The sequence below is a fragment of the Cryobacterium sp. TmT2-59 genome (assembly GCF_004403545.1).
GTDB classification, from domain to species: Bacteria; Actinomycetota; Actinomycetes; order Actinomycetales; family Microbacteriaceae; genus Cryobacterium; species Cryobacterium shii.
On record NZ_SOGM01000023.1, the window covers coordinates 1 to 57,671 of the forward strand.

At 69.5% G+C, this 57,671-nt stretch carries 46 protein-coding genes, 1 tRNA gene and 1 pseudogene (1 of these 48 running past the window's edge); 14 read left to right on the top strand and 34 right to left on the bottom strand.

The window, feature by feature from the left end:
- The 5 genes from E3T24_RS04045 to E3T24_RS04065 form a co-directional block, all read right to left on the bottom strand.
- Positions 1-2,199: DUF3488 and transglutaminase-like domain-containing protein (locus tag E3T24_RS04045; protein ID WP_134434313.1), on the bottom strand; the 2,199-nt coding region annotated here is incomplete at its 3' end.
- Positions 2,186-3,664, bottom strand: a complete 1,479-nt coding sequence (locus tag E3T24_RS04050; protein ID WP_134434314.1) for a DUF58 domain-containing protein — start codon at positions 3,662-3,664, stop codon at positions 2,186-2,188. The genes E3T24_RS04050 and E3T24_RS04045, both read right to left, overlap by 14 nt.
- 5 nt (positions 3,665-3,669) lie before the next feature.
- Entirely contained in the window at positions 3,670-4,641 is a 972-nt protein-coding gene (locus tag E3T24_RS04055; protein ID WP_134410819.1) for a MoxR family ATPase, read from the bottom strand.
- 86 nt (positions 4,642-4,727) lie between these two features.
- Entirely contained in the window at positions 4,728-5,216 is a 489-nt protein-coding gene (coaD, locus tag E3T24_RS04060) for a pantetheine-phosphate adenylyltransferase (RefSeq protein WP_134368228.1), read from the bottom strand.
- A 150-nt stretch (positions 5,217-5,366) separates the two neighbouring features.
- Positions 5,367-7,589, bottom strand: a complete 2,223-nt coding sequence (locus tag E3T24_RS04065) for an ATP-dependent DNA helicase RecG (RefSeq protein WP_134368227.1) — start codon at positions 7,587-7,589, stop codon at positions 5,367-5,369.
- Positions 7,590-7,673: 84 nt separating this feature from the next.
- Here E3T24_RS04065 and rsmD point away from each other — a divergent pair, with 84 nt between their 5' ends.
- Positions 7,674-8,255, top strand: a complete 582-nt coding sequence (gene rsmD, locus E3T24_RS04070) for a 16S rRNA (guanine(966)-N(2))-methyltransferase RsmD (protein ID WP_134368226.1) — start codon at positions 7,674-7,676, stop codon at positions 8,253-8,255.
- 129 nt (positions 8,256-8,384) lie between these two features.
- On the opposite strand, the gene thiL is transcribed toward rsmD, so the two are convergent.
- Positions 8,385-9,407 carry a thiamine-phosphate kinase gene (gene thiL, locus E3T24_RS04075; protein WP_241978614.1) on the bottom strand — a complete coding sequence of 341 codons (1,023 nt, stop codon included), beginning with the start codon at positions 9,405-9,407 and terminating at the stop codon, positions 8,385-8,387.
- 24 nt (positions 9,408-9,431) lie between these two features.
- On the opposite strand from thiL, the gene E3T24_RS04080 reads away from it, so the two are divergent.
- The 3 genes from E3T24_RS04080 to E3T24_RS04090 all read left to right on the top strand — a co-directional run bounded on the left by E3T24_RS04080 (position 9,432) and on the right by E3T24_RS04090 (position 11,612).
- Positions 9,432-9,947, top strand: coding sequence for a DUF3515 domain-containing protein (locus E3T24_RS04080; RefSeq protein ID WP_134402447.1), 516 nt, complete (start codon positions 9,432-9,434; stop codon positions 9,945-9,947).
- A gap of 325 nt (positions 9,948-10,272) precedes the next feature.
- A complete protein-coding gene (locus E3T24_RS04085; RefSeq protein WP_134368224.1) occupies positions 10,273-11,331 on the top strand; it encodes a YeeE/YedE family protein in 1,059 nt (352 codons plus the stop codon).
- Between the two features lie 53 nt (positions 11,332-11,384).
- Entirely contained in the window at positions 11,385-11,612 is a 228-nt protein-coding gene (locus E3T24_RS04090) for a sulfurtransferase TusA family protein (RefSeq protein ID WP_134368223.1), read from the top strand.
- Between the two features lie 197 nt (positions 11,613-11,809).
- Here the strand turns inward: E3T24_RS04090 and E3T24_RS04100 are convergent, their stop codons facing one another.
- The 17 genes from E3T24_RS04100 to E3T24_RS04180 all read right to left on the bottom strand — a co-directional run bounded on the left by E3T24_RS04100 (position 11,810) and on the right by E3T24_RS04180 (position 35,408).
- Positions 11,810-12,928, bottom strand: a complete 1,119-nt coding sequence (locus E3T24_RS04100) for a D-alanine--D-alanine ligase family protein (RefSeq protein WP_134368222.1) — start codon at positions 12,926-12,928, stop codon at positions 11,810-11,812.
- Positions 12,831-13,955, bottom strand: a complete 1,125-nt coding sequence (locus E3T24_RS04105; protein WP_241975801.1) for an NAD(P)H-dependent glycerol-3-phosphate dehydrogenase — start codon at positions 13,953-13,955, stop codon at positions 12,831-12,833. Before E3T24_RS04105 ends, E3T24_RS04100 begins: the two co-directional genes overlap by 98 nt.
- The gene (locus E3T24_RS04110) at positions 13,945-14,700 is read right to left on the bottom strand and encodes a lysophospholipid acyltransferase family protein (RefSeq protein ID WP_134368233.1); all 756 of its coding nucleotides are present in this window, start codon (positions 14,698-14,700) and stop codon (positions 13,945-13,947) included. Before E3T24_RS04110 ends, E3T24_RS04105 begins: the two co-directional genes overlap by 11 nt.
- A 91-nt stretch (positions 14,701-14,791) precedes the next feature.
- Complete coding sequence (gene murA, locus E3T24_RS04115) at positions 14,792-16,114, bottom strand: UDP-N-acetylglucosamine 1-carboxyvinyltransferase (RefSeq protein WP_241975804.1); 1,323 nt, start codon at positions 16,112-16,114, stop codon at positions 14,792-14,794.
- Positions 16,115-16,212: 98 nt separating this feature from the next.
- Positions 16,213-16,821: a 3-isopropylmalate dehydratase small subunit gene (gene leuD, locus E3T24_RS04120; RefSeq protein ID WP_134368221.1), complete on the bottom strand. Its 609-nt coding sequence runs from the start codon at positions 16,819-16,821 to the stop codon at positions 16,213-16,215.
- Positions 16,821-18,314 (bottom strand): 3-isopropylmalate dehydratase large subunit, encoded by a 1,494-nt coding sequence (gene leuC, locus E3T24_RS04125; RefSeq protein WP_134434315.1) that lies wholly within the window; start codon positions 18,312-18,314, stop codon positions 16,821-16,823. Before leuC ends, leuD begins: the two co-directional genes overlap by 1 nt.
- 159 nt (positions 18,315-18,473) lie before the next feature.
- Positions 18,474-18,959, bottom strand: coding sequence for an FHA domain-containing protein (locus tag E3T24_RS04130; protein ID WP_134434316.1), 486 nt, complete (start codon positions 18,957-18,959; stop codon positions 18,474-18,476).
- Positions 18,960-18,999: 40 nt separating this feature from the next.
- Positions 19,000-21,342 (bottom strand): transglutaminase domain-containing protein, encoded by a 2,343-nt coding sequence (locus E3T24_RS04135; RefSeq protein WP_134434317.1) that lies wholly within the window; start codon positions 21,340-21,342, stop codon positions 19,000-19,002.
- The gene (locus tag E3T24_RS04140; RefSeq protein ID WP_134410815.1) at positions 21,339-22,640 is read right to left on the bottom strand and encodes a DUF58 domain-containing protein; all 1,302 of its coding nucleotides are present in this window, start codon (positions 22,638-22,640) and stop codon (positions 21,339-21,341) included. The genes E3T24_RS04135 and E3T24_RS04140 overlap by 4 nt, the downstream gene beginning before the upstream one ends.
- The gene (locus tag E3T24_RS04145) at positions 22,637-23,605 is read right to left on the bottom strand and encodes a MoxR family ATPase (RefSeq protein WP_134410813.1); all 969 of its coding nucleotides are present in this window, start codon (positions 23,603-23,605) and stop codon (positions 22,637-22,639) included. The genes E3T24_RS04140 and E3T24_RS04145 overlap by 4 nt, the downstream gene beginning before the upstream one ends.
- Positions 23,606-23,651: 46 nt before the next feature.
- The gene (locus E3T24_RS04150; RefSeq protein WP_134434318.1) at positions 23,652-28,979 is read right to left on the bottom strand and encodes an Ig-like domain-containing protein; all 5,328 of its coding nucleotides are present in this window, start codon (positions 28,977-28,979) and stop codon (positions 23,652-23,654) included.
- Between the two features lie 105 nt (positions 28,980-29,084).
- Positions 29,085-30,821, bottom strand: coding sequence for a serine/threonine-protein kinase (locus tag E3T24_RS04155; protein WP_134434325.1), 1,737 nt, complete (start codon positions 30,819-30,821; stop codon positions 29,085-29,087).
- Positions 30,821-32,071, bottom strand: a complete 1,251-nt coding sequence (locus tag E3T24_RS17505) for an FHA domain-containing protein (protein WP_134434319.1) — start codon at positions 32,069-32,071, stop codon at positions 30,821-30,823. The genes E3T24_RS04155 and E3T24_RS17505 overlap by 1 nt, the downstream gene beginning before the upstream one ends.
- 7 nt (positions 32,072-32,078) lie before the next feature.
- On the bottom strand, positions 32,079-32,957 hold the full coding sequence (locus E3T24_RS04165) for a protein phosphatase 2C domain-containing protein (protein ID WP_134368231.1): 879 nt from the start codon (positions 32,955-32,957) through the stop codon (positions 32,079-32,081).
- Between the two features lie 49 nt (positions 32,958-33,006).
- Positions 33,007-34,032 carry a TerC/Alx family metal homeostasis membrane protein gene (locus E3T24_RS04170; RefSeq protein WP_134368211.1) on the bottom strand — a complete coding sequence of 342 codons (1,026 nt, stop codon included), beginning with the start codon at positions 34,030-34,032 and terminating at the stop codon, positions 33,007-33,009.
- A gap of 318 nt (positions 34,033-34,350) precedes the next feature.
- A tRNA-Glu gene (locus E3T24_RS04175) sits at positions 34,351-34,423 on the bottom strand.
- A 55-nt stretch (positions 34,424-34,478) separates the two neighbouring features.
- The gene (locus E3T24_RS04180) at positions 34,479-35,408 is read right to left on the bottom strand and encodes a diacylglycerol kinase family protein (protein ID WP_134368210.1); all 930 of its coding nucleotides are present in this window, start codon (positions 35,406-35,408) and stop codon (positions 34,479-34,481) included.
- A gap of 60 nt (positions 35,409-35,468) precedes the next feature.
- Here E3T24_RS04180 and E3T24_RS04185 point away from each other — a divergent pair, with 60 nt between their 5' ends.
- The 5 genes from E3T24_RS04185 (at position 35,469) to E3T24_RS04205 (ending at position 40,875) form a co-directional block, all read left to right on the top strand.
- Positions 35,469-36,107, top strand: a complete 639-nt coding sequence (locus E3T24_RS04185; RefSeq protein WP_134368209.1) for an MBL fold metallo-hydrolase — start codon at positions 35,469-35,471, stop codon at positions 36,105-36,107.
- Between the two features lie 268 nt (positions 36,108-36,375).
- Complete coding sequence (locus E3T24_RS04190) at positions 36,376-38,061, top strand: hypothetical protein (protein ID WP_134434320.1); 1,686 nt, start codon at positions 36,376-36,378, stop codon at positions 38,059-38,061.
- A gap of 144 nt (positions 38,062-38,205) precedes the next feature.
- On the top strand, positions 38,206-38,925 hold the full coding sequence (locus E3T24_RS04195; RefSeq protein WP_134410805.1) for an ABC transporter ATP-binding protein: 720 nt from the start codon (positions 38,206-38,208) through the stop codon (positions 38,923-38,925).
- Complete coding sequence (locus tag E3T24_RS04200) at positions 38,922-40,220, top strand: ABC transporter permease (protein WP_134368206.1); 1,299 nt, start codon at positions 38,922-38,924, stop codon at positions 40,218-40,220. The genes E3T24_RS04195 and E3T24_RS04200 overlap by 4 nt, the downstream gene beginning before the upstream one ends.
- The gene (locus tag E3T24_RS04205) at positions 40,213-40,875 is read left to right on the top strand and encodes a TetR/AcrR family transcriptional regulator (RefSeq protein WP_134368205.1); all 663 of its coding nucleotides are present in this window, start codon (positions 40,213-40,215) and stop codon (positions 40,873-40,875) included. The genes E3T24_RS04200 and E3T24_RS04205 overlap by 8 nt, the downstream gene beginning before the upstream one ends.
- 142 nt (positions 40,876-41,017) lie before the next feature.
- Here the strand turns inward: E3T24_RS04205 and ald are convergent, their stop codons facing one another.
- Positions 41,018-42,136, bottom strand: a complete 1,119-nt coding sequence (gene ald, locus E3T24_RS04210; RefSeq protein WP_134368204.1) for an alanine dehydrogenase — start codon at positions 42,134-42,136, stop codon at positions 41,018-41,020.
- A gap of 348 nt (positions 42,137-42,484) precedes the next feature.
- Here ald and E3T24_RS04215 point away from each other — a divergent pair, with 348 nt between their 5' ends.
- Positions 42,485-43,714 (top strand): PucR family transcriptional regulator, encoded by a 1,230-nt coding sequence (locus tag E3T24_RS04215; RefSeq protein ID WP_134368203.1) that lies wholly within the window; start codon positions 42,485-42,487, stop codon positions 43,712-43,714.
- Here the strand turns inward: E3T24_RS04215 and E3T24_RS04220 are convergent.
- The 7 genes from E3T24_RS04220 to E3T24_RS04250 form a co-directional block, all read right to left on the bottom strand.
- Positions 43,711-45,195: an amino acid permease gene (locus E3T24_RS04220; protein ID WP_134368202.1), complete on the bottom strand. Its 1,485-nt coding sequence runs from the start codon at positions 45,193-45,195 to the stop codon at positions 43,711-43,713. The genes E3T24_RS04215 and E3T24_RS04220 overlap by 4 nt on opposite strands.
- A 61-nt stretch (positions 45,196-45,256) precedes the next feature.
- Positions 45,257-46,099, bottom strand: a complete 843-nt coding sequence (locus E3T24_RS04225; RefSeq protein WP_134434321.1) for an ABC transporter permease subunit — start codon at positions 46,097-46,099, stop codon at positions 45,257-45,259.
- Complete coding sequence (locus tag E3T24_RS04230; RefSeq protein ID WP_134368200.1) at positions 46,086-47,069, bottom strand: ATP-binding cassette domain-containing protein; 984 nt, start codon at positions 47,067-47,069, stop codon at positions 46,086-46,088. Before E3T24_RS04230 ends, E3T24_RS04225 begins: the two co-directional genes overlap by 14 nt.
- 24 nt (positions 47,070-47,093) lie before the next feature.
- Complete coding sequence (locus E3T24_RS04235) at positions 47,094-48,296, bottom strand: DUF2092 domain-containing protein (RefSeq protein WP_134368199.1); 1,203 nt, start codon at positions 48,294-48,296, stop codon at positions 47,094-47,096.
- A gap of 121 nt (positions 48,297-48,417) precedes the next feature.
- Positions 48,418-48,861 (bottom strand): SRPBCC family protein, encoded by a 444-nt coding sequence (locus tag E3T24_RS04240; protein ID WP_134368198.1) that lies wholly within the window; start codon positions 48,859-48,861, stop codon positions 48,418-48,420.
- Between the two features lie 4 nt (positions 48,862-48,865).
- A complete protein-coding gene (locus tag E3T24_RS04245; protein ID WP_134434326.1) occupies positions 48,866-50,329 on the bottom strand; it encodes an NAD(P)/FAD-dependent oxidoreductase in 1,464 nt (487 codons plus the stop codon).
- Between the two features lie 173 nt (positions 50,330-50,502).
- Positions 50,503-51,693 (bottom strand): acetyl-CoA C-acyltransferase, encoded by a 1,191-nt coding sequence (locus E3T24_RS04250; RefSeq protein WP_134368197.1) that lies wholly within the window; start codon positions 51,691-51,693, stop codon positions 50,503-50,505.
- 400 nt (positions 51,694-52,093) lie between these two features.
- On the opposite strand from E3T24_RS04250, the gene E3T24_RS04255 reads away from it, so the two are divergent.
- The 4 genes from E3T24_RS04255 to E3T24_RS04270 all read left to right on the top strand — a co-directional run bounded on the left by E3T24_RS04255 (position 52,094) and on the right by E3T24_RS04270 (position 55,165).
- On the top strand, positions 52,094-53,668 hold the full coding sequence (locus E3T24_RS04255; RefSeq protein WP_134402442.1) for a long-chain fatty acid--CoA ligase: 1,575 nt from the start codon (positions 52,094-52,096) through the stop codon (positions 53,666-53,668).
- Positions 53,669-53,696: 28 nt separating this feature from the next.
- Positions 53,697-54,008 (top strand): TetR/AcrR family transcriptional regulator, encoded by a 312-nt coding sequence (locus E3T24_RS04260; RefSeq protein WP_166789160.1) that lies wholly within the window; start codon positions 53,697-53,699, stop codon positions 54,006-54,008.
- 30 nt (positions 54,009-54,038) lie between these two features.
- Complete coding sequence (locus E3T24_RS04265; RefSeq protein WP_134434323.1) at positions 54,039-54,383, top strand: hypothetical protein; 345 nt, start codon at positions 54,039-54,041, stop codon at positions 54,381-54,383.
- A 443-nt stretch (positions 54,384-54,826) separates the two neighbouring features.
- A complete protein-coding gene (locus tag E3T24_RS04270) occupies positions 54,827-55,165 on the top strand; it encodes a hypothetical protein (protein ID WP_134402441.1) in 339 nt (112 codons plus the stop codon).
- Here E3T24_RS04270 and E3T24_RS17210 read toward each other — a convergent pair.
- The 3 genes and pseudogenes from E3T24_RS17210 to E3T24_RS04280 all read right to left on the bottom strand — a co-directional run.
- Positions 55,147-55,311 (bottom strand): hypothetical protein, encoded by a 165-nt coding sequence (locus E3T24_RS17210; protein WP_166787157.1) that lies wholly within the window; start codon positions 55,309-55,311, stop codon positions 55,147-55,149. The genes E3T24_RS04270 and E3T24_RS17210 overlap by 19 nt on opposite strands.
- 601 nt (positions 55,312-55,912) lie before the next feature.
- Positions 55,913-56,687 (bottom strand): annotated as a pseudogene (gene istB / locus E3T24_RS04275) (IS21-like element helper ATPase IstB); the annotation flags it as partial.
- On the bottom strand, positions 56,684-57,671 hold the 3' portion of the coding sequence (locus E3T24_RS04280; protein WP_198418088.1) for a DDE-type integrase/transposase/recombinase. The gene runs 71 nt beyond the window's last position; only the last 988 of its 1,059 coding nucleotides appear in the window; its start codon lies off the right edge, out of view — the gene reads right to left on this strand; its stop codon occupies positions 56,684-56,686. The pseudogene istB and the gene E3T24_RS04280, both read right to left, overlap by 4 nt.

Consider the following 57,671-nt stretch of genomic DNA (forward strand, 5'->3'; position numbering starts at 1 on the left):
CGGCGCGCGCTGCGGCTCCCCCGACGGCTCCCCCGGTCGCTCCCCCGGCGGCGCGAGCCCCGGCAGCGACCGCAGGCGCGCCGCGAACTCCCGCGGCGTCTCGGTCGCGCGCACGGGGATGCCGTGGTCGACGGCGAGGTCGGTGAGCTCCTGCCAGGCCTCCGCGGCCCCCGCGCGGCCGGCCAGGATCCGACGCCGTCGCTGTCGCCGCCGCTCGACCCGGCCGATCGCCGGCAGCAGCAGCAACGCGATCACCCCGACGAGGACCAGGATGAGGCGCAGCACGGTGACGGGTTCCTGGCGGGTGTCCGCGGAGCCGCCGCGGGCGCCGGGATCGGTCGCCGCGGGATCGTCGGTGATGCCAGGCCGTGCGGACCCGGCGGTCCCGCCCTGGCCGCCCGGAGTCTGGGCGGCATCCATTGTGCGGGTGTATTCGGGCAGCGCCCCGCGCCCCGGCGTCGGTTCGAACGGCACCCAGCCGACCCCGGCGAAGTACAGTTCCGGCCAGGCGTGCAGGTCATGGGAGTCCACGCTGTACCGTCCCGTCCCGGCGATCGAGCTGGAGGCGGAGAGCGTGCCGGGCTGGTAGCCGACCGCGATCCGGGCGGGAATGCCGATGGAGCGGGCCATCACGGCCATGGCCGAGGAGAAGTGCACGCAGTACCCGGTCTTCACCTCGAGGAAGGTGCTGACGACATCCACGCCGCCGCCGTCGAAGCCGGCCTTGGCCGGAGCCTCGGTGTCGTAGCTGAATTCCTCGCCGCGGAGGTACGTCTGCAGCGCCAGGGCCGCGTCATAGGCCGTGTCGGTGCCGGCCGTGACCTGCCGCGCGGTCTCCGCGATCCGGGGCGGGCTGTCCGCGGGCAGCCGGAGACTCCGCTGTACGCTTGACGGGTAGTCGCTGCCCGAGCCCCTCAGCTGGTCCCTGGTCGGCGCCAGGTTCAGCGCGATGACGGTGTACTCCTGGCCGCGGGTCGTGTCGTTCGGGCTGGTGATCGACCCGTTCGACCCGTTCCAGTACCAGGCCCCGGCCAGCCCCGTGATCGAGCGGGCCGGCGCCGGGATCGGCAGCCAGCGCGCCGACAGGCCGTCCACGACGATGTTCGTGCGGGTCTCGGTGACGGCCACTGAGTTCAACAGGCCCGGCGGCAGGGCGATCTTGTCCACGGTGTTCGCGGAATTGGACGGAAAGAGGCGGGAACTCCAGTCGCGGCCGGAGAACTCGTCCAGGGTGAGCAGCCGGAGGTAGGGCGCCCTCGTCGCCGTCGTGCGATAGTGCAGGACCGGCCGCGCCGTCGGGCGGCGCAGGTCCTCGCCCAGGTTGATCATCGGGCTGACGCCGTTGCCGAACAGCAGGGCACTGCTCGGGCGCCCGGCGACGCCACTGCCCGGGAACGCCGGGATGGCCACGCTCAGCACCATCGCGGCGGCGAGGGCCACACCGCCCACACCCAGCGCACCCCAGAGCGGGCCGGGGCCGCGGCGCCGCACGGGCGCGAAAACCCGGGGCGCGCCCGGCCCGGCCGACGGCCGGGCCGCATGCCGGGTGCCGCTCATCCGCACGTCGACCCGGAGCAGCACCAGGTAGGCGGCGCCCGCGAGCGCCAGGGCGGCCGGCTCGGCTCCGCCCGAACGGATGAGACCGGGAACGAGGAGGGGAACAAGCGCCGGCAGCCCGGCGAGCGCCGGCACCCGCGCGATGACGGCCAGCGCGTATGCCAGGATCGCGAGCGCTCCCGCCCCCACGCAGAGCAGGAACAGGATGCCCGGCACCGCGTCAGCCGGCGTGCCCTGCCGCTCGACGGAGATCGCCCCATCGACCGTCAGCTCCCGGAACCGGTCCAGCGTGTCCAGGCTGGGGATCAGCCAGAGCAGCCCCGTTCCGGCCCCGAACACCAGGGTCAGGGCGGCCAGCAGCATCCCGAAGCCGGCGAGGGGCATCAGCGCGGCGCTCAGCCCGAGGCGGCGCAGCCCGGCCGACCCCAAGAGCACGACGCTCGACACGATCGCCATCAGCCACCACCAGCCGGTGCCGAGCAGCAGGGGGCCGAGAGCCCCCTGGGCGATCAACAGCAGCACCAGCACCGCGATCACGAGCGGCCAGTCGGCGGAGGCGCGGCGCCGGGACGGGCGCGCCGGCAGGGGGGCAGGAGCGGGGCCAGGCGCGCGGGCCGGCAGCCGGGCCTCAGGCGCCGTCATCAGCGGCCTGCCTTTCCCCGACGGCGGCCACCCAGGCGCCCGGGATGTCCCGCGCCGTTTGCAGGCGCACGCAGCGCCAGCCGGCGTCCCGCAGCCGCGCCACGGACTCCGGGTTCATGGGGTCCAGCACGAAGGCGACGGAGGACCGGCTCCGGGAGGCCAGGTGAGCGAGTTCGTCCGTGTCCTGCGCGTCGATGTCGACCAGCACCGCGAAGGTCGGCAGCATACGGCCGAGCGGGGACAGGGGCATCCGTGGCCTCCCCGTCGCCCCGGCCGCATCCGCCGGGCGCGTCGCCCCGGCCGCACTCGCCGGTCCGGGGGTGGCCGCCGGCTCGTGGGTGTCCGCCGGCTCATCCGGGTCCGGCGGCTCATCCGGGTCCGCCGGCTCATCCGGGTCCGGCGGTTCGATGCCGGCCAGCAGGACGAGCAGGGACCGAACCTCCCCCGGTTCGCGGAACACCAGTTCCCGCACGTCGCCGGGGTCGCCGCGCAGGCCGCCACCCGCGCGGGCGCTGGCCGGGGCAAGCCGGCCGGGGCCCAGCTCGATCAGGTCCAGCTGGTAGCCGGCCTCGAGCAGGTGGGCGCCGACGGATGCGACGAGCTCGACGGCCACATCGAAGGCCGGGTCGTGGCGGAGGCCCTGGTGCCCGCCCGGGCCGGGCATCCGTTTCCGTCGTCCGTGCAGGGCCGTATCGAACACGAGACGGGCCCGCGGCTTGCTCTGTTCCTCCTCCTGCCGCACCATGATCTCGCCGTGGCGCGCGGTGGCCGGCCAGTTCACCCGGCGCAGCTGGTCGCCCGGCCGGTACTCGCGGGCGATCAGCTGATCCGAGTTGTGGTGCACGTGGCGCAGCCGCTCCGGCACCTCGCCGTCGCCACGGACGCTCTCCAGGCCCCGACCGGCCAGGTCGGTGACGCGGGGCGTGACGACCAGGTCCTGCGGCTCCCCCACCGTCCACTCGCCGACGGTCAGGCCGAAGGGATCGGGCTGCCCGATCAGGGCCGGCCCACAGGGGTAGACGCCCCGGCGCCGGGGCGTCACGCGGTAATCGAGGTGCACTGTGTCGGCCCCGTCGGCCGCGCCGCCCTCGAATCGGTCGAGCCCCGGCAGCGTCGCTCCGGGCGGCACGGCCAGGGCTTCCGGGGCAGCATCCCGCCACCGCAGGCCGGTCACGGCCCGGGACGAGAGATTGCGGAGGGTGAGCGTCACGGTGGTTTCCCCCCCGGCGGCCACGACGGGCGGGTGGAACGTGCGGGTGACCTGGAGCCGCACGGGTCGCACGGAAACGTAAGCGACGGCGACGACCGGGACCACCAGAAGCAGACAGGCGACGAACAGGAGATCGCGTTGATTGCTGACCAGCGAGTAGAGGAGCAGCGGGGCCCCGGTGACGAGGAACATCCCCCCGCGGACGGTGAGCCGGGGGAACCAGACCGGTCGGCCGCGCCGCTGCTGGGCTGGCATCGGAATCAGTGGAGTCCGGCGGGACCGAGCGGCACGGGGGTCTCGGCGATGATCCGCCGCACGATCTCCTCGATCAGAGGCCCACTGTCCTGGTGGTGACCGAGCACGCGACCGCTGGCCATCAGCCGGTGGCTGAGCACGGCCAGAGCCAGCGAGTCGATGTCGTCCGGAAGCACGTACTCACGTCCCTGCAGGGCCGCCTGGGCCTTGGCCACGCGAATGAGTTGCAGGGTGGCCCGGGGGCTCGCCCCCAGACGCAGGTCGCGGTCGTCGCGGGTGGCCCGAACCAGGCTGACCGCGTATTCCTTGACCGCGGCGGACGCGAACACGGCGCGGGCCGCCGTCATCATGCCCCGCAGCTGCGCGCCGGACACGACGGCCTCGATGCCGTCCAGCGGGCTCGTGGCGTCCCGGGAATCGAGCATCATCAGCTCCGACTCCGTGTCGGGATACCCCATCGAGATGCGGGCCATGAACCGGTCCCGCTGGGCCTCCGGCAGGGCGTAGGTGCCTTCCATCTCGATCGGGTTCTGCGTCGCGACGACCGTGAACGGCACCGGCAGCAGATAGGTGAAGCCGTCCACGGTGACCTGGCGTTCCTCCATGCACTCCAGCAGCGCCGACTGGGTCTTCGGACTCGCCCGGTTGATCTCGTCACCGATCACGATGTTCGCGAAGATGGCGCCGGGCTTGAACTCGAACCGGCGGTCCACCTGGTTGAACACCGACACGCCGGTCACGTCGGACGGCAGCAGGTCGGGGGTGAACTGGATCCGGCTCACGGTGCAGTCCAGCGATTTGGCGAGGGCCTTGGCCAGCATGGTCTTCCCCACGCCGGGGACATCCTCGATCAGGAGATGGCCCTGGGCCAGGAGAACCGTCAGCGCCGTGGTCACGGCCTCGTGCTTGCCGTCGATGACCGTCTCGACATTACGGATGATGGCGCGAGCCGCGACCTCGACCATCGGAAGGTCCATCGGGGTCTCCTCGTCCGGAACGGCGGCGGCGCCGACCGCGATCCCCGCGACCGCCGGGACCGTCCCTATCCGAACGGGATGTAAGTTCACACGGGTGCCTTTTGCAGGAACTCCGCAACCGCTTCGGGGACGTACGGGGCGATGTCGCCACCGAGGGCGGCGACCTGGCGCACCAGTGAACTGGACACGTGGGCGTGGGCCGGGTCCGGCAGCAGGAAAACGGTTTCGACAGCGGCCAGGTTGCGGTTGACGATCGCCATCGGGGTCTCGTACGCCACGTCCACCTGGGAACGGATGCCCTTGATCAGCACGCTCGCTCCCACCTCGAGGCAGTAGTCGACCAGGAGTCCCATGCTCCAGGAGGCGACCACGATGTTGCCGGCGATCCCGGCGTCGCGGATCGACTTCTGCAGGAGCTCGACCCGGCGGCTGATCGGCAATAACGCCGTCTTGCCCGGGTTGTGCACGACGAGGACATGCAACTCGTCGAAGAGACCGGCCGCCCGCTCGATCACGTCGAGGTGACCCAGTGTGACGGGGTCGAATGATCCGGGGACGACGGCGATCCTGCGCATGGATTCACCCTAGCCCGAGACCGGGAACCTCGCCCCGCCACGCACCAAGTCGGCGGCAGGCCCCCGCAGATACTCAGCCCGTGCACAGGGAGCGCCGGCCGACACGGCTCGTCAGGCACGGCTCGGTGCACACGGCTCGGTGCACACAGGTCAGCTCTTGGTGAGTGATGCCCGTTCGGAATCGTCGAGGCGCCGACGCACCGCCTCCCGCAGCGCCGGGACGCTCTCAAGGAGCGGGTCCTGGTCGCTCAGTCGCTGGGCGTAGCCGCGGGCCTCGCCGATCAGGACCCCGTCGGTGGCCACCCGGAGCAGGCGCAGTGAGGAGCGGCCGCCGGACTGGTTCAGGCCGAGCACGTCGCCTTCCCGGCGCAGCTCGAGGTCGACCTGCGCCAGTTCGAAGCCGTCCAGGGTGGCCGCGACCGCCTCGACCCGCTCCCGGGCCAGCGACTCGGCCTCCGCGGACGTGACGAGCAGGCAGAGCCCGGGCACGCCCCCGCGGCCCACCCGGCCGCGCAACTGGTGCAGCTGGGACACGCCGAACCGGTCGGCATCCATCACCACCATCGCGGAGGCGTTGGGCACGTCGACGCCGACCTCGATCACCGTCGTGGCGACGAGCACGTCGATCTCCCCGGCGGCGAAGGACCGCATGGTCTGGTCTTTCTGTTCGCTGGTCATGCGGCCATGCAGGGGCTCGATGCGGGCGGACGCGAGCACCGGGTTGCGGCGGAGTTCGGCGAGCACGGTCTCGACGTCGGCCGGTGCCGACACTGACGCCGATGCCGATGCCGACGCCTCGGGGTCGGCGATCTCGCCCTCCTCGAGCTGCTTCGGGGAGATCGCCGCGCAGACCACGAACGCCTGGCGTTTCTGGGCGAGCTCTTCCGCCAGCCGGCTCCACACCCGGGTGACCCAGGCGGGTTTCTCGAAGAGCGGCACCACGAACGTCTCGATGCCCTGCCGGCCCTCGGGCAGCTCCGCGATCGTGCTCACGTCGAGGTCGCCGAACACGGTCATGGCCACGGTGCGCGGAATGGGCGTGGCCGTGAGCACCAGCACATGGGGCGGGAGGGCGCCCTTCTGCCGAAGCGCCTCACGCTGATCGACGCCGAATCGGTGTTGCTCATCGACGACGACCAGGCCGAGGTCGAAGAAGGTGACCTTCTCGCCCAGTAGCGCGTGAGTGCCGATCACGATCTGAGCTTGCCCGGACACCGTGCGCAGCAACGCCTTGCGGCGCTCCGCGACGGGCAGCTGCCCCGTGATCAGGGTGGGCATCAGCTCGACCGACAGTTCGGGGCCGAGCGCGCGCGCGATCGAGCGCAGGTGCTGGGCCGCCAGGACCTCGGTGGGGGCGAGCAACGCGGCCTGACCGCCGGAGTCCGCCACTGCGAGCATGGCCCGCAAGGCCACGACCGTCTTGCCGGAACCGACCTCCCCCTGCACGAGCCGGTTCATCGGGGACGTCTGGGCGATATCGTCGGCGATCTCCGCCGCTACGTTCTGCTGGTCGTCGGTGAGGGTGAACGGCAGCGCGGCGTCGAACCGGTCGAGGAACCCGCCGGGCGCGGGAACGCGCGCGACGGTCTTCTGCGCCCGCGCCTCGTTTCGCTGCTGCACCAGGGCGCTCTGCAGCACGAAGGCCTCCGTGAACCGCAGGGTGTCCCGGGCGCGGCGCCAGTCCGAGTCGGTCTCCGGCTGGTGGATGAGCTCGAGCGCCCGGCCGTGCGGGAGCAGCCCACGCTCGGAGCGCACCTCGGTCGGGATCGGGTCCGGAACGGGGCCGAGGCTGTCGAGCACAAGCTCGATCGTCTGGGCGATCTGCCAGCTGGCCACCGTGTTCGTGGCCGGGTAGATGGCGATGGGCTGCTCGATCCAGAGTTTGGCGGCCGCGGCATCCGTGGGCATCTCGGGCTCGTCTTCGGCACCTGGGCCGAACAGCCGGTAGGTCGGGTGGGTGAGCTGCAGGTGCCCCCGGTAGTCGGTGACCTTGCCGGCGAACATGCCGCGCATGCCGGGCCGGAGCTGTTTAGCCCGCCAGGACTGGTTGAACCAGGTGAGGCTGAGGATTCCGCGACCGTCGGAGATCTTCACCTCGACGATCGACCCCTTGCGGGCCTTCATCGGGCGTTCCTCGACCGTGCGGATCTCGGCGACGATCGTCACGTTCTCATCGAGTGGCAACAGGCTGATCGAGGACAGCTCGCCGCGGCGGGCGTAGCGGCGCGGGTAGTGGCTGAGCAGGTCGCCGACGGTTTCGACGCCGAAGGCCTTGACCAGGGCGACGGCCGTCTTGCCGCCGACCACGTTCTGCAGCTTCGTGTCGAGGGTCACCGGGGGCAGGGCGTTCTCCGCGGCCTCCGAATCGGTCATGCTTCGATCGTAGACAACACTGCCGACACCGGTCACCGGTCACCGGGCCGGCCGGGGGACGGGGACGATAAACTCGATCCCGTTATGACGCGAATCGTTGCCGGTTTTGCCGGTTCCCTGCCCCTGGCGGTCCCCCGGACCGGCACCCGACCCACCAGCGACCGCGTGCGCGAGGCGATCTTCTCCGCGCTCGACGCGCGCGACATCATCCGTGGCACCCGGGTTCTCGACCTCTACGCGGGGTCGGGCGCGCTGGGCCTGGAGGCGGCCAGCCGGGGAGCGCGGATCGTGACGCTGGTCGAGAACGGCTTCGGCGCCGCCGCGCTGTGCCGCAAGAACGCGGAGGCCGTGCTGCGGGCCGCCCCGAAGAAGGACGCCCCGAAGATCAAGGTGACGGCGCAGGCCGTGCAGTCGTTTCTGGCCAGCACCGGCGACGGCTTCGACCTCGTCTTCCTCGACCCGCCGTACGACCTCCCCGAGGCCGAACTCGGCCACAACCTCGCTGCGCTGACGCCCCTGCTGGACCCGGATGCCCTCGTGGTCGTGGAGCGGAGCTCGCGCTCGCCCGAGCCGGAGTGGGGCCCCGGCCTCGAGGCCGACCGGCGCAAGGACTACGGCGACACCACCGTCTGGTACGCGTCACTGGCGCGGCCCGCGACCGACTGAGCGGGTCGCCGGCGTCCGTCACGGGCCTCGCGGCGCAGGTTGTGGCCGGCGGCGCAGGTTCCAGCGTGCGCCCGCGGGCACAGGGTGCGCCGCGACGCGCTCGGGGTCGCGGATGCCCGGGTCGCCGGCTCAGCGGACGGAGCCGTCCCAGCCTCGGTAGGGGTCCCAGCCGCCCTGGCCGTGCGGGCGACCATCGAGCAGGATCGTGCCGGCGGCATCCGTGACCGTGCCCAGCGCCCGGAAACCGTCCGGAAGGTCGGTGCCGGCCGGGAATGTCGCGAGGAGGCCGTGGTCCTCGCCTCCGCCGAGGGCACGCTCGACGTTCTCGCCGAGGGCGGCGCGGTCGAAGTCGATGCCCACGCCGCTGGCCCGGGCAAGGCGGCCGGCGTCGATCGCGAGACCGTCCGACACGTCCAGCATGGCCGTCGCGCCGGCGAGGGCGGCAGCCGGGCCCCGGTCGATGGGCGGCACCGGGGCGAGCTGGGCGGCGACTTCCTCGGGATGCTGCGCCCGCAGCGCCGCCGCGAGCTCGGCATCCGGGACCCCGTCGGCGTTCACGGCGAGCCGGAACAGCAGCTCGAGGCCCTGTGCAGCCTCACCGAGACGCCCCGCCAGCGCAACGACGTCGCCTGGCCGCGCCCCGGAGCGGAGGACGGGCCCGCGCCCCTCCAGGTCGCCGAAGGCCGTCACGGCGAGCGTCAGGGCGTCCGAGGCGGACAGGTCGCCGCCGACGACCCCGCAGCCGGGCGCCAACGCCTCGCAGCAGTCCCGCAGGCCGTCCGCGATGCCCTCGATCACGCCGATCGGCGTCGACGGGGGTGCGGCGATCGCCACCACCAGCGCGGTGGGGCGTGCGCCCATCGCAGCGACATCGGACAGGTTCGTGGCCGCGGCCTTCCAGCCGAGGTCGTGCGGGCTCGACCAGGCGAGACGGAAGTCCGGCCCCTGGATCATCATGTCCGTGGTGACGACGTAGCGGCCGTCCGGGGCCGACAGCACGGCGGCGTCGTCCCCCGGGCCCAGGAGCTGGGCGGCCGCGCCCGGCAGCCGGGGGAAGATGCGGGCGAGCACCTCCCCTTCGCTCAGATCGGCCAGGGTTTCTCTCGCCGGCGTCTCACTCGTGGGGAGCATCGCGCCCGCAGCATTCGTCATGCATCAAACGGTAGCCTGAATGCAATGACCTCCCGCATCCGCCTCCTCCGTGCCGGCCTCACGATCACCCTCGTGACGGGCAGCGTGCTGCTCACCGGCTGCACCGCCATCGTGCCGATGGAACCGGCGACGGATGCCGTCAACCCCACCTGCGCCGACCTGATCGTGCGCCTGCCGACCACGGTCGCATCCCTGCCGGAGCGGGAGACCAACGCCCAGTCAACCGGCGCCTGGGGCACCCCGTCGGCCGTGCTACTGCACTGCGGCGTGGACGTGCCCGCCCCGACCACCCTGCCCTGCCTCACCGTCAACGGCATCGACTGGATCGAAGACGACACCGACGCCCCCCTGTATCGGTACACCACCTACGGCCGCGACCCGGCCACGGAGCTGGTGATCGACTCGGACAAGGTCAGCGGTTCGACGGTGCTGGTGGACCTGGCCAACGCGGTGGAGAACATCCCCGCGACCGGCAAGTGCCTCGGCGCCGAAGACCTGCTGCTGCCGACCGACGGCGAGACCGCGGCCCCGGCCCAGTAACCGCACGCCCGGCCCGCAGAGCCCCGGCAGCCACGCCGGCTCGCCGGCTCGCCAAGCCCGCCGAACCGTGAGTTCGGCCCCACTTTCGTGCCGTCGGAGGGGCGGAACTCACGGCTCGACGAGGTTTCGCGACGAGGTTTCGCGGAGCGGCAACGGCACCTTGGCCGCCGCGCCTGCCTCCTGCCTCGGCAACGGGGGCATTGTCAAGTGTTACGTCTCATGCCGTCACGCCGCGACGTCCGGGAGCGCGGCCACCGGTGGGCACGTAACGTCTCCGGGGAGTCGCCGCCGGTTGGCTGCGGCCACTGATGGACGGGGACACGACATGCTTCTGACCGGACTCGGCCTGGGCGTCGCCCTGGGCTTCACCATGCAGCGGGGCAGGTTCTGCGTGACCGGAGCATTCCGGGACCTCTGGATCACGGGCAGCACCCGCTGGCTGACCGCCTTCCTGATCGTCATCGCCGTGCAGAGTGTGGGCGTATTCGCCCTCGACGCGGCAGGTGTCATCACCCTCGACCCCCAGCCGTTCGCCTGGCTGGCCACGATCCTCGGCGCGTTCATCTTCGGTTTCGCCATCGTGCTGGCCGGCGGATGCGCCACGGGCACCTACTACCGCGCCGGCGAGGGTCTGGTGGGCAGCTGGTTCGCCCTGATCTTCTACGCCCTCTTCGCCGCCATCTCGAAAACCGGCGCGCTGTCCGCCCCGGTCGCGGCGCTCCGCGGCATCACCGTGGAGGGTTCCACCATCCACGGTGTCCTCGGCATCTCACCGTGGGTGCTGGTCGCGCTGCTCGTCACCGGCGTCGGACTGCTGGCCCGGTATCACCTGCGTCGGCGGTCGCCCCTGACGCTCGCGTCCCTCCCGGCCCGCACCAGCGGCATCCGTCACCTCCTTTTCGAGAAGAAGTGGGGCGCGTTCACCACGGCACTGATCATCGCACCGCTCGCCATCCTCGCCTGGCCGCTCAGCTGGGCAACCGGCCGCGAGTCCGGGCTCGGCGTCACCGGGCCGTCCTCGAACATCGTCAACTACCTCGTGCGCGGCGATCCCCAGGCGATCGACTGGGGCGTCTACCTGGTGATCGGCATCCTGCTCGGCTCCTTCATCGCCGCCAGAGGCAGCGGCGAGTTCCGCGTGCGGCTGCCCGATGCCACCACGACCATCCGCAGCATCATCGGCGGGGCGCTGATGGGCGTCGGAGCTAGCCTGGCCGGCGGCTGCACCATCGGCAACGGCATGGTCGACACCGCCACCTTCGGCCTCCAGGGCTGGGTATCGCTGGTCTTCATGATCATCGGCACCGGCGCCGCGACGCGCCTCTTCATCACCGGGTCCGCGCGGGTCGGGGTCTCCCCCGTCCGCATCCCGGTCCCCCGGTAGCTACCCGCATCAACCAGCATCACCCCGCATCACCCAAGAAAAGGAAGCCCGACATGGCACAGTACGTACTCGAAACCGACGGTCAGGTCTGCCCATTCCCGCTCGTGGAGGCCGGTGACGCCATCCTGAAGCTCGACCTCGGCGACGAACTCACCATCAACTTCGACTGCACCCAGGCGACGGATGCCCTACCGCGCTGGGCCGCCGAGAACGGCTACCCGGTCACCCATTTCGATCGCGTCGGGGACGCCCACTGGACCATCACGGTGCAGAAGGCGTAGCCCCGGCAAGAGCCCCAAGACCCCGCCGAGCCGTGAGAAGCGCCCCTGAAAAATCAAAAAACGGGGGCGAAACTCACGGCTCGGCGGGACCGAGCCCGGGCCTTTTGGGGGTGGGGGTGGCGGGACGGGTGGGGACAGCGGGACGGGCGGGGACAGCGGGACGGGCGGGGACAGCGGGACGGGCGGGGTGCGGCTGGTTAGACCGACAGGCGCAGTGCGGCGGGAAGGGCGCGGCGGGCCAGCGCCACCGCGATCAGCTCGTCGATCAGCTGCGGGTAGGTGTACCCGGTGGCGAGCCAGCAGGTCGGGAACATCGAGATCGGGGTGAACCCGGGCATGGTGTTGATCTCGTTGATGACCCAACCGTCCCCGGTCAGGAAGAAGTCCACCCGGGCCAGGCCGGCGCCGTCGATCGCGTCGAACGCGCGGATGGCGAGGTCCTGCATCTCGGCCACTTCCCCGGCGCCGAGAGCCGCGGGGCAGACGAGTTCGATCCCGTCCGCGCCGAGGTACTTGGCGGCGAAGTCGTAGAAGTCACGTCCGGTGACGCGCACCTCTCCCGGCACGGATGCCCGGGTCGGCTCCCCCGGACGGCCCTGCAGCACGCCGATCTCGAGTTCGCGTCCCGACAGGCCGGCCTCGATCAGTACCTTGCTGTCTTCGGCGAGGCCCACCCGCATCGCCTCGGCCAGCTGGTCCAGGTGCGCCACGCGGCTGACGCCGACGCTCGACCCGGCCCGGGCGGGCTTCACGAACACGGGCAGCCCGAGCTGCTCGGCGGCGGCGAACGCCATGCCGGGCGCCTCGGCCCACTCGGCCGCCGTGATGGTGCGCCACGGGGCCACCGGCAGGGCGGCCTGCTGGAAGACGGTTTTGGTGAAGTGCTTGTCCATGCCCAGCGCCGACGCCAGCACGCCCGAGCCGACGTACGGCAGGCCGACCAGTTCGAGCAGCCCCTGCACGGTCCCGTCCTCGCCGAACGGACCGTGCAGGATCGGGAAGACCACGTCCACGTTGCCGAGCGAACGGTACCCGGCGCCGTCGCTGACGGTCAGCTGGCGGCTGAGGCTGCTCTCCGGCCACCGCACCCGGGTGCCGTTGTCGAACACCTCCGGCAGTTCCGCGGCGTCCAGGGCGAACCGGACCGGGTCATCCGCTTCGAGCACGAAGGCTCCGTCGCGGGTGATCCCGATCGGGATGACGTTGTAGCGGTCGCGGTCAATCGCCGCGAGGACGCCCCCCGCTGTGGCGCAGCTGATCGAATGTTCGCTTGAACGACCCCCAAAGAGCAGCGCTACCGTGAGCTTGTCCATCATTCGTCCTTTCGCCCTGCGGCTCAGCCGAGTCCGTGGTGAGGTGCGGGGCGAGGTCCCGCGGTTTTAGAGTACCGGCCAGCACCTGGCGGACCTGCTCGACGATGGGCATGTCCACCCCCTTGGCACGGGCGAGATCGAGAATAGGGCCGACGGATGCGAGGCCTTCGGTGGTCTGCTGCATCTGCTTGACGACGTCGGCGATGCCGTAACCCTGGCCGAGGAGGCGTCCGGCGGTGTTGTTCCGCGAGAGCGGCGACTGGCAGGTGGCGATCAGGTCGCCCAGGCCGGCGAGGCCGGCCAGCGTCTCCGGATGCGCGCCGTACGCCACCGCGAAGTCGGTCATCTCGACCAGGCCCCGGGTGATGATCGACGCCTTGGTGTTCTCGCCGTAGCCGACGCCGTCGACGATGCCGATGGCCACGGCGATGAGGTTCTTGAGCACGCCGCCGAATTCAGTGCCGATGACATCCGTGTTCACATACGACCGGAAGTAGCGGTTGCGGGCCAGCATGGCGACGGCCTGGGCGGTCTCGAGGCTGTTGGAGGAGACGACGGCGGCCGTCGGCTGCTCCTTCGCGATCTCGAGGGCCAGGTTGGGGCCGGAGATGGCCGCGATCAGGTCAGGGTCGATCGGGAGGAGCTCGGCGATGATCTGGCTCATCCGAAGCCCGGAGCCGCGCTCGACGCCCTTCATCAGCGACACCACGATCGCGCCGGGGGCCAGGAACGGTTCGGCCAGGATCAGGTTCTCGCGCAGCGACTGGCTCGGCACGGACACGAACACCTGCTCGGCGCCGGCCAGGGCCAGGTCGAGCCTGGACGTGGCGCGGAGGCCGACCGGCAGGTTGATGCCGGGGAGGTAGTCACTGTTGCGCCGGGCCTCGGTGATCTCCCGGGCGAGTTCGGGGCGCCGGGCCCAGAGCACGACATCCGCCCCGCCGTCGGTGAGGATCTTCGCGAACGTCGTTCCCCAGCTTCCGGCTCCGAGAACGGCGACGCGTTTGCCTGGCAGGATCTTAGGCTTCAAAACGGCCGGTCTCTTTCTGGTCGTGCTCGGCCGGGTTCCAGCGCTTGGTCGGCGCCGTTTCACCCCGAAGGTCTTCGAGCAGCTGGGTGATGGCGTCCATGACGACCTTGGTCGCCTCGTTCAGGGTGGCCGAATCGAGGTTGCGGCCGCGGAACTCGGCGAGGTCGAGCGGATCGCCGATCTTGACGAGCACGGTCCTGCGCGGGAACAGGCTCAGCTTCTTCGAGTAGCGCGGCATGATCTGCTGGGCACCCCAGTGGGCGACGGGGACGACCGGGATGCCCCGTTCCAGGGCTATCCGCACGGCGCCGGACTTGCCGCGCATCGGCCACAGGTCAGGGTCGCGGGTCAGCGACCCCTCCGGGTAGACCACGACCATCTGCCCGCGTTCGACGAGACGCTCGGCGGCCTTGACCGGCTCACTGCCGCGCACGCTGCCGCCGCGCTGCACCGGGATCTGCCCGGATTTGCGCAGCAGCCAGCCGAGCCCCGGGAGCGTGAAGACGGATGCCTTCGCCAGGAACCGCGGCGCCCGCCCCAGCTTCCAGCTGAGCACGCCCATCAGGACCGGGTCGATCTCACTGAAGTGGTTGGGCGCCATCACGAATGCTCCGGTGCGCGGGAACTTGCCGACATCGGTGACCTTGAACCGCACGGCCAGGTTGATCACCGGGAGGATGATCAGCGCCAGCGCCCAGAACACGGATGGGCGCCGGGTCTCCGAACGCTCCCGGCCCGGGTTCACGGCTGGGGTGGAGCTGTTGTTCCGGGGCGCTGGATCTGACACGCGCCCTGGACCTGACACTGGCGCTGGATCTGATGCTGGCACGGCCCCATTATCCTTCGAGATCGAAGTCAGCTCCCAACAGTTGAAGCTTGGTGATGAAGTTCTCGTAGCCGCGGCTGATGATGCCGACGTTGCTCACGGTGGACGTGCCGGACGCGGTGAGGGCCGCGATCAGGTGGCTGAAGCCGCCGCGCAGGTCAGGAACCTCGATGTCGGCGCCGTGCAGCTTCGTCGGCCCGGTGATGACGGCCGAGTGGTTGAAGTTGCGCTGGCCGAAGCGGCAGGGGTGCCCGCCCAGGCATTCGCGGTGGATCTGGATGGTCGCGCCCATCTCGACCAGCGCGTCGACGAAGCCGAACCGCTGCTCGTAGACGGTCTCGTGCACGATCGAAACGCCGTGCGCGTGGGTGAGGGCGATCACGAGCGGCTGCTGCCAGTCCGTCATGAAGCCCGGGTGGACATCCGTCTCGATGATGACGGGCTTGAGGTCGCCGCCCGGGTGGTAGAAACGGATGCCGTCGTCTTCGATGTCGAACGCCCCGCCGACCTTGCGGAACACGTTCAGGAAGGTGAGCATCTCGGGCTGGCGGGCGCCGCCGACGAAGATGTCGCCGTCGGTGGCCAGGGCCGCGGCCGCCCAGCTGGCGGCCTCGTTGCGGTCGAACAGGGCGCGGTGGTTATAGCCTTCGAGCCGTTCGACGCCCTCGATCCGAATCACCCGATCGGTGTCGACCGTGATGACAGCGCCCATCTTCTGCAGGATGTTGATCAGGTCCATGATCTCGGGCTCGATCGCCGCGCCCTTGAGCTCGGTGATGCCCTCCGCGCGCACGGCGGTGAGGAGCACCTGTTCCGTGGCGCCGACGCTCGGGTAGGGCAGGGACACCTTGGTGCCCTTGAGCCCGTTGGGCGCGGACATCCGGATGCCGTTGGGCTGCTTCTCGACGACGGCGCCGAACTTGCGCAGCACGTCCAGGTGGTAGTCGATCGGGCGGTCGCCGATGCGGCAGCCGCCGAGGTCGGGGATGAATGCCTCGCCGAGGCGGTGCAGCAGCGGGCCGCAGAACAGGATCGGGATGCGCGAGGAGCCGGCGTGAGCGTCGATCGCGGCGAAGTGCGCGCTCTCGACGTCCACCGGGTCGAGCTGCAGCTCGCCCGGTTCGGCGCCGTCGGTGACCTTGACGCCGTGCACCTCGAGGAGCTGGCGCACGATGCGCACGTCGCTGATGTTGGGCACGTTCTTGAGCACGCTGGGCGTCTCGCCGAGGAGCGCCGCGACCATGGCCTTGGTGACCAGGTTCTTGGCACCCTTCAGCTCGATCCGGCCGACCAGCGGGATGCCGCCGCGGATGGTGATCCGGTCGCCCTGCAGGCCGACGGCGGCGCCCCAGTTCTGGGCGTTCTCCCGGTTCTGGGCGTCGTCCCTGCTCTGGTCGTCGTCGCGGTTCTTGGCGATTTCGCTGATGGTGTTCACTGTGTTACCTGCTTTGCGGGGAGAGTGCGGGGCCGCCAGGGCTCCCGATAGGATTCGAATTCTTCGATCCGCGCCTCGTCGCGCAGGGTCAGGCCGATGTCGTCGAGGCCTTCGAGCAGGCGCCAACGGGTGTAGTCGTCGATCTCGAACGCAACGCTGAGGTCGCCGACGCGGGCCGTGCGGGAGACCAGGTCGACCGTCAGCTCGATGCCCGGGGCTGCCTCGATGATGTCCCACAGACGCTGCGCGTCGGCCTCGGAGATCTGGCCGGCCAGGAGACCCTGTTTGCCGGCGTTGCCGCGGAAGATGTCACCGAACCGGGGGCTGAGCACCACGTCGAAGCCGTAGTCGCGCAGCGCCCACACGGCGTGCTCGCGCGAGGAACCGGTGCCGAAGTCCGCGCCGGCCACGAGCACGCGGGCGCCCTGGTATTCCGGCCGGTTCAGCACGAAGTCCGGATCGGTGCGCCAGCCGGCGAACAGGGCGTCCTCGAAGCCGGTCCGTGTCACGCGCTTGAGGTACACGGCGGGGATGATCTGGTCGGTGTCGACGTTGGAGCGGCGCAGCGGCAGCGCGATGCCGGTGACTTTGGTGAATTTTTCCATTACTGGTTGTCTCCGTCCTGGACCAGGTCCCACGGGCTGGACAGCGTGCCGCGAATTGCGGTCGCCGCGGCGACGAGCGGCGAAACGAGGTGCGTGCGACCGCCCTTGCCCTGCCTGCCCTCGAAGTTTCGGTTGCTGGTCGAGGCGCACCGCTCGCCCGGGGCCAGCTGGTCGGGGTTCATGCCCAGGCACATCGAGCAGCCCGCGAAGCGCCACTCGGCGCCGAAATCGGTGAAGATCTTGTCGAGGCCCTCGGCCTCGGCCTCGATCCTGACGCGGGCGGAGCCGGGCACGACGAGCATGCGCACCCCGGCGGCCAGGGTGCGGCCCTTGACGATCTCTGCCGCGGCGCGCAGGTCCTCGACCCGGCTGTTGGTGCAGGAGCCGAGGAAGACGGTGTCCACCCGGATCTCCTTCATCGGGGTGCCGGCTGCCAGATCCATGTACTCGAGGGCCCGTTCGGCCGCGGACCGTTCGTTGGCGTCGGGGATGACGGACGGGTCCGGCACGGTCTCGCTCAGCGAGACGCCCTGGCCGGGGTTGGTGCCCCAGGTGACGAAGGGCTCCAGTGCGTAGGCGTCCAGGATCACCTCGGCGTCGAAGGTGGCTCCCTCGTCGGTGGCGAGGGTCTCCCAGTAGGCGACCGCGTCGTCCCAGTCCGCACCGGCCGGCGCGTGGGCGCGGCCGTGCAGGTAGTCGTAGGTGGTCGCATCCGGGGCCACCATGCCGGCGCGGGCACCGGCCTCGATCGACATGTTGCAGATCGTCATGCGCCCCTCCATTGAGAGGGCACGGATGGCGCTGCCGCGGTATTCGAGTACGTAGCCCTGGCCGCCGCCGGTGCCGATCTTCGCGATCACGGCGAGGATGATGTCCTTGGCCGTGACGCCGGGGCGCAGGGTGCCGTCCACGGTGATGGCCATGGTCTTGAACGGCTTCAGCGGCAGGGTCTGGGTGGCCATGACGTGCTCCACCTCGCTGGTGCCGATGCCCAGCGCCATGGCCCCGAAGGCGCCGTGGGTGGAGGTGTGCGAGTCGCCGCAGACGACGGTGATGCCCGGCTGGGTCAGGCCCAGCTGCGGTCCGACGACGTGCACGATGCCCTGTTCGATGTCGCCGAGGGAGTGCAGCCGCACGCCGAATTCCTCGCAGTTGCGGCGGAGGGTCTCGATCTGGGTGCGGCTGGTGAGGTCGGCGATGGGCTTGTCGATCGCGAGCGTCGGAGTGTTGTGGTCTTCCGTGGCGATGGTGAGGTCGGGTCGGCGCAGTCGGCGCCCGGCCAGGCGCAGCCCGTCGAAGGCCTGCGGGCTGGTGACCTCGTGCACGAGGTGCAGGTCGATGTAGATCAGGTCGGGGGTGCCGTCTTCGCCTTTGGCGACGCGGTGCTTGTCCCAGACCTTCTCGGCCAGGGTGCGCGGTCGAACGGCGCCCGGGCCGGCCGTGAATGGTGCGACGGTGTTCGATGCGGCCGCGGGCAGTGTTGCTTCAGTCATGGGTGTGCGTCTTCCTCAACAGTGGGTAATCAGCCGACAACAAACCCCACGACGAGAGAGGCCTCAGAACTGGCACTCGTCGCGGCAGAGAAGGAGGATTCGACCGGGCAGCACCCGAACAGGCTAACACTTCGCGTCTGCACGGTTGCAGTGCGGCGCTCATTTGAGGGCGACCTGGACCGTGAATTGGCCCAGCATCAGCACAGAACCCGGCAGAAGATTCTGCGTCGCCCCCGGCTCGAGATCGGTCCAGGCGCCGTCGGGAACCGTCGCCGACACGCCGTTGGTCGAGTCCAGGTCGGTCACCGAGAGGCCGTGGTCCGCGATGAAGACGACGGCGTGGGTCTTCGACACCGACCGGGCCGGGTCCTGCACGGAGACGAGCCGGGCATCCGGGTGCCCGGGGACCGGGGCCGGGCTGCGCCCCAGCACGACGGCCCCGGCCACGTCGACCGCCTGGCCGTCTTCGAAGGTCAGCAGCCAGCGACGTGGCCGCCTCGGTTCCGCCTGGATCGGCCGGAACGCCGGAAAGGAGGCGCGCATCGTGGTGCTGTCGGTCGCGACCTCGTCGTCCGGGTCCGACTCGTCGGCGGCCGGTGCCGGGCTCAGCCACGGCGGCGGGAGGATGAATCCGGGTTTGTCCACCTCGCCACTCTATCTGCGGTGCGCTGCTTCCTGCGGTGGGCTACTTCGACAGGTCGACCCGGCTCCAGTCCCGTCGGGAGCGGATCCGGAACCGGCTGAACAGGCGGCGCAGCCGGCCGACGGACGTTTCCGCGCGGTGCAGCGAGTCCAGCGCCTCGTTCCAGCTGCGCTCCACCAGCTCGTCGTCGATCTGCTCCCCGTTGAAGACGGCGTGGTCGCAGAGCTCAGCGAGCGGCATCAGACGGATGTCCCCCGTGGCCGGTCCGGCCTGGCCGACCAGCTGGGACTCGACCTCGGTGGCGATCAGCCGCCGGGTGGTGCCCCGCGGCACTTGGAAGCCCAGTTCGGCGTAGCCGTCGGTGACCTCGTCCCAGGCCCCGGCGACCCGGGTGTCCCCGCTGCCGCGGGTGCGGCGCCGGCGACGCCGACGGCCCTTGAGTGCGCCGATGACGAGCACCGGACCCAGGATCAGCAGCATCGGGATCCCGACGATCCCGCCGAGCGCCCAGGCCCAGCCGGGCAGGGTGAAGGCCTTGTCCTTGTCGTCCTTCTTCGTGTCGTCGATCTCGACGGCGGTCAGCAGGTCGTCCGACTGGTTGTCGGACCGCGGGGGCTGGCGCACCTGGGGCTGCGGCACGGACTTCGGTTTCGGAGTCTGGTCCTGCGGCACATCCGTCTGGTCGGGGGTCGGGAAGAACGGGACCCAGCCCACGCCCTCGAACGCGACCTCCACCCAGGCCGTGACGTCGGAACCGGTCACCTCGACGCTCGTGGCCCCGTCGGGCACGGCCGGGGCGAACCCCATCACCACGCGCGCCGGGTAGTTCAGGCTGCGGGCCATCAGCGCCATGGCGGCGGCGTACTGCTCCTGGTCGCCGACCATCTGGCTGCGGGTGAACAGCTCGTCGATGCGGTCCGCGCCGTGCCCGGCCCGGGACGGGATGCCGTCGGAGGCGAGGCCGTGGCTGAGGAATCCCTGCGTTTTCAGGGCCTTCTGGATGGCGCGCAGCTTGTCGATCGGGGTGTCGGCACCGCCGGTGTACTCGGTGGCCTTGGCCACCACGACGTCCGGGATGTTCTCCGCCGCCGGCAGGGACACGGTGGCGACCGGGACCTTCTCCAGGTCTTCGTCCTTGTAGGACTGCTGCACGGCGGCGCGGGTGGTGTACGTGTAGCCGTTCTTCACGCCGCTGGTGAGCACGGAGGTGCCGGTTCCCGCGTTGTAGCGCAGGTTCTCGGCCTCTGCGCTGCTCTTCGAGTCGTCGAAGTCGACCGTGGTGGGATAGCCGACGCCGGGGAGCCAGACATCCGCGTAGCCGGAACCGGTGACGGTGACCGTGCTGAACGCGACGCTGGTGACCAGCGGCGGGTCGGGGATGGTGCGGCCGACCAGGCGGAAGCCGGCCTGCCCGCCCTCGGAGCCGGCGACGCCGGCCACGTTCCACAGTTTGCCGTCGTAGGAGTCCATGCTGGCCAGGCGCAGGAGCTGCCCGGTCTGCAGGCCCTCGACCGTGAACAGCGGGGTGTCGGCGAGGGTCTTCGTGTACTGGCGGAACCCGGCCAGCGGGCTCGGGAACTGCAGCGGGTCGAACGGGGGCTGGATCTCCTCGCGCAGCACGAAGCGCTGCGCCTGCACGGGGGCGAGCGCAGCGCCGGCGAGGGCGCCGATCAGCACGGTGCCGAGGATGAGCGTGCCGGTGCCGACCAGCTTGCGCCGGAGCAGCCGGGAGGAGCCCACCCGGTCGGCGGTCGCCAGCTGCGACCGACGCCAGCCGAGCCAGATCAGGGCGATCACGGCGAAGGCGACCCCCCGGATGCCGGCGTAGTAGGCCTCATCCGTTCCCATCAGGATGCCGGCCAGGTAGAGGAGCACCGGCCCGGCCAGGAGCGCGCTCGAGCGCCAGACCGTGCGGGGGCGCAGCGGCAGCCAGCGGGAGGCGAGCATGGTGCCGACGAGGGCGATCAGCCAGGCCGCGCAATAGGGCAGCACCGGCATGTAGTACGGCGCTTCGACCGGGGTGCCGAGGGTGACGATGTCGGCCCAGCCGAACACCGCGCCGAGGGCGAGGCCGGCCGAGGAGGCCAGGCTCGGGAACAGGAGGAGCAGCCCCTGCTGCGGCATGGTGAAGGGCGTGCCGAGCAGGAAGTAGGCGAGGACCGCGGCGAGGACGCTGACCAGGGTGCCGAGGCGGAGCAGGTAGGCCAGGACGGCGATCCCGGTTCCGACGAGGAGTCCGCCCAGGCCGGCGAGGAGGAAGTTGTAGTCCCCGAACGAGGTTTCGAAGCCGAGCACACCGAGCAGGGACAGGGCGCTGAGCACAGCGATGTCAGACCAGGCGCGGGCGGGCAGTCTCTGGGCGGGCACCGAGCGGAGGCGGCTCATCCGTTCACCCGCCGGAGCAGTGCGGGCAGGTCGGTGAGCTGGCCGAGGGTGATCACGGTGAGCCCGGACACGCTGGTGAGCCGGGGGGTCGAGCCGAGTTCCATCCGGAAGGCGAGCGTCTTGGTTTCGGGCCCGAAGAGCGTCTGCACCGCGCGGAACTCGCGCAGTTCGAGCAGCGACCCGGCCACGATCATCACGACGCTGGGGGCCGGCAGCCGGCGGGTGGCGTCGCGGGCGAAGTCGCGCAGCGTCGGGTACAGGTCCGTCACCGGGGCGATCCGGCAGGAATCGTCGAGGAGGGCCACCGCGGTCTTGGTGGTGAGCAGCCGGTCCTCGGTCACCACGCTGACCCGGGTGCCGTCACGGATCACCTGCAGCGCCAGCGAGGCCGTCGCCGACACACCGAGCTCGAATTCCTCGTCCGAGGCGTAGTGGGCGGTTTCTGAGGTGTGCACGATGGTCAGCTGGGACCGGCGGGTCTCCTCGAACTGCCGCACCATCAGCTGGCCGGTGCGCGCCGAGGTGCGCCAGTGCACGTTCCGGAGCGCGTCGCCGGGCACGTAGGCGCGCAGCGCGTGGAAGGAGATGTCGTTGTTGGTGATCTTGCGGGTGATCTCCCCCTCAAGGTCGCGCACCAGGCCCGCCGCGGAGGACTGCAGCCGGGTGGTGACCGGGTGCACGAACAGTTCCACCGGGTCGGTCCACCGCACCGTGCGGCGCAGCAGCCCCAGCTGGTCGCCGCGTACCGACACGGCGGGGCCGGCCACGATGACGGCGCGATGGTGGGTCGGCACGGCGAACAGTTCCTCGTGCCGGACCGCGGGTGCCAGCCCGGGGATCACGAATTCGGCGACCCCGGTGCCGACCGACAGCTCCATCCGCACCGGGAGCAGACTCTTCTCCCCCGAGTTGGCCACGGTCATCTGGCCGAGGGCACGCTCCCCCGCGACGACCCGGTGCGGGTTCAGCGCCACGTCGACGGCGTAGGTCGCGCGTCCGAAGATGAAGACGACCGCGACCAGGAGGGCCGCCAGCAGGGTGGTGGCGAGGTAGGTGAACTCGGCCCACCCGGACAGGCCGCTGATCAGGAAGGCGGCCACGGATGCGGCGAGCGTCAGCCAGCCGACCGGGCCGACGACATCCGTGACCGGTTTCGCGGCCTGCCAGGCGCGCCGGGCCAGCTGGCCGAGCAGCCGGAAGACCGTGCGCCGGGAGTCGCCGAGGGCTCGCCGGAGCGACACCACGGCGTGTTCCGCCGGGGACACGGGGCGGGGAACCTTCTCGGCGACGCGGGTCATGCGGCGCGGTAGGCGGGTGGTGCGACCTCGACCAGGATCCGGCTGACGATGTCCTCCGCGGTGACGCCGGCGAAGTCGGCCTCCGGGTCGACCATGATGCGGTGCGCGAGCACGGGCACGGCCAGGTCGCGGATGTCGTCGGGGGTGACGTAGGTGCGGGCCTGGGACAGCGCCCACGTCTTCGCGGCGCGGGCCAGCGAGAGCGCGCCGCGCATGCTGACCCCGAGCGTCGAGGACGGATCGGTGCGGGTGGCCGTGACGATCTCGTTCAGGTATCCGAGCACCGATTCGTCGACGAAGACCTCCGAGGCCAGCTGCACCATCGAGTTCACCGAGCTGGAGGCGATGATGGCCGAGATCTTCGAGTCCCTGGCCCGGTTGGACGAGTCGAGGAGCAGGGCGACGGCCGTGTCGTGGTCGGGATAGCCGAGCGAGGTCTTGATCAGGAACCGGTCGAGCTGGGCTTCCGGCAGCGTGTAGGTGCCGGCCTGTTCGACCGGGTTCTGGGTGGCGATGACCATGAAGGGGCTGCCGACCTCGTGGCTCACGCCGTCGACCGTGACTCGTCCCTCCTCCATCACCTCGAGCAGGGCGGACTGGGTCTTCGGGCTGGCCCGGTTGATCTCGTCCGCCAGCACGATCGATGCGAAGATCGGGCCCCTGTGGAACTCGAAGAGTCCCTTGCCCTGGTCGTAGATGGTCACTCCGGTCACGTCGGAGGGCAGCAGGTCCGGCGTGAACTGGATGCGCGAGTTGGTGCCGTCCAGCGTCTTGGCCAGGGCCTTGGCCAGCACGGTCTTGCCGGTTCCGGGGAAGTCCTCCAGCAGCACGTGCCCGCTGGTGAGCATCGCCGCCACGACGAGGCGCACCACCTGGTCCTTGCCGAGGATCGCCTCGTTGACGTTGCCGACGAGGCGTCCGAAGGCCTCGGCGAACCAGTCGGCCTGCTCCTGTGTTACTGCCATTGTGTCTCCTAAGTGCGTACGTGATGAGCTCGTGTCGGCGAGGCGCCTAGGGAGCCGTGGCCCACCGTTGCCAGGGGCTGTTCAGACTGATCGGACCGGATATCTCGACTCGGACGTCCTGGTTGCCGTACTGTCCGGCGACGGCCGTCGACCGGTCCATGTAGCTGCCGGTGCGTTGGGTGCCCGCTCCGGAGAGGGTGAAATTCTGGGCCGTGAAGCGGTAACCGCTTCCCGTGACGATCTGCACCGTGTACGTGCCGTTCGGAATCCGGGCGTAGTCGAACGCGATCCAGTTCCCGACCGGCGCTCCGCCGCCGCCGTCACGAATGGCGAGCGTCGGCGGCGCCGGCGGCGGGGGCGGCGGCGCGGGCTGGGGCGTGGCCACGTTCGACTGGGTCCACCCGCTGCACCCGCGCGCGTTGCAGGCCTGCACCTGGTAGTGGTAGGGGGTGTTCACCGTGCCGGTGGCCGAGGCCGTGCGAGCCCCGCCGGTGGACCCGGTGCCGTTGCTGCCCTGGATCCACTGGTAGTTGTAGCTCGTGACACCGCGGCCGCCATCGCTGGACGGGGCGGACCAGGCCAGGCTCAGGGCCCCGGTGCCCTGTCCCGGCGCGTCCAGGTTCGCGCTCGCCGGTGCGCCCGGCACCCCGAAGGGCGTGACCGTGTTGCTCGCCCCTGAGGCGCTGCCCTGGCCGATCGCGTTCCAGGCGGAGACGGTGAATAAGTAGTTCGTCCCGTTCCGGAGGCCGCCGATGGCATGGGTGCCTGCCGACATCACGTCGAGGCTCCCGCCGCCGCCGGCGGTCCAGCTGATGGTGTACCTGGTGATCGGCGAGTTGTTCGACGGCGGAGCGGCGAACTTCACGGTGGCGCTGCCGTCGCCCTCGACCGCGGTCGGGGTGTTGGGGGCATCCGGAACGTTACGGATGACGAGCGTGACGCGTCCCTGCGTTTCGCGGCCCGGGTCCCGCGTGGCGTCCTGGATCCGGTAGACCACGGTCAGGGTTCCGGTGGCGCCCGAGCCGGTCTTCACCGTGACCCCGGAGGCGGTGTGGCTGACCGTCGCAGTGCCGACCTGCTGCTCGATGGCGGCCGAGATCACCGTGAGGGGCTTCCCGTCCTGCGCGTAGGGGTTGTAGTCGTTGTCCAGCACGGGGATGGCGACGGACTGGCTCGGCCGGGTCTCGATGCCGGTGCCGTTCGGCCCGGAATCGTCGACGGCCTGCGGCTTGGCCCGCGTGGAGGACACGACCGTGACGTTCACCGACCCCGGAATCGTGAACTCCTTGTAGGTGACCGTGAACGAGAGGGTGACCTTCTTGCCCGGCTGCACGCCGAGCGGCGCCGAGATCGAGAGGTCGGCGCCGCTCAGGGTCGCCGCGACATCCGCCGAGGTGCCCCCGGGCGGACCGTAGCTGAGCTGCTGCACGATCTGGGGGTTGGGGTGCCCGCTGGAGGTGCGCAGGTTGACGACGAGCGCCGGCTCCCCGGCCTGGATCGTCACGTTCGGGGGTGTGAAGGTGGGCGGCACATCTTCGGAGTTCGGGTCGCCCACGGTGACCGGGATGGTCAGGGTCGCCTGGTTTCCCTTCGGGTCGCCGGCGGAGGTACCGTCGGTCACCACGAAGGTGACGGAGGCCGGTCCGCGGTAGTCCTGAGCCGCGGAGAAGGTCAGGGTGCTCGGGTCGACCAGGGGCGAGGACCCGGACGCGTTGGTCGCCGTCGCGGAGAGGATCAGGGCGGGCCGCCCGGAGGGGACCTCCACGATGTCGGCCAGGTTCCAGGTCTTCGAACCGTTCATCCGCACGAGCTGCTCCGGCAGCGCCTTCAGGAAGGGCGGCGGGAAGGCCTGCTCGGCGGCCGGCTTCTCTTTCTCGTCCGGATCCGGTTTGGCGGGAACGATGATGAAGGCCGTGGCCCTGAGCTTGTCGACGTCGTTGGTGAGGCGGTAGGCGATGGCCTGCCGCACGTTCTTCGGGGTGACGGTGACGGTGCCATTGGGCAGGATCGTGCCGGATGCCGCGTTCGGGCCCTCGAGGCTGATCACGAGGTCTTCGATCAGGCCGCTGGGGTTCTCGGCCTTGTCGAGCACCTTGACGTCGACGCTCTTCTCGGTGAGCACGTCCTTGGGCTCGATGACGTGGTCGATGGCGCTCGGGTACTGGGCCTTGGCGTCGGCGGTCACCTTGACCTGCACGAACGCGGTCGCCGCGCCGCCGTGGCCATTGGTGATCTCGTAGCGCAGGGTGTAGCTGCCCTCGACCGCGGGGGCATCGATGATGATCCGGCTGCCGTTCACCTTCGCAGTGATGCCCTCCTGGACCTCCGGCAGCTTCTTCGAGAGGGTCAGCTTGTACCCGTTCGGGTCGGAGTCGTTGAGCACGACCGGGATCGATCCCGCGCGGCCCGGTTTGATCTCGATCGCGTCGTCGACGGCGTTAGGCGGGAGGAGGGCCACCGGCCGGGGGATCACGCCGATCCGAACGGTCCCGGTCGCCGTGGCGCCGTAGGTGTCCGCCACCTCGTAGGTGAAGGAGTCGGTGCCGGCCGTGCCGGGGTAGGCCTCGTAGACGAAGAAATCACTGCCCCGCTTGGTGATGCGCCCGAGGGCCGGCGGCGTCGTCACGTCGGTCAGGTAGACGGAGTCGCCGTCGGGGTCGATGCCGTCCAGGGGCACCTGCACCTTGATGATCGAGTCTGCGAACGTGCGCATGGTCAGCGGCAGCGGCGTCGGCGCCCGGTTATTCGCCTTGTCCGGCCCGATCACGGTGAAGCGCACGACCGCGGTCGCGGTCTCCAGGTACGGGTCGGTGATGGCGTAGGCGATGCTGTACGCGCCGGGTTCCTTCGGGGCCTGGTAGCGCACCTGCTTACCGGTGACGAACGCGAGCCCCCCGGCGTTGGCGGTGTCCACGAGGTCGGGCGAGAGCGTCATCGTTCCCGAGTCCGGGTGGTAGTCGTTGTCCAGCACGGGCACGCTCACGATGTCGCCCGCGCGCACGCTGACCGAGTCGTCGACGGCCACCGGGGGCTGGTGCTTCACAAGCGGCGGCACCGGGACGATGGTGATGCCGGCCGTCGAGGTGCCCTGTCCGTCGCTGATCGTGTAGGTGAACTGCACCTGCTGGGTCAGCGCCGCCGAGGCGGTCACCCGGAGCACGGTGTTGGTGAGGATTTCGACCGAGACCAGGTCCTGGGCGCCCGAGGTGTCCACGGATTGCACCGCCAGCACCCGGCCGCTCGGGGACACGTCGTTGCCCAGCACCGGCACCGTGAGCGGTTCGCCGGCGCGCAGGTAGGCGGTGTCCTTGACCGCGATCGGCGGTAACACCTCGGTTGGATTCTCGGTCACGTCCACCCGGATCAGGCCGACGCTCGACGCGGCCCCGGCGCCGAGGCTGTAGGTGAAGACGTAGCTGCCCGCCTCGGGAGCGGAGACGGCGACGGTGCCGCGGTCCAGGTTCGGCACGGCGGTCACGTTTTCGGGCACATCGTTGACCCCGATCAGGGCCAGGGGCTCGCCGGACGGGGACACGTCGTTGGCGAGCGGTTCGACCAGCACGGTCTCGCCCACGAAGGTGGTGGCGAAGTCGGGGGTGCCGACCGGGTTCAGGCTGCCGGGGGCCTTGACCTCGACGGTGAGCACGCCGGTCGAGGTGAGCGTGCCGTCCGACACGACGAACTGCACCTCCTTGACCCCCAGCTCTGAGGTCTTGCTCTCGAAGGTGATGAAGCCCTCCGGTCCGAACCGCACCCCGTCTCCGGTGGTCGGCGAGGCGGATACGAGGTAGATGTCGTCGCCGTCGGGGTCGATCCAGTCGCTGAGCACGTTGTAGCTGACGATCTGCCCCTGCTCGACGGAGATCGCGCCGGCCCGGTTCGACACCGGGGCCTCGTTGAGTTCGAACGGGCGCACGGTCAGGTTCACGCTCGCCTCGGCGACGGCCCCGCGGCCGTCGGCGACCGTGTAGCGGAAGCTGACGGTTCCGGCCAGGTCGGCGGCCGGGGAGAACTGCAGCGCCCGGCCACCGTCGATGTAGTCGAGCCGCCCCTGCGCCTCGTTGAACCCGTTCGTGTTGACCACGGTGAGCACGTCGCCGTCGGGGTCGGTGTCGTTCTCGAGCACGGGCAGCACGGTGGTCTTGCCGGGTCGGATCCCGTAGTTGTCGTCGTGGGCGAGCGGGGCCCGGTTCTGCGGGGTGCGCTCGGCCAGGGTGTCTTCGAAGGACTGCTGGGACGCCTTCTCGTCGCCCTCCTCCGAGTCCTCCTCCTGGGGCGGCGTCACCTCATCCCAGTTCTCCACCAGTCGCATGTTGGCGTCGACGAGCCACACGTTCCCGTTGGACAGGTTGTTGAGTGCGATGACGTTCCGGTTCACCCGGAATTCCAGCGTCGAGCCCTGCGTCGCCTGGGCGATGGTCTGCCGATTCGGTTTCTTGTCGGTGCAGGCGGCCAGGTACTGCTGGGCTCCGGCCCAGGCGCCGTGCGCGCATCCGTTCAGCCAGACCGGTGTCGACACGTCCTTCGGGTCGGTCAGGGGGGTCTTGATCCCGGCCGGCACCGTGGTGATGTCACCGCCGCCGAGGGGGACCTCGAGCAGGGAATCGCCGGTTGCGACCACGGCGAAGGCGTTCTCGGCTCCGCTCTGCTGCAGCTTCAGCGCCTGCCCCGGGAGGTCGATCGGGGCTCCGCCGTCGACGATCAGCCGGTCCTTCTCGGTGTCGAGCACGACCGGCGTCTCCCCCACCGCGGCCAGTTGGTGCGCGCCGAGGCGGGGCAGGTCGCTGCGCTGTGGCTCACTGCCGGGCTCGGCGATGGTGACCAGCTTCTTCTTCGCCGGCGAGGTGCCGAACACGGCGCCCGCCCGGGAGACGGCGATGTGAGCGCCCTTGCCGAGTTTGAGAACCGGATCGGTTTTCTTGGGGTCGAAGCTCAGTTCCTGCGCTGCGTTGATCACCCAGACCTGGCCGGTCCCGGGCGCCAGGACCGCGATCGTGTCGCCGCCGTAGGCGATCTCCGAGCCGACCGGCACGTCGACGCGCTGGCCGAGGGTGGTGAAGGAGGGGTCCACCCGCTCGAGGGAACCCACGCTCTCGTCGTAGAGGAAGACGTCGTCGCCGTCCTGCAGCACGGTGAAGGCGTTGGATGCCGCGTTCACGGAGCCGTTCAGCTCTTCGATCTGCCGGTTGAGCCGACCCGCGAGCAGCTGTTTGCCGTTGGTCACCCAGACGTCCCGGGCGGTGAGGTCGACGTCGGTGACCGGGAAACCCTGGTGCAGCACCGCGAACGTCAGCGGGATGCCCGCCATGACGGCGATGGCGACGACGGATGCCGCGGCCTTGCGGGCACGAAGCCACCGGCTGAAGGACCCCACCCTGTTGCCCCTCGCCCAGTTCGTTTCGCCTCGCAGAAGTCCTCGACGGACCTCTCCCCGGGGAATACGCTAACACGCCGGAGGCGCATTCTCACCCCACACGGGTCAGCGGTTGCAGACCCGGTTGGCCTCGGAAAGTTTGCCGTCGCCGCGTTGCAGATACAGGTCGACGCACACCCGTTCGCCCGGGGTCACCTCGTCGACGGCGATGTCCGCGGTGGAGCTCAGTTTCGGCTGGTTCGGCGTTTCTGCTCGCGCCCACCGGTACACGTCGCCTTCCTCGGGGTCGGGGTTGGCCACGGTGAACGTCACGACGGTGCCGTCGACGGAGGTGGCCGTGCCGGTGAGCGTGAGAACGGGCACGCCCGACTCCATCGCGGCGTCTCCGCTGTCGCTGGACGGCGTCTTGACCGGGGCCATTCCGGGGGTGGTCTGGCTTCCCGTGACGACGACCGCGGCAACGACAGCGCCGATCAGTGCCACGCCGGCTGCTGCCGAAATCAGCAGGACCAGGCCGCGCCGGCGGCGAGCGGCGGGCTCGGCCGGGTCCGCGTTCGACGCGTCCGCGTTCGACGCGTCCGCGTTCGGCGGGTCCGTCTGGTGCGGCAGGCTCTCCCCCGTCGGCACGACCGGTTTCCGCGGCCGCAGGACGGTGTCGGACGCCCGCCCGCGCATCACGGTGGCGTCGCCGGACTCGGGCGTTGCCGGGTTGCGCGGGGACTGGGGGCGGATGACGACGGCCCCCCTGACCCGCGTTTCCCCGCCGTCCGGGGAGGGAGCAGAGGGGACGGGTGCTGCGCCGGCCGGCTGGGCGGCGATGCTGACGACGGAGCGCGCCCGGGTCTCATCGGCACCGGCCGGTGAATCCGCCGACGCGCGCGCCGGACGGCCGGAGGGGTCCGTCCCGGACGGGGCCAGGCGCGGGACCTCGATCGCGGTCGCCGAGTAGCCCAGCTCGAGCTCGATTCGCTGCAGGGCCCTGGCGAAGTCCACGGCGCTCGCGTAGCGGGCCGCCGGGTTCTGCGCCATCCCCTTCGCCAGCACGGCTTCCAGCGACCGGGGCACGTCCCCCCGCCCGATCGGCGTGATCGCGCCGCGTTCGATCCGGCCGATCAGGTCGAGCGTGCCGTTGGACCGGCCGCGGATTTCGAAGGGCGTGCGGCCGGCGAGAAGCGTGTGGATGGTGGCGGCCAGTGAGAACACGTCGCTGCGGACATCCGGCACCGGGTCGTCTTCGAACATCTCGGGCGGCGACCACGGCACGCTCATCCCCACCGACTGGGTTTCGGCGGCGGCGCCGGCAGCGAGCACGGCTGCCGGGCCGACGGCCTGCGCCTGCACGGGGAGGTCGCTCTCGAGCGTGGAGGAGATGCCGAAGTCGGTCAGCGCGGGCCCGCCGAAGTCGTTCGTCAGGACGTTGCCCGGTTTGATGTCGCGGTGCAGGATGCCGGCGGCGTGTGCCGTGGCGACCGCGCCGGCCAGGCGCACTCCGATGTGCAGGGAGTCCTCGACCGTGAACGGGTCGCGCTTGTACCGCTCCGACAGGCTCGGGCCCGAGCAGTACTCCATCACGAAGTAGGGGCGCCCGTCCCCCGCGACGCCGGCGTGGTAGATCGTGACGATCGACGGATGCGTGGACAGCCGGGCCATCAAGTTCGCCTCGTCGACGAACCGGGCCCGGGTGGACTCGTTCAACTGCTCGGTCAGCAGCACCTTGACGGCCACGCGGCGGCGCGGCAGCTGCTGGTCGTAGAGGAAGACGTCAGAGAAGCCGCCGGAGCCCAGGGTCTGCACGTAGTCGTAGCCGGGCAGTTCGGGTGGGAGGGATACGGCGCGGCCCATCATTCCTCGCTCACGGTGAGGGTCAGGCCACTGCCCAGATCGATGACGGTCCCCACCAGGACCGACGCCGATTCGCCCCTGCGCAGTTTCTGCGGCGGCCGGCCGGGAAGCACGATCACGGTGCCGTTGCGGGACTGGAGGTCGGTGACGACGACGGTGTCACCCTCCACCGTGACCCGCACGTGGTTGCGGGAGATGTCCTGGTCGCGTCCGCCGAGGCTGACCAGGCGCGGCAGCCGGCCGCCGGGCACCTGGCTCACGCTGGGGGCGCGTCCGATCAGGACCGGCTGCGGTCCGAGCGGTTCGCGGCCTCCGCCGGGCAGAAGCAGGAACAGTGCGGGAAGGGCCGGCGCGGGCACGACCGGCGCTGACAGGACCGGCGCGGGCGGCCCCGGCTCGGGCCGGGCCACGCCCGAGGCGCTCCTCAGCTTGTGGAGGTCGCCGCTCATCACCGTCAGCCCGTCATGGTGGTCGGTGTCCACGGAGGATTCGGGCGCCCCGCCCGGCGGCCGACCCACGGATCGACGGAGATTCACGACCGTCTCATCGCTGATGGCCTCGTCCGGGACGGGGATCACCGGAGCACTGACCGGCGGGACGATGATCTGCGGATCGCTGATCTGCGGAACGCTGACCGGCGGGGCCGCGACCGTTGCCGCCACGGGCACGACCGGCACGACCGGTGCGACCGGTGCGACCGGGACGACCGGAGCGGTGGGCGCGATGGGCGCTACCGGCGCAACCGGGACAACCGCCACGACCGGTGCGCCGGGCCGCGATGCGGCTCCGCGCGGGTTCAGGACGATCCAGCGGGACCTCACCATCCCGCAGGAAAGGGGAAGCGCGGCGCGCTCGAGACGCCCGTTGAACTCGTCTGTGGCGGGTCCGCACTCGAGCAGGAAGGCCGTCACCGAGGCGACGGACTGTTCCCGCCAGGTGGCCACGCCGGCGCCCGACAGCAGCACCTCGCCGGCACCGGTCGACAGCCGCAGTGCCACGTCGCCGCGCACGATGGCGTGCACGGTCGCCCCGTCGCCGAGGTCACCCTCCCACGTCAGCAGCACGAACGGAGGCGCCGTGAACACCCCTTCGGACGTCAGGGCATCGAGAACGCCCTGCACGCCGCCGTCGAGGCCGGACCACAGCCGGTCCACCGTCCGCTCGGAATCCTCCGTGCGCACCACAACCAGCCGCCCGGCCTGCGTCGCCGCCAGCCAGTCCCCCGACTCATCGTGTTGATACGAGAGCATGTGTCATCTACCCCTGGCTTCTCGGCCTCGTGTCCTCGAGGTGCTCGTGCATCCCCGTCGCACGGTCCCGTGTGCTGTCGTCGTCCGCATCCTGCCCCGGATCATCCAGGACCGACTCGATGTATACGACCGTAACGTTATCGTGTCCGCCCCGTGCCAGCGCCGCGTCGACGAGCACGTCCGCCAGGGACCTCTCGGTCTCGGCGGTCCCGTCGTAGGCGGCCAGCAACCGGGCGATCTCGGAGGTGCCCAGTTCCTTGGTCAGCCCGTCGGAGCAGATCAGGAAGGAGTGCCGGCCCCGGGCCGGCAGCAGCCAGACGTCCGCGTCGACTGACTCGTCGGCGCCGATCGCCCGGGTGATCACGTTGCGTTCCGGGTGGTGTTCGGCTTCCACTGCGGAAATGAGTCCGGCATCCACCATTTCCTGCACCGCCGAGTGGTCGACGCTCAGCTGGGTGAGCGTGCGCCCGTCCCAGGTGTAGACGCGGGAGTCGCCGATGTTGAATGCCATCCAGTGGAAGCCCACATCGTCGCCCGCGTCCACGAACGCGACGCCCGCGAGGGTGGTCCCGGAGACGGCTGTGCCGTAGTCGTCCACGGCGCTGAGATCCCGCACCGCGTCGTTCGAGGAATGGATGGCGTCCAGGATGCGTTCCGGCGTCGACGGCGTGTCACGGGCGATGTGCTCGTCGAATACCCGGACGACCGTTTGGCTGGCCACGTCACCGTGGGCGTGGCCGCCCATGCCGTCGGCCACCAGGAAAATCGGCGACTGCGCCAGAAAGCTGTCCTCGTTGATCTTGCGCTCACGGCCGACGTCGGTTCGGGCGCTGAACACGAAGCGCGCGCGACTTGCCGGGAGCACGATCTCGATCTCACTCTGCATGGCCACGTCTGCTCCAGTGTTCAGTTCCGATTGCCGCACGTCGACGGGGTCACTCCTCGGCGAGGTGGGGGATCTCTTCGGCGAGGGTGTGTCCGCGCCGGCGGGCGTCCCGTGACGCCTTGATCACGCTGGCAATAGTAGCGACAGCCATGGAGACCACGATCACGCCGAGGGAGGTCCAGGTGTCGATTTCCGGCGCCCACTCCACGCCCTGGCCGCCGTTGATGAATGGCACCTCGTTGGTGTGCAGGGCGTGCAGGACGAGCTTCACGCCGATGAAGAAGAGGATGAACGCGATCCCGTACTTGAGGTATTCGAGGCGTTCGAGCAGGCCGCCGAGCAGGAAGTAGAGCTGGCGCAGCCCCATCAGGGCGAAGACGTTGGCGGTGAAGACGATGAACGGGCTCTGGGTGATGCCGAAGATCGCCGGAATCGAGTCGAGGGCGAAGACCAGGTCGGTCGTGCCGATCGCGAGGAGCACGATCAGCATCGGGGTGAAGACCTTCTTGCCATCGATCAGGGTGCGCAGCTTCGAGCCGTCGAAGGTCGAGGAGACGTTCAGGTGGGTGCGCAGGAAACGGATGAAGGCGTTGTCCGCCTCGTCCTCTTCCGGTTCCTTGGCCAGCGCCTGATGCACGGCGGTGTAGAGCAGGAACGCACCGAAGATGTAGAAGATCCAGCTGAAGTTCTCGATCAGCTGGGCGCCCAGCAGGATGAAGATGCCGCGCAGCACGAGCGCGATGATGATGCCGACGATCAGTACTTCCTGCTGGTATTTACGGGGCACCGAGAACCTCGCCATGATGATGACGAAGACGAACAGGTTGTCGATGCTCAGGCTGTATTCGGTCAGCCAGCCGGCCAGGAACTGGCCCGCGTGCTCGGCGTCGGCCAGGAGGAGCATGAGCAGGGCAAAGACCAGGGCCAGGGCGACGTAGAACACCACCCACAGGGTGGCTTCCTTCATGGATGGCACGTGAGGGCGTTTGAAGACGATCAAGAGGTCGGCGAGCAGGATCACCGTCAGGATGACGAGGGATCCGACTTCGAACCAGAGCGGGAGAGCAAGTTCCATGGGGGCGGGGGGCCTTTCACTAGCGGGATGCTGACGGAGTGCAGCACGAAACCCGAAAGTCTCTCCCGCATCGATCACTCGATGCTGCCGCGCCGGGGCCCCGGCACCGCGGCCCGTGTTGACGTTCACGGCACAGGACCCGAATCAGGCCCACAGGGATACTCCCCTTCACTTGGAGGAGTCTACCGGGCCGCGGCGGCTTTCTCGTCCCGTTGCACGCCGTCTGCCACCGGTCACCGGCCGACGGGTGCCGGGTGCCGGGTGCCGGGGCCGTTAAAGCAAAAACTCCCCCGGGGTTGCCGGGAGAGTTTCAGGTTGTGACCCCAGCGGGATTCGAACCCGCGTTACCGCCGTGAGAGGGCGATGTCCTAGGCCGCTAAACGATGGGGCCGTTTGCAACTCGTCGAGTATGCCACACGGATGAGCGGGAAACCAAACTGAGCGCCTCAGGCGCAGACGAAGAGGGCTCCGGGCACCACGTCGACCTGCACGGGAAGGGCCCCGATCCGCTCCCCGTCGGCATACGCGAACACGCCCTCGGCGTCCATGCGCACGCTGCGGCAGCGGGTGATCTCGACCTGCGGCAGGCCTGTATGCGTTCCGGAGAATACCTTCGGGAACACGCGCAGGAAACCGATCCGGGACAGCGGGGTGACGACGAACAGGTCGAGCAGACCGTCGTCGATGACCGCGTCCGGGGCGATCCGCATGCCGCCGCCGATCGAGACGTTGTTGGCGACGGAGATCAGCATCGCGCGTTGGGTGCGCTCCACGCCGTCGACCGTGAGGCGGTAGGTGAGGGGCTTGAACGTGGCGAGCACCAGCAGCATGGCCAGGGTGTACCGGCTCTTGCCGCGGGGGCGGCGCATCCGGTTGGCCCGTTCGTTGACGACGGCGTCGAACCCGGCCGAGAGCACTCCGGCGAACCAGGTCGTGACGTCCCCGCACGTTGCCCGGCCGCAGTCGATGGCGCGCGGCGCCCGGGCGAGGGCGGCGAGGAGGTGACGGATGGCGGCATCCGTGTCGTCGACGGGGATGCCCAGCCCGCGGGCGAGGTCGTTTCCCGTGCCGCAGGGCACGATGGCCAGCGGTATCGTCCGTCCGGCCAGGAGGTTCGTGCCCAGGCTCACCATCCCGTCTCCGCCCACGACGACGAGCACGTCGACCCCGGGGACCAGCAGCGCCAGGACCTCGAGGCGCAGCAGCTCGAAGCTGACCTCGCTCCGGACGGTCACGTCGTGGCCTGCCGCTCGAAGGGCGACGACGACCCGCGGACCGACGTCGCTCCGGCGGCCGAAAGAGGCGTAGGCGTTGATCGCGACGACGAGGCGGAGAGTCGGGCTGGGGGGTGCGGCCCGGGGAGGAACAGAATTCACCGCTCCAGTATCGCGCCTCGCCAAGTTGCAGCGCGCCGTAATTGGGTATTAGCTCGACCCATGAAACTGACGAAGCTGGAGCATGCGGCACTCATCGTGGACAAAGCCGGTCACAAGTTGTTCATCGATCCCGGCTCGTACACGAGCCCGCTGACCGAGACGGCGGGCGCCGTGGCCGTCGTGATCACCCACGAGCACCCGGATCACTGGACTCCCGAGCAGCTCGACCGCATCCTGGCGCTGAACCCGGAGGTTCCGATCTTCGCTCCGGCCGGGGTGGCCCACGCTGCAGCCGGGTATCAGGTGACCGTCGTGTCGGCCGGTGACACGGTCGAGGTCGGGCCGTTCACCCTGAGGTTCTTCGGCGAGAAGCACGCGGTCATCCACGAATCGATCCCGGTGGTCGACAACATCGGGGTGCTCGTCGACGATGAGCTCTACTACGCCGGAGACTCGTTCACGGTCCCCGACGGAGTGGCCGTGGACACCCTCGCCGTTCCGGCCGGGGCCCCCTGGCTGAAGATCAGCGAGGTGATGGACTACGTGCTCGAGGTCAAGCCGCGACGCGCCTTCCCGACGCACGAGATGCTGCTCTCCCGAGCCGGCAAGGAGCTGTCGAACGCGCGCATCCGCTGGGCCACCGAGCAGAACGGCGGCGAGTACTTCCCGCTCGAGCCCAACGAGTCCCTCGACCTGTAATACATCGCACTCCTTTCGGGGGTAGCTCTGTAGGAATCCCACAATGTTCACGGGGCCAGCCCGGAATGTGTTGGCCTCAGTCCTGAACTTTTTCGCGCCTTCGATTCTGCGTCCGGCCCACTGCTACGTTCGTGACACTCCGGCGCGCCACCGTGCCGTGCGGCCTTCGACCAGCGGCCGCCACGCCGGAGTCAGTCCGCGCACCGCACACACACCACGCGAGTTCCGGTATGCCCGCATGCCCGCTCACGTCTTTCGAGGAGCCTCAATGATGAGATCTGACCGTGCCCTGTCCCGCCGAAGCACTCTGGGCATCCGTTCCACCCTGACCGGGCTCACCCTGCTGCTGGTCTTGCTGCTGACCTTCTTCTTCCTCACCACGGGGCGGCTCGCCAGCGGCGCCGGAGAGCTCTCCGCCGGTGCTGTCCAGGTGCAGAACGGCTCCGTGAAGGTCGCCGGTGGCGCGGCGAAGCTCGCCGAGGGCGCCGAGGCCCTGTCGGTGGGCGCGGCCTCCGCGGCATCCGGAGCGACCGACCTCCAGGCCGGGGTGAGCCGGGCCAACACGGGTGCCGGCAGCCTGGCGACGGGCGCGGAGAGCGCCTCGGCCGGGGCAGGCACGCTCCTGGAGGGAGCGCTCACGAGCGTCAGCGGCAGCACCAGGCTCATGCTCGGCGCCGAGTCCGCCGCACGGGGCGCGGAGAGCCTGTCCACCGGCGCCGCCAGCGTCGCCACCGGAGCGAGCACTCTCGCCACCGGTGCCGGGGCGGCTGCGACCGGTGCGGCGACTCTCGCCGCCGGCGTCACCGCGGCCGGTACCGGCGCCACGAAGGTCTCCGCCGGCGCGACGACAGTCTCCGCGGGTGCGGCAAGCCTGGCCGGCGGCGCCGGCCAGGCTGCCGCCGGCGCAACGACGGCTCGTGACGGTTCGATCCTGCTCGCCGCCGGCACGGCATCCGCTGCTCAGGGCGCGGACCAGGCCCGGCGCGGGGCCGAGGCACTCGCACAGGGAGCAACCGGGCTCTCTACCGGGGCCGGCAGCGTGGCCGCGGGCGCCACGAAGCTGGATGCCGCCCTCGCCACCCTCGCCGGCCAGGTTGAGGCGGACACGATCAGCCGGGACGCCCTGCTGGCCACCCTCAAGGGACTGAGCTCCGCTGCCTCCACCCTGCGCACGGGCACCACGGGACTCGAGTCCGGGGCCGGGGCCCTTCGGGACGGTTCCGCCGCCCTCCGCGACGGATTGACGCCGCTGAGCGCGGGCACAGCGGTTCTGCAGACGAAATCCGCGGAACTGCGGGACGGACTCACCGCCCTCGCCAGCGGCATGGCCCAGGTGTCCGGCGGAGCCGCCCGACTGGCCACGGGCGCCGGCGCCCTCGCCACGGGAGCCTCCGAACTCCAGGTCGGCACGCAGGCGCTCACCGTCGGATCCGAACGGGTCGCGGCAGGCACCAGCGCGGTTTCCACCGGTGCGAGTTCCCTTCAGGGCGGCGTCGGCCGAGTGGCCGCCGGCGCCTCATCGTTGTCCGAGGGAGCGACGACCCTGGCAACGGGCGCCGTGAGCCTCGCCGACGGCGCAACCCGCATCTCGGTCGGCGCCGGATCACTGGCCGAGGGCACGCAGACCCTCGCGGCGGGGGCATCCACGCTGGTCCTCGGAACCACCGCACTCGAAACCGGGTCCACCGCCCTGGCCACGGGCACCGAGAAGGTATCGGCCGGATCCGGGACGCTCCTCGAGGGCGCGAACACGCTCGCTGCGGGCACCGCCGAGCTGAGTGACGGCAATGAGAAGGTGGCCGCGGGTTCCGGCCGGCTGGCCGATGGTGCCGAGACGGTGAGCTTCAATCGTGCGGCACCCTGGATCATCATCGTGGTCGGACTGGCCCTGGCGGGAGCAGCCGTCTGGCTGCTCCGCCGCCTGAGAATGGCTCGCCTCGGAATGGCGCGCTGACCGACGACAGGCAGGCGGCGGGGCCCGGATCAGTCGATCCGGGCCCCGCTCTGTTCGTTCCGCCACGATTTCGATGCAGTTACTGTATTTTTGTCTGTGTACCCACGGAATGCCCACCTCTCGCCCAAAAGGATCCCGACTCCCATGACAGTTCCCGTTCTCTCCGCCCAGAACATAGGCAAGTCTTATGGGAGCGGGTCCAACCGGTTCGACGCGCTCAAGGGCGTCTCCCTGGACATCCACGCGGGCGAATCGATCGCCATCGTGGGTAAGAGCGGGTCGGGCAAGTCCACGCTGATGCACCTCCTCGCACTGCTGGACAACCCCGACAGCGGCGCACTCCTGGTCGAGGGCACCGACGCCAGAAAGCTCAAGGGCAAGGAGGTGAACCGGCTGCGCAATCAGGACTTCGGCTTCGTGTTCCAGCAGTTCTTCCTCACCGCCAATGCCACCGTGCTCGAGAACGTGGTGCTGCCGCTCAAGATCGCCGGCGTCAGCCCCCGGGAACGCAAGGCTCGCGGAATGGCCGCGCTCGAGCAGCTGGAGCTGGCCGACAAGGCGAAGAACAAGGCGATGAACCTGTCCGGCGGACAGAAGCAGCGTGCCGTCATCGCCCGCGCCCTGGTCAACAACCCGAAAGTGATCTTCGCAGACGAACCGACCGGCAACCTGGACACGGCCACCGGAGCGGTCGTCGAGGACATCCTCTTCTCGCTGAACCAGGACAAGGGCATCACCCTCGTCATCGTCACCCACGACATCGAACTCGCGGCGCGCTGCGACCGCCGAATCTTCATCCGCGACGGACTCGAAGACACCGCCGCCCGACCGGCCGGCCGCAGATCAGCAGGAGCACACGCATGAAGTTCATCGACATCGTCAAGACCGCGATCGCCAACAGCTTCCGCAGCAAGCTCCGCACCGGCCTGACCGTGATCGCGATCTTCATCGGCGCGTTCACCCTCACCATCACCAGCGGAATCGGAACCGGGGTCACGAGCTACATCAACACCCAGGTCTCCTCGATCGGGGCCGCGGACGTGCTGACCGTCTCGAAGACCAACGACGCCGCGGCGTCGGGCACGGGTCCCGCCCCCTACGACCCGGAGAAGGCCACCACGGTCAGCCTGGGCAACGGATCACGCCCGGGCAGCACCATCCAGGCCCTCACCACCAAGGACCTCGAGGCCATCAAAGACACCAAGGGAATCCTCGGCGTCGACCCGTCCGTGCAGGTGACGCCCGACTACATCCAGCACGACGGCGGCGGCAAGTTCGAGTTGACCGTCAATCCGACCGCCACGCTCACCACGGCCGATCTCGCCGCCGGCGCGCAGCTGGACAACGACAGCAGCACTGACCAGATCCTGGTGCCCACGACCTACCTCGACACGCTCGACTTCTCTTCCGCCAAGGCCGCCATCGGCCAGACCGTGACCATCGGCATCCGGGACTTCGCGGGGACCGTGCAGGAAGTCCCGGCGACCGTCGTCGGCGTGCAGAACGAAACCCTTCTCGGCGCCGGCGCCGGCCTCAACCAGCCGCTGACCGACCGGCTGCACGCCATCGAGGTCGACGGCGCACCGGAGGCTTCCTCCCAGAGCTACGCGACCGCGACCGCCCGGTTCGACCCGAAGGCGTCCGAGGCGAAGATCACCGCGATCAAGGCGGACCTCGCCGACCAAGGCTATGCGTCGCAGACCGTGGCCGACCAGATCGGGTCATTCGAGACCGTGATCAACGTCATCATCGGCGTGCTCAACGCCTTCGCCGTGATCGCCCTGATCGCGGCCGGCTTCGGCATCATCAACACGCTGCTGATGAGCGTTCAGGAGCGCACCCGCGAGATCGGCCTGATGAAAGCCATGGGCATGAACGGCGGCCGCGTCTACACCCTCTTCAGCACCGAAGCGGTGTTCATCGGGTTCCTCGGCAGCGCACTGGGCGCACTCGTGGCGGTGGGCGTCGGTTCGCTGGTCAGCAACATCCTCGCGGACACCGTCTTCTCGAATCTCCCGGGCCTACAGGTCGTGCAGTTCGCGCCCAGTTCGATCGCGATCATCATCGGCGTGGTCATGCTGATCGCCTTCCTCGCCGGCACGCTGCCGGCCAGGGCCGCGGCCCGGCAGAACCCGATCGACGCTCTGCGGTATGAGTAGTCCCGTGCCCGATGGCCCGGCCGGGGCCGACGAGGGGCTGCGCGCCCGCAAGCGCGCAGCCACCCAGTCGGCCCTGGAACGGGCGGCGGTCTCGCTCGCTCTGGAGCACGGCTACGACAACGTCACCGTCGACATGATCTGCGAGGCCGCCATGGTCTCGCCGCGCACGTTCTTCAACTATTTCGGCACCAAGGAAGGCGCGTTCCTCGGCGGCACTCCGCCCGCGCCGACGGATGCCGAACACCAGGCGTTCGTGCACGGCACCAGCCGTGATGTGCTGGGAGACCTCGTCGGAATGATCGCCGACGCGATGGCCGACCACTCCCCCGACACGGACCTGCTCCGCCGGCGGAGGATGCTGATCGAGCGCACCCCGGAACTCCTCACCGGCGAGACGTCCCGCATCGCGGAGCTGGAGGAGCACCTGGTGAAGCTGGTGTTGGAACGCTTCGCGGTGCAGGGGCGCACCGAGGCCCGCACCCCCGACCTGGCCGACGAGGCGCGGATGGTCGTCTCCCTCGCCGGCAGCGTGATGCGCTACTCGATGCAGAAGTGGTTCTCCGGCGGTTTCACCGGCACCCCCGTCGAGCTGCTGCACCACTCCCTCGCCCTGGTGCGGCGCGTCGCCGGATCGATCGCTCCCGCCGCCCGTTGACGCCACCTCCCCACCGGACTCCCGGCGTGGAAGGTTCGTGGCGCACCCTGTGGACGCGGGCGCAGGGTAGAACCTGCGCCCGCGTCACCAGGGTGCGCCGCGACGGATGCCGGCACCACGGCCGAGCCCCGGGGTGGCGAGGCTACGCGGTGACCAGCTCGCGCCAGTCGGCCAGGGGCAGGCCGTGCGCTTCGGAGACGGAACGGTTCGTGACCCGCCCGGCGGCGATGTTGAGGCCGAGGGCCAGGGCCGGATCGCGCTCGAGGGCCGCCTTGACGCCCAGGTTGGCCAGCGCCAGCGCGTAGCGCAGGGTGACGTTGGTCAGCGCGTAGGTCGAGGTGTTCGGCACCGCGCCGGGCATGTTGGCCACGCAGTAGAAGATCGAGTTGTGCACGCGGTAGGTCGGGTCCTCGTGGGTGGTCGCGTGGGTGTCCTCGAAACAGCCACCCTGATCGACGGCGATGTCCACCAGCACGGAGCCGGACTTCATCCGCGCCACGAGCGCGTTGGTGACCAGTTTCGGGGCCTTGGCGCCGGGGATCAGCACGGAACCGATGACCAGATCGGCATCCGTCACCGCGATCTCGATCTCGTAGCTGTTGGACGCGACGGTCTTCAGCCGGCCCTGGTACTGCGCGTCGAGCTGGCGCAGGCGGTCGATGTTGATGTCGAGGATGGTGACGTCGGCGCCGAGGCCCATGGCCATCGCTGCGGCGTTCGTGCCGGCCACGCCGGCGCCGAGCACGACGACCTTGGCGGGACGCACCCCGGGAACGCCGCCCAGCAGCACCCCCTTGCCGCCGGCGGGTGCCATCAGGGACTGCGCGCCGACCTGCACGGCCAGCCGGCCGGCGACCTCGCTCATCGGTGCGAGCAGCGGCAGGGCCCGGTTGGCGGTCTGTACGGTTTCGTAGGCGATGGCGGTGACGCCGGCCTCGGTCAGGGCGCGGGTCAGTTCCGGCTCAGCGGCCAGGTGCAGGTACGTGAAGAGGATCAGGCCCTCGCGGAAGCGGTGGTACTCGGCCTCGACGGGCTCCTTGACCTTCATCACCATGTCGGCGCGGGCCCAGACCTCGTCGGCGGACGCGACCAGCTCGGCGCCGGCGACGTGGTACTCGTCGTCGTTGATACGCGAGCCGAGACCGGCACCCATCTCGATCAGCACGGTGTGGCCGTTTGCCAGGAACTCCTGCACGCCGGAGGCGGTGATGGCTACGCGGAATTCGTTGTTCTTGATTTCCTTGGGTACACCGATGATCATGATCGACTCCGTTGCTCGGGGAACGCTGTGGCTGAGGCCGCCGGGCCCGGTTTCGACGTCGGACCAGCGGCGGGGTCAAGACTAGAACCACGTTCACTCCCCCGGCCGGCCGGCGTCCGGCCCGGACCGAGTGCGGAGCCCGTCCCAACCGGCCCGATCCGCGCGGAAAACAGCGAACTTGCCTTTTTGTTCAGGGGTTTTTCTGTCATCTCCGCTGGAAGGGAACGGCCGTTCCGGCGCAAACCGAACGACCGCCCGGATTGTCACTCGACAAATGTCGAACGTCGGGACGGCAAACGTCGCCTGATGTCCGTTCCACGCCCCGTCGGGCATCTAGCATTGACCCACATGAACAGCGCGGAGATCGAAGACCTGGTGGAGGCCCTCGCGGCCGCGCTCGACCGCGCCCTCTCGCTGGAAGACCTCGACGGCGGCCTGCTGGCCTACAGCCGGGACCAGCCGCTCGCCGACAGTGTGCGCGTCAACTTCCTGCTCAGCAAGAAGGTCCCGGCGGACGTCAGCGCCTGGCAGCTGCACCACGGCATCGCGACCGCGGTGCGCCCGGTCGTGGTCCCGGCCAACGTCTCATTGGGCATGCTGGGGCGGGTCTGCGTGCCCCTGATGGTGCGCGGGTTCCGCGTCGGCTACCTGTGGGCGATGCAGGGCTCGCACGACGAGTCCCCGGCCGAGATCCTCGGGGCGTTGCCTGCCGTGCGCGGCCAGCTCGACCGGCTGGCCGAGACGCTGCTGGACACGAAGACCGCCGAATCCGAGCACCGCCGGCAGCGCGAGGCGCTGTTCCTGGCGGCCTGCGACGCCGACACGGCCGCCATCGAGGAGCTCGCCGGCTGGCCGCAGGTGCATGCCGCCGGGCCCTGGCACCTCGCCACCCTGTTGCCGCGACCCGACGAGCCGGCGACAGCACGGGACGGCACGGCGGTCGACCCCGCCGCCGCGGTCCTGCTGCAGCGCATCTCGGCCCTCCAGGCCACCGTGGGCATCGACGCGGCCCGGTTCAGCGCCGGCACCGAGACGCATACCGTGGTGCTGCTGCGGGATTCCCCGGGAAGGGTGGTGCACACCGAGATCCTGCACCGGTACCGGGCCGAACTGGCCCGGCGCGGCGGCCGGGCCCAGCGCCCCGACCTGCTGGGGTTCAGCGAAGCGTTCCACGACCTCCGACGCTTTCCGGATGCCTACGTCCAGTCCCGCAAGGCGGTGCAGGCCGCCGCCGTTGACGCCCGACTGGGCACGATCGCCGACTTCCGGCAGATCGGCGTGTACCAGTTCCTCGCGGCCAGCAGCCGCAACCTCTCCCCGGTGGAATCGGTCTACTTCGCGGAGCTGCGGGACTTCGACGCCAACCATGAACTCCTGCCGATGCTTGAGCTGCTCTACGACACCGACGGTTCCGTGCAGGATGTCGCGGCAACGCTGCACCTGCACCGCAGCAGCATCTACAACCGGCTTGCGAAGATCCGCACCCTGATCGGGGTCGACCCGCTGGGCGGCCAGGTGCGGCTCGAACTGCACCTGGCCATGAAGGCCGCCCGCTGGTCGCGCCGGCCCCGGATCTAGCCGACGAGCGCCGCCTTCTCGGCGCGGGCCTCCGCCCGCCACTCCTCGATCCGGGCCTGCTGCAGCGGAGCCTTGCGGTTCACGTACCAGGCGCCGCCGAGCCCGAGGAACCAGAGCGGGGCCACGACCAGGGCGAGGCGCGTGTCATCCGCCTGACCGAGCGCCCAGAGCATGAAGGCGAAGAACGCCAGCACGACCCAGGGCATGAACCGGGCGCCGGGCATCCGGTACGTCGAGGCGGCGTGCAACTGGGGACGGCGGCGGAGGAAGGCGAGGTAGCTGACCATGATGATGGACCAGACGAACATGGTCAGCACCGAGGCCACCGAGGTGACGAGAGTGAAGGCGCCCATGAACGAATCACCGGTGTAGAGCAGCACCAGCCCGGCGAGCAGGAAGATGCACGAGAACAGCAGCGCGTTCCGGGGAACCTGGCGGCTGCTCAGCGTGCCGAACGCCTTCGGGGCGTTGCCGTCCTGCGCGAGGCCGTAGACCATCCGGGAGGTCGAGTAGATGCCCGAGTTGGCGCTGGAGGCGGCAGAGGTGAGCACGACCAGGTTGACGACGATGGCCGCGACTCCCAGCCCGGCCAGGGCGAACATCCCGATGAAGGGACTGCTGCCGGGGTCGATCGTGCGCCACGGGTTGACCGCCATGATGATGACCAGGGCGCCCACGTAGAACAGCAGCAGGCGCACGGGGATGGTATTGATGGCCCGGGGCAGGTTCTGCTCCGGGTCCTTCGTCTCCGCCGCCGCCGTGCCCACGAGCTCGATGCCGGCGAACGCGAAGATGGCGATCTGGAAGCCGAGCACGAAGCCGGCCACGCCGTGCGGGAACATGCCGCCGTCGTTCCAGATGTTGTCGAGGCCGGCGACCGCGCCGGAGGGCGAGGTGAAGTGGGTCGCGATCATGACCACCCCGGTGCCGATCAGGGCCAGGATGGCGAGCACCTTGACCAGGGCGAACCAGAACTCGGCCTCGCCGAAGGCCTTGACGCTCGGGAGGTTGAGCAGGATCAGCACGACCGGTGTGAGCAGCGCCGGGATCCACAGCGGAGTGCCCGGCGCGAGCACGTCGACGTACCCGGAGATGGCCACGATGTCGGCGACGCCGGTGACGACCCAGAACGCCCAGTACGACCAGCCGGTGAAGAAGCTCGCCCACGGCCCGAGCAGGTCGCCGGCGAAGTCGCTGAAGGACTTGTAGTCGAGGTTGGACAACAGGATCTCGCCCATCGCCCGCATCACGAAGAACAGCATGAAACCGATGGTCATGTAGACGAAGATCACGGATGGCCCGGCGAGGGAGATCGTCTTGCCCGCCCCCATGAACAGGCCCGTGCCGATCGTGCCGCCGATGGCGAGCATCTGGATGTGCCGCCGGCTCAGGGAGCGGGCGAGGTGGGGAACGCCGTGGGAGTCAGGGGCTTCGTTGTCGGTACGTGTGGTTGCGCCTGGCGCGGCGGTGCGTTCGGTCATGTGGAGCAACACTAGGGCCTTTCGGGGCACCTCCGGTGCACTTCGTGTGCCGGACGAGTCCCTACGAGAGGATGTCCTTGGTGGCGAATCGGCTGTAGGCGAGCGCCCCGAACACGGCGATGTACCCGGCCTGGAGCAGCGCGTTGTCGCCGAACGATGACAGGTCCATCGGCTGCCGCAACAGGTCGGCGAAGCCCAGCCAGTAGTGACTGAAAAGCCACGGATGCAGCCACGCCAGCTGCGGCAGCACGTCCAAGATCTGGGCGAGAACCGACACCACGACGGTGGCGGCCATGGCGCCCACGGGCACGTCGGTCAGGGTCGAGATGAACAGCCCGATCGCGGCGAACCCGAGCAGCGACACGGTCACGTACAGGGCGATCAGCGCCGAGCGCAGCAGCGAATCGGCCACACCGATGGTGTCTCCCGACAGGAGGGTCACGGGGCCCACGGGGAACAGGGCGGCACCGATGAGCGTGCCGGCCACCGCCAGGGTCAGGGTCGCGACCAGGCAGAACATCGCGACACCGGCGTATTTAACGAGCAGCAGCCGCACCCGGCCGGCCGGGGCGACGAGCAGGTACCGCAGGGTGCCCAACCCGGCTTCGCCCGCGATGGTGTCCCCGGCGACGACCCCGATGGTCAGCGGCAGGAACAGCGGGATCGCCACGATCATGGCGGTGAACGCGACGAACAGGCCGTTCTGGGTGACCCGGTCCAGGAACGGCGGCCCCTCCCCCGGCGCCAGCGTCTCCGACGACAGCCGGACTGCCACGGCGAGCAGGATCGGGATGAGGGCGATGGCGACCAGCACGGCCCAGGTTCGGCGGCGCCGGAACAGCACCGTCAGCTCGGAGCCGAGCAGGTCCCAGCCGGCGGAACGCGGCGCACTACTGGACGACATCGAAACCCTCCCCGGTCAGTGCGACGAATCGTTCTTCCAGGCTCGGTTCCTCGATCGAGAAGGCACGGATGCGCACCCCCGCGGCCACGAGGGCCGAGACCAGGGATTCCGGCTCGTTGATCAGGTTCTCCACCGTGTCACGCTCGAGCGGGGCCATAACCCAGGGGTCCTCGTCCGGCACGTCCGTGCGCCGGGGTACGAGTCCGAGGCGCGACAGCACGCCCTGCGCCGCCGCGGCATCCGGGGTGCGCAGCCGCACCAGGGTCTCGCCGACGTGGCGGAGGTCGGCCAGCGTGCCCTGGGCGACGAGGGTGCCGGCGCTCATCACGGCGGCGTGGGTGCACATCTGCTCGACCTCCGCCAGCAGGTGGCTGGACACGAACACCGTGGTGCCCTCGGCCGCGAGCGACCGCACGAGACTGCGCACCTCACGGGTGCCCTGCGGGTCGAGTCCGTTGGTCGGCTCGTCGAGCATGAGCAGCTCCCGCGGCTGCAGCAGGGCGTTGGCGATGCCGAGGCGCTGCTTCATGCCCAGCGAATAGGCGTGCACCTTTTTGCCCGCCGCGTGGGTCAGCCCCACCCGGTGCAGGGCCTCGTCCACCCGGACTCGCCGGGTGCGCGAGGGGGCGTGGCGGTCCGCGGTGTCGAACCGGCGCAGGTTGGCCGCCCCGGACAGGAACGGGTAGAACGCGGGGCCCTCGACGAGCGCGCCCACCCGGGGCAGCACCTCGTGCAGCCGGGACGGCATGTCCTGGCCCAGCACGCTGATCTGCCCGCTGGTGGCCTGGGTCAGGCCCAGCAGCATCCGGATGCTGGTGGTCTTCCCTGACCCATTGGGACCGAGGAATCCGAAGACGGACCCCCGCGGCACCGCCAGGTCGATGGCGTTGACGGCGATCTGCTCGCCGAAGCGCTTGGTGAGGCCCCGGCTCTCGATGGCAAGGTCGAGGGCCGGGGTGACGGGCGTCACTGTGCGCTGGTCACTGTGCGCTGTTCACTGGGCGCTTGCGGCGGCCTGGAGCTGGTCCACGGGGACCGATCCGGCGAAGAACCGGCCGTCGTCGGCCAGGAACACGTTGACCAGCGAGGTGGACAACAGCCGCCCGCCGTCAACCTTGGTGGCGACTTCGGACATCAGCGGGTTGTCGCCGAGTTCGGGGGGAACGGATGCCGCGGGAATCTCGACGATGGCGTCCCAGCCGGTGCCGGTCACGACGGGCAGTCCCTCGGTCGGGACCTCGGGCCTGGCCGTGTCGGGCGCGGCAACATCGGGCGCGGCGTGGTTGGCGGGCGTCTGCGGCAGCGCCAGTTCCTTGACGGTGGCGCCAGCCGGCGGGGTGAAGTCGAACAGGTCCGCGGAGGGAGCGCCGTAGTCCACGCTGCTGAAACCGACCTGGAAGGCCGGGTCCTTCTGGCCGGCGGCCCGCACGCTGACCTGAAGCGGCATTCCGGTCTCGGAGTCGACCGAGATCGAGACGGACTCCACCAGGGTGTCCGTGGCCTTGGGCGTGAGTACGAGTTCGTAGACGGTGCGACCGGCGACCCGGCCGTCGGTTCCGACCGTGACCACGGTGCTCGGGTCGATCTCACTCAAAAAGCGGTCCGCCAGCTGCGACGGCGTCGACACGTCGGCCGGGGCCTCTGCGTCGAGGGCGGCCATTTTGTCTTTCATGCTCGCTGCGGCGCCGGCGGGAATGGCCAGGTGAGCGGCGGTGTCGGTCTCGGAGTCGTAGAGCCAGGCGTCGCTGCCGTTGCTGACGATATTGCGCTCCGCCATGCGGTCCTGGATCTGGACGCGAACCTTGGCGGGCCCGTCAGTGCTTCCGTCAGTAACGCTTCCGTCAGCGGCGCTTCCGTCCACGTAGACCCGGGCCGTGTGCGAGCCGCTGAGCAGCTCCAGCACGGAGGAGAGGGCGCCGCTCGCCGCGTCTCCGGAACCGGACGCGCCCTGCTTTCCCGCCTGTCCGGACATCTCGGCCCCGAGGTCGATCGCGGGCAGACTGAGGTTCGCCGTCTTCTCCACGGTTCCGGAGAACGCCGTAACGGTGCTGTCGCTGACCATCAGGAGCACCTGCTGGGCCGTCTTGTCGGGCAGGTCTACGGCGGCGCCGGCCTGGAGCGGCACAGCGATCACGCCCACGGCGATCACGGCCGGAACGACGACGGCGGGAAGCCACTTGATGGATTTGTGCGACATGATCAACGACCTGTTCCGAGACGAATCATGCCTCGATGCTACGCCGCTGCGCTACCGATCCGGCCGGTTCCGCGCTGAGAGGTTGCCCACAAAGCGCGGCGAGCACGTCGAATTCGTCGGGCTAGGAGAGCCCGGCGCCGCCCTCTGCGAGGAACGAGAGTCGGCGCAGCGTCTCCACGTTTCGCACCCCGATGACCGAGTCGCGCAGGAACAGGGGCACAAACCGGCCGGGGCCGGCGGTGGCATCCTCGGTGAGGCGCACGACGCATCCGTCGCCTCGGGCCTTCACGTCCAGAGCCACGTGGGCCTCGCCGATCGGCCAGCCCCGGGCCTTGAAGAGCGCGTGCCGGGGCGGGTCCCACTCCAGAGCAGATGTGGTGTCGTCAATCAGGGCGGGCCAGACTCCGACGGAGTGATGGATGGCGCTTCCCTCTTTGGGCCACGTGGCGTCGACGTCCCGCATGCGGGAGGCTCCGACGACCCAGCTCGGGTACAGCCATCCGTCTGCCAGAACGGCGAAGACGTTCTCGGGCGGGCAGCTCATGGTGCGGTAGTTCACGGCCACGGTGTCACCTTTTTCGGTTGGATGGGGAGAGATCGGGGGCGGTGCGCACCCCGAGGTCATGTCGCAGGGCGCTCAGGGCCGCGTGCCAGCCGGCCAGGCCGTGCACGCCGGGGCCAGGCGGCGTGGACGACGAGCAGAGGTACACGCCGTTCAGGGGCGTGCGCCACGGGTCCGGGGAGAGGACCGGGCGGCGCACGAGTTGGGTCAGACTCACCTCGCCGGCCGAGATATCACCGCCGATGTAGTTGGGATTGTGCTGTTCCATCTGCGTGGCGGTGCGGCCGGCGCTGGCCAGGATGGTGTCCCGGAAACCCGGGGCGTATCGCTCGATCTGGCGCACGGTCGCTTCGGTTTGGTCGATGGTGGAGCCGCGCGGAACATGGGTGTACGCCCACAGGGTGTGCCGACCGGCCGGTGCGCGGCTGGGGTCGATGACGCTGGGCTGGGACACGAGCACATACGGATCCTCGGCGTGCCGACCGCGGGCGACGGTGTTCTCGGCTCGCCGGATCTGCGCCCGAGTGCCGCCCACGTGTACGGTGGCCGCCGCCCGCAATCCGGCCGCCTGCCAGGGCACCGGATCCGACAGGGCGAAGTCGACCTTGGCGACGCCGTTGCCGTACCGGAAGGCGCGCAGCCGTCGCGCGTAAGCGTCCGGCAGCTCGCCCTCGGCGAGCCGCAGTAGCGCCCGAGGTGTGAGGTCGAGCATCACCAAGCGGGCTGGCGGCAGGTCGCTCAGCCGACGCACCTCGGTGGACGTGACGATCTCGCCACCGTGAGCGAGCAGGTCGTCGACCAGCGCGGTCACGATCGCCCCACTGCCGCCGACCGGGATCGGCCAGCCGCCGGCGTGCGCATACGTGGCGAGAGTGAGGCCGGCACCGGCGGTGGCGATACTGGGCAGTGCCCTCATCGTGTGTGCACTGACGCCGGTCAGGAGGGCGGGCGCGGTTTCGCCCGAGAAGCGCAGGTCCCAGAGCGGGCTGCCCTGCTCGAGGGAGCGCACGCCGAAGCGCAGTGCGGTGGCCGGATGCTTCGGCAGACGCAGAAGCTGCCCCCCGGTGAACTCCGCCACCTGCCCGGAATGCGCTACGAGAGGCGCGAAGAGCCGGTTCCAGGCCGCGCCGTCCCGGCCCAGCTCGGCGACGGTACGGGACAGGCTGCGGTAGGCGAGGCCGGCGCTGCCGCCCGGCAGAGGATGCCCGTAGGAGACCTCCGGGACGGCCAGTTCGATCCGGTCCGCGAGCCCGAACCGCTGAAAGAACTCCGAAGCCAGCGCAAGCGGGTGCACGGCCGAACAGACGTCATGGTGGAAGCCCGGCAGGGTCAGCTCCGCGGTGGCGGCGCCCCCACCGACGCTGCCGGACTTCTCGTAGACGCGCACCGAGAGTCCGGCCCGGGCAAGGGTAACCGCGGCGGCGAGGCCGTTGGGACCGGAGCCGACCACGATCGCGTCGACCTCCGGCATTCCCCGCTGCACGGTCCCCATGTCACTCTCCACTCGTCATGGCCACAGTCTCCCCCATTACGGCGAGAATCGCGTGTACGGCCTTCCAGAGCTCTGGCGTGCGCTTCTCCAGATGTTGTTCGGGGTGTTCGTGACACGCAAAAGAAGGTGTTCACACGGACGGCTCTGGCGGCTCAGCAGAACAGGATCAGCGCCTCGCCCTGCCCGCCGCCACCGCAGAGCGCGGCAACGCTGCGTCCTCCGCCGCGGCGCCGCAGCGCGAGTGCGGTGTGCAGCGCGAGGCGCGCGCCTGATGCGCCGACGGGGTGGCCGAGAGCGATCGCCCCGCCCTCCGTGTTGATCGCCTCCGGGGACACCCCGAGGTCGTCGGCCGATTGAAGCACAACGGAGGCGAACGCCTCGTTGATCTCGATGACGTCGAGGTCACCGACGGCCAGGGATTGGCGCCGAAGGGCCTGGGCGATGGCTCGGGAGGGCTGGGAATGCAGCGAGCCGTCCGGCCCCGCCACCTGACCGGCGGCGCCGATCTCGGCGAGCCAGGGAATCCCCGCGGCCAGGGCCCACGCCTTGCTCGCGACCACGACCATCGCGGCGCCGTCGGTGAGCTGCGACGAACTGCCCGCTGTGACGTTGCCGCCCTCCGCGAACGCGGGCCGCAGGCGTGCGAGCGTCTCGATCGTCGTGTCGCGGCGGATCCCATCATCCGCCGCGACGAGGACAGGGCCACCACGACGCTGCGGGACCGAGAGGGGAACTATCTCCTCGGCGAGGATCTCCGCGTCCTGCGCCGCGGCAGCGCGCGAGTGCGAAAGCGCCGCGAAAGCATCCTGGCGCTCCCTCGGGATCCCCCGCGTCACGTTGCCCCGGTCCGTCGCCGTCCCCATGAGCAACCGATCGAACGGGTCGACCAGGCCGTCGTGATTGAGGGAGTCGACGAGGGCGCGGTCGCCGAGCGGAGCCGCCCGGCGGGAGCCGAGAAGCAGGTGCGGCGCGTTGCTCATGGATTCCTGGCCACCGGCGACGACGACCTGGGCCTCACCGGTGCGGATGAGTCTGGCCGCGTCGATGATCGCGGTTAGGCCCGACAGACACAGCTTGTTGACTGTCACGGTCGGGACGTCCCAGCCGAGGCCCGCCCCGATACTCGCCTGGCGTGCGGGCCCCTGGCCCGCCCCGGCCTGGATCACCTGGCCCACGATGACGGCGTCGATCGCCGCAGCGGGGACGCCCGTTCGATCGAGCGCGGCCCGGATGGCATGTGCGCCGAGCTCGGCGGATTGAAGGGAAGCGAAGGCGCCATTGAAACGCGCGAACGGGGTTCGGGCGCCTCCGATCAGGACGGGCGTGGTTGCGGGGTCGCTCATGGTTGTTCCTTTGCGAAGAAGGGGTGAGAAGGTGGCGGGAGACGCTGGCTAGGCGAAGGCGGAAAACCCGGTGATGTCGCGACCGATGATGAGAGCCTGGACCGTCTCGGTGCCTTCGTAGGTGTGCAGTGCCTCGATGTCGGAGAAGTGCCGCGCTACGTGCTCCAGTGCTCGATCGGCACGCCCCGCGCAGAGTCACGAGGAATTGTGCAAGCCTGCTATGAAATGGCGTGCCATGTCAAGACACTCCGTCCCAAACGGACGCGCCGACGTGAGCAATGGTCCAGTGACCGGCTTGACACGGGGCACAAAGACTCCGAAACTTAGTGCTCGGAGTTGACACTCCGTGTCACACAGCGCCCAGTTCAACCCCATGACACACAACAAAGGAGTTGCAGCCATGTCCTCGACCGCATCACGTCCCACGACAATGTCCGTCGCCACGATCGTCTCGGAGTCCGCACGCCGCCAGGGCGGCAAGACGGCGCTGATCGTCGGCGACGAGACGGTGAGCTACGCCCAACTGTGGGATCAGGTTCGCGCCTATGCGGGAGGACTCCGGGATCACGGTGTCGGCAGGGGCGACCGGGTCGCCATCCTGATTCCTAACGTCGCCGACTTCCCCCGCGCCTATTACGCCATTCTCGCCCTCGGGGCGACGGTCATCCCGATCCACGCGCTCCTCGGCGCCGACGAGATCGAATATGTGCTGAGGGACAGTGGTACTCACACCGTCGTCGTCCATGCCGGGCTCCTCGCTGCGGGCTCTCGCGGCGCGGTCCAGGCGGGTGTCCACGTGCTGTCCGTCGGAGAGGCTCAGGGCAACGGCACGCAGACGCGGCTCGAAGACCTCGCGGCGAAGGCGACGCCCATCGACGACATCACCCCGACCGACCCCGGTGACACCGCGACGATCCTCTACACGAGCGGGACGACCGGCACCCCCAAGGGAGCGGAGGGCAGCCACTTCTCGCTGATCGAACAGGTCAACGCTCTTCTGATCTCAACCTTCGATTTGCGATCCAGCGACACCATTCTCGGCACCCTCCCCCTCTTCCACACTTTCGGGCAGACCTGCGTCCTGAATGCGGGTCTGAGAATCGGCGCAACCATCGTCCTCGTCCCGAAATTCGACGGAGACACGGCACTCACCCTCCTCAATCAGCACGAGGTCGACGTCTTCTTCGGCGTCCCGACCATGTACATCGCCCTTCTCGACGCGGCGACTCGCAACCACGAGCGCCCACGACGGCTGCGCTATGCGGTCTCAGGGGGTGCCTCTATCCCGCTGGCCGTCATGGAGCGCTTCAACGACGTCTACGGCGTCGAGATCCACGAAGGATACGGACTCACCGAGACGTCCCCCGTCGCGACCTTCAACCACGTTGGCGTCGCGCCGCGGCCCGGCTCGATCGGAACGCCGATCTGGGGCGTCGACGTCGAGATCGCCCGCGCGGATGTGGAAGACACGATCGAGCTGCTTCCGCGCGGCGAATTCGGGGAACTCGTCATCCGCGGCCACAACCTCATGAAGGGATACCTCAACCGTCCGGAGGCGACGGAAGCGGCAATCGTCGACGGTTGGTTCCGGACCGGCGATCTCGGGGTCAAGGACCAGGACGACTACATCCGGATCCTCGATCGAAAGAAGGACCTGATCATCCGCAACGGATACAACGTCTACCCGCGGGAGGTCGAAGAGATGCTCTCCCGGCACCATGAGGTCGCGGCAGTCGCCGTCTTCGGAGTCCCCGACGAGGTTCGCGGCCAAGAGATCGCGGCGGTCGTCGTCCGCGTCCACGGTGGCACCGTGACCCCCGAAGGAATCATCGAGTACGCCAAGGAACGAATCGCGCCCTTCAAGTTCCCGAGGTTCGTCGAGTTCGTCGACGCGTTCCCCCTGAACTCCAGCGGCAAGGTCCTGAAGCGAGAACTCGTCGCGCGGTACGCGGACAGGCTCCGCCTGGACGCGTGATAGCTTCAACGTCATGGTCGATGACCCGATGAGACGACAGAGGCCGTCCGATGCGACCACAGTCGCGATCGCCCTTCTCTCGACGAGGGGATACGAGGCGACGACCGTCGAAGAGCTCGCCGACGCCGCCCAGATCAGCCGGAGCACGTTCTTCCGCCGTTTCGGTTCGAAGGAAGACGTGGTCTTCGCCGATCACGACTACCTGCTCGAGCGCCTCTCCGCCTATCTGGACGCCGCCTCGGGCGACCCACTCGAGGCGCTGAGGCATGGTGCACGAATCGTCCTGGACCATCACCTCTCCCGCCGGGAGGCGTCGCTCACCAGACATGAGCTCCTGTAGCGCAATCCCACTCTACGTGACCGGGAGCTTGTGAGTTCCCATCGGTATGAGCGGGCTTTCGCGAGCTACCTCCGCGAGGTCGTCCCGGGCGCATCCGAACGCGGCTGGGCGATCACGGCGCTCGCGGCGGGAATCGTTTCCGTGCACAACGACATGCTGCGGGCGTGGCTCAAACGCGCCGAGATCCCCGCGACCGAAATACTCGACACGCAGCTGCGCAGCCTGTGCGGCCTGTTCAGCCCTGTGCTCTTCCCGGATCCGAATGAGCGCGCCGCGTCGTCGCGTGTCGTTGTCGCTGTCTTCGATCGCGACATCGGCCCGGGCCGGGTCCTCGCCAGAATCCAGTCGGCGATCGACGGAGCGGTTGCGTTCTGACGGGCTGTTTGCGGGCCTCGGTCCAGGCCGCCCCATCCGCGGAAACATGCGCGATCAGGGCGGATCGTTCCTAGCCGAGGGCATCGAAGAACGTGCCCAGAGTCGCCTTGTCCGTTAGGGGCGGGCGTATCGAGCCTTCGATCGGGAGGGGAAGGCGGAACACGTGGCGCGGACTCGCGGTTATACCCTGCAACTGACGAACAAAATACCCCAGGGGGTATGTTATTCTCGATTCCGTCGAGCAAGATCAAACGAAAAGGAAATTGCCATGTGCTACCAGATCACGTGTTCAAACTGCAAAAAGGCGACGTGGGACGGCTGCGGCCAGCACATCGAGGACGCGCTCTACGGAGTTGCGCAGTCCGATCGCTGCACGTGCGCAGATGGCTCCTGACGGACCTGATTCATCAGGCCGTTCCACAACCCTGTCCCGGGCGGCCATCGTGCGCGCCCGGATCCGGGCGGCCTACGAGTGGTCGGCGCTGCTCGGCGACACGTCTTCGTGTGCCCTTGCGAAGGACGGCCGCTCGCACCCCGCAGCAAAATTCGCTGAGGGAAAGGCGGCAGCTCTGGGCGAACTGTTGCGACGGGTTGCCGACGACACCGATCCCGGCGGGATCGTTGCCTCAGCCACTGCCGTGAAAATCCGCTGGTCAAACCAGCCGATACCCGTCACCCGACCGGACCGTGACTGGGAAGCCTACCGCGCGGGCGGAATCCAGGCCCTGACGGAGCTCAGTTCTCAGAAGGAGCTTACCGAACATCAGGGAACAGCCTCATGACCAGCGAGGAACGGCCGGTCATCGGCGAACTGGTCGATGGAATCGACATTCCCGTCGTCAACGAACGCGCAGTTCGGGCATCCGCCGGTCTGCTTTTTCTCGGCGGCATCGTTGCCCTGCGAAAGAGCATCGGGAACTGGGATCACACCATGAATCCTCACTCGAACAGAGGTCAGAACATGCGCCGTTTCGCGAAGCCAGGCTCGTGTTCGGTCTCGGCTTGGCCGTCGTGCTGGGGTGCACGTTCAACGCTCCCAACACGGAGAGGACAGTCGCGCAGATCCGAGTGGTTCCCATTCTCAACGATCCTCCCCCCGGTGGTGATCGGCTCGGCCGAGCCGAGTACCTCGGAAACGACCCACCGGGGAAAGCGCAGGACGCTGGCGTCACAGCCGTTTTCTCCGCTCCGGGCAGTCCCTCCGCGATTCTGGATTACTACCAGCCGGCCTACCCTCAATTCGAATTTCCCACAGGATCAAGCAGCGCGGACGCCATCGACATCAGCGGTAGAGACGGGTGGGGCTATGTGTCAGTGAATATACAAGTCAGCGCCCCGTACTTCGGACCGCAGCTCAACGTTACGTTGAAGCCGGCGCCGCCGCGTTCGACATATGTAACAGTGATCATCAACGGGCAAACTGAGAACAGTGTTGACGCCGACCCAAAACAGGGCCAATAGTGCCGTTTGAAAACAGGACCACTATTGATATTTCTACTATGCCGTATCGGCGGGGGCCGGTGGCTGTTCATCCGATAACTGGCGCCTTTGAGGCTGAGAACGTCGGCGTGGTGCACGATGCGGTCGATCATCGCGGACGCGACGGTCTGGTCGCCGAAGACCTCGCCCCAGCGCCCGAAGGATAAGTTGCTTGTCAGGATTAGGGACGCGTGTTCGTAGCGGCTCGCGACGAGTTGGAAGAACAGGTTCGCGGCGTCCTGATCAAATGGAATGTAGCCGACTTCACCGCACTATGCCGATATCGGCATAATCACAATGTCGGCATAAATCGCAGATCAGCACGTTGTAGCGGCGCAGCTTCGTGAGCTCGGTGGCGAGCTTTCCTCGCGAGTGCGCTTCCTGCAGCCGGGCGACCCAGCCGGTGGCGGTGTCGAAGAGGACACGGTGGCCATGCTTGGCCGCTTGAACGCCCAGCGCGACGGCGAGGTGGGTCTTGCCCGTGCCGGGCGGACCGAGGAGCACGACGTTCTTGGCTTCGGTGACGAACGTGCTCGTGCTGAGGTGAGCGAGCAGGTTCCGGTCCGCGGAGGGCTGATGATCGAAGTTGAAGTCCTCGAGGGTCTTGTGGCCGGGGAACCGGGCCGCTTTGATCCGCAGGGCTGCACCGGAGGCTTCGCGTTCGGAGACCTCGCGGGAGAGGACCGCGGCGAGGTATTCCTCGTGGGACCAGCCCGCAGTGCGGGCCTGGTCGCCCAAGCGCCGGAACGCGTCCCCGATGCGAGGCGCGCGGAGTGCCCGGGCGTAGGACTCGATCTCGGCTTCCGCGCCGCTGCTGGCGCTCATTCGACCACGTCCAGGTCGGTCAGGTCCGGGCCGATATCAACGCCGAAGAGGGCGTCGTAGGACGCCAGGCTGGCCGTCTCGACGAACGCGACCGTCGCTTGCGGTCGGTAGCGCCGGTGGGTCTGGAACTGCCTGCGCAGCACGCCGGCCTGCTCGACGTGGTTCGGGTCTGTGACCGTCAGCGCGCGGGCCCATTCCCGCTCGTGCGTGGTGATGTTCACCCCGTTGTGGGTGACGTTGATGGTATCGAGGCTGGCGGTGACGTCGACGAGCCGGCCGATCATCGCCGGCGCGACGGAGTAGTCGTTGGAGAGCACCCGGACGTAGTAGTCCCTGGGCAGGCGCACGGTATTGCGAAAGAGGACGTCGGTCGCCACCGGCGAGAGCGGGCGCATCGCGGCGCGGTCCTGCTCGATCAGATCGATCGGGCGGGCCCTCCGCGACCGGGAATGGCGCGCATTGGCCAGCGGTAGCCACTGGTCCATCTGTTCGTTGAAGTCCTGCGGTGATGCGAAGTGACGCCCCGACATGAACGAGGACCGGAAGAACCGGTTTCGGCGCTCGACCATGCCCTTGGACTCCGGGTCTCGGGCCTTGAGGAGCTTGATCTCGGCCCCCAGCGTGCCCGCGAACGCGGCCGTGCGTTCGGTGAGCTTGCCCTTCCCGATCCCGGTCTCGTTGTCCCAGAGCAGCCGCGGCGGCACCGCGGCGGCGACTTGGAGCAGGGACCACATGCCGCCGAGCAGGTCCGACGTGGTTCGAGAGGGCAACATAAGTGCTTGGAAGAAGCCGGAGAACGTCGACGTCATCACCAGAACCGGCGGCATGCCCGCCTGGCCGTGTCCCAGCGGCAGGGGCTCGTGCGGGAACCACAGATCACACTGCACCTGCTTACCCGGCTCGTGCACCAGACGATCCGCAGGGTCCGGCGGCACATACTCGGGACGAATCAAGGCGACCTTGTCCCGGAACACCGACGCTGAC

What these genes read in the sequence shown, in the direction of transcription:
- E3T24_RS04050 (WP_134434314.1), bottom strand. Translation starts at nt 3,664, where the DNA reads ATGCCAGCCCAGCAGCGGCGCGGCCGACCGGTCTGGTTCCCCCGGCTC.
- E3T24_RS04055 (WP_134410819.1), bottom strand. Translation starts at nt 4,641, where the DNA reads ATGGACCTTCCGATGGTCGAGGTCGCGGCTCGCGCCATCATCCGTAAT.
- coaD (WP_134368228.1), bottom strand. Translation starts at nt 5,216, where the DNA reads ATGCGCAGGATCGCCGTCGTCCCCGGATCATTCGACCCCGTCACACTG.
- E3T24_RS04065 (WP_134368227.1), bottom strand. Translation starts at nt 7,589, where the DNA reads ATGACCGATTCGGAGGCCGCGGAGAACGCCCTGCCCCCGGTGACCCTC.
- rsmD (WP_134368226.1), top strand. Translation starts at nt 7,674, where the DNA reads ATGACGCGAATCGTTGCCGGTTTTGCCGGTTCCCTGCCCCTGGCGGTC.
- thiL (WP_241978614.1), bottom strand. Translation starts at nt 9,407, where the DNA reads ATGACGAATGCTGCGGGCGCGATGCTCCCCACGAGTGAGACGCCGGCG.
- E3T24_RS04080 (WP_134402447.1), top strand. Translation starts at nt 9,432, where the DNA reads ATGACCTCCCGCATCCGCCTCCTCCGTGCCGGCCTCACGATCACCCTC.
- E3T24_RS04085 (WP_134368224.1), top strand. Translation starts at nt 10,273, where the DNA reads ATGCTTCTGACCGGACTCGGCCTGGGCGTCGCCCTGGGCTTCACCATG.
- E3T24_RS04090 (WP_134368223.1), top strand. Translation starts at nt 11,385, where the DNA reads ATGGCACAGTACGTACTCGAAACCGACGGTCAGGTCTGCCCATTCCCG.
- E3T24_RS04100 (WP_134368222.1), bottom strand. Translation starts at nt 12,928, where the DNA reads ATGATGGACAAGCTCACGGTAGCGCTGCTCTTTGGGGGTCGTTCAAGC.
- leuD (WP_134368221.1), bottom strand. Translation starts at nt 16,821, where the DNA reads ATGGAAAAATTCACCAAAGTCACCGGCATCGCGCTGCCGCTGCGCCGC.
- leuC (WP_134434315.1), bottom strand. Translation starts at nt 18,314, where the DNA reads ATGACTGAAGCAACACTGCCCGCGGCCGCATCGAACACCGTCGCACCA.
- E3T24_RS04135 (WP_134434317.1), bottom strand. Translation starts at nt 21,342, where the DNA reads ATGAGCCGCCTCCGCTCGGTGCCCGCCCAGAGACTGCCCGCCCGCGCC.
- E3T24_RS04140 (WP_134410815.1), bottom strand. Translation starts at nt 22,640, where the DNA reads ATGACCCGCGTCGCCGAGAAGGTTCCCCGCCCCGTGTCCCCGGCGGAA.
- E3T24_RS04145 (WP_134410813.1), bottom strand. Translation starts at nt 23,605, where the DNA reads ATGGCAGTAACACAGGAGCAGGCCGACTGGTTCGCCGAGGCCTTCGGA.
- E3T24_RS04155 (WP_134434325.1), bottom strand. Translation starts at nt 30,821, where the DNA reads ATGGGCCGCGCCGTATCCCTCCCACCCGAACTGCCCGGCTACGACTAC.
- E3T24_RS17505 (WP_134434319.1), bottom strand. Translation starts at nt 32,071, where the DNA reads ATGCTCTCGTATCAACACGATGAGTCGGGGGACTGGCTGGCGGCGACG.
- E3T24_RS04165 (WP_134368231.1), bottom strand. Translation starts at nt 32,957, where the DNA reads ATGCAGAGTGAGATCGAGATCGTGCTCCCGGCAAGTCGCGCGCGCTTC.
- E3T24_RS04170 (WP_134368211.1), bottom strand. Translation starts at nt 34,032, where the DNA reads ATGGAACTTGCTCTCCCGCTCTGGTTCGAAGTCGGATCCCTCGTCATC.
- E3T24_RS04185 (WP_134368209.1), top strand. Translation starts at nt 35,469, where the DNA reads ATGAAACTGACGAAGCTGGAGCATGCGGCACTCATCGTGGACAAAGCC.
- E3T24_RS04190 (WP_134434320.1), top strand. Translation starts at nt 36,376, where the DNA reads ATGATGAGATCTGACCGTGCCCTGTCCCGCCGAAGCACTCTGGGCATC.
- E3T24_RS04195 (WP_134410805.1), top strand. Translation starts at nt 38,206, where the DNA reads ATGACAGTTCCCGTTCTCTCCGCCCAGAACATAGGCAAGTCTTATGGG.
- E3T24_RS04200 (WP_134368206.1), top strand. Translation starts at nt 38,922, where the DNA reads ATGAAGTTCATCGACATCGTCAAGACCGCGATCGCCAACAGCTTCCGC.
- E3T24_RS04205 (WP_134368205.1), top strand. Translation starts at nt 40,213, where the DNA reads ATGAGTAGTCCCGTGCCCGATGGCCCGGCCGGGGCCGACGAGGGGCTG.
- ald (WP_134368204.1), bottom strand. Translation starts at nt 42,136, where the DNA reads ATGATCATCGGTGTACCCAAGGAAATCAAGAACAACGAATTCCGCGTA.
- E3T24_RS04215 (WP_134368203.1), top strand. Translation starts at nt 42,485, where the DNA reads ATGAACAGCGCGGAGATCGAAGACCTGGTGGAGGCCCTCGCGGCCGCG.
- E3T24_RS04220 (WP_134368202.1), bottom strand. Translation starts at nt 45,195, where the DNA reads ATGACCGAACGCACCGCCGCGCCAGGCGCAACCACACGTACCGACAAC.
- E3T24_RS04225 (WP_134434321.1), bottom strand. Translation starts at nt 46,099, where the DNA reads ATGTCGTCCAGTAGTGCGCCGCGTTCCGCCGGCTGGGACCTGCTCGGC.
- E3T24_RS04235 (WP_134368199.1), bottom strand. Translation starts at nt 48,296, where the DNA reads ATGTCGCACAAATCCATCAAGTGGCTTCCCGCCGTCGTCGTTCCGGCC.
- E3T24_RS04245 (WP_134434326.1), bottom strand. Translation starts at nt 50,329, where the DNA reads ATGCCGGAGGTCGACGCGATCGTGGTCGGCTCCGGTCCCAACGGCCTC.
- E3T24_RS04250 (WP_134368197.1), bottom strand. Translation starts at nt 51,693, where the DNA reads ATGAGCGACCCCGCAACCACGCCCGTCCTGATCGGAGGCGCCCGAACC.
- E3T24_RS04255 (WP_134402442.1), top strand. Translation starts at nt 52,094, where the DNA reads ATGTCCTCGACCGCATCACGTCCCACGACAATGTCCGTCGCCACGATC.
- E3T24_RS04260 (WP_166789160.1), top strand. Translation starts at nt 53,697, where the DNA reads ATGAGACGACAGAGGCCGTCCGATGCGACCACAGTCGCGATCGCCCTT.